Annotated in this window: 49 protein-coding genes and 1 pseudogene (2 of these 50 only partly in view); 31 read left to right on the top strand and 19 right to left on the bottom strand. The window is 69.5% G+C overall.

The features are described from left to right. The 3 genes from acnB to SK095_RS02100 all read left to right on the top strand — a co-directional run. Window positions 1–408: the end of a bifunctional aconitate hydratase 2/2-methylisocitrate dehydratase gene (gene acnB, locus SK095_RS02110; protein ID WP_320547676.1), read on the top strand. It extends 2,202 nt beyond the left edge of the window; the window shows 408 of its 2,610 coding nt (coding positions 2,203–2,610); its start codon lies beyond the left edge, outside the window; it ends in the stop codon at window positions 406–408. 211 nt (window positions 409–619) lie between these two features. Beyond that, complete coding sequence (locus SK095_RS02105; RefSeq protein WP_320547675.1) at window positions 620–1,831, top strand: CmpA/NrtA family ABC transporter substrate-binding protein; 1,212 nt, start codon at window positions 620–622, stop codon at window positions 1,829–1,831. A 17-nt stretch (window positions 1,832–1,848) separates the two neighbouring features. Then, complete coding sequence (locus tag SK095_RS02100; RefSeq protein WP_320547674.1) at window positions 1,849–2,427, top strand: ANTAR domain-containing response regulator; 579 nt, start codon at window positions 1,849–1,851, stop codon at window positions 2,425–2,427. Between the two features lie 105 nt (window positions 2,428–2,532). Here SK095_RS02100 and SK095_RS02095 read toward each other — a convergent pair whose 3' ends face one another. Next, a complete protein-coding gene (locus SK095_RS02095; protein WP_320547673.1) occupies window positions 2,533–2,832 on the bottom strand; it encodes a hypothetical protein in 300 nt (99 codons plus the stop codon). A gap of 204 nt (window positions 2,833–3,036) precedes the next feature. On the opposite strand from SK095_RS02095, the gene alaC reads away from it, so the two are divergent. Beyond that, window positions 3,037–4,269 (top strand): alanine transaminase, encoded by a 1,233-nt coding sequence (alaC, locus tag SK095_RS02090; protein ID WP_320547672.1) that lies wholly within the window; start codon window positions 3,037–3,039, stop codon window positions 4,267–4,269. A 47-nt stretch (window positions 4,270–4,316) separates the two neighbouring features. Here alaC and SK095_RS02085 read toward each other — a convergent pair whose 3' ends face one another. Further along, entirely contained in the window at window positions 4,317–5,243 is a 927-nt protein-coding gene (locus SK095_RS02085) for a 1-phosphofructokinase family hexose kinase (RefSeq protein WP_320547671.1), read from the bottom strand. A gap of 451 nt (window positions 5,244–5,694) precedes the next feature. On the opposite strand from SK095_RS02085, the gene SK095_RS02080 reads away from it, so the two are divergent. From SK095_RS02080 to SK095_RS02055, 6 genes are all read left to right on the top strand, one after another. Next, window positions 5,695–7,068 carry a CmpA/NrtA family ABC transporter substrate-binding protein gene (locus tag SK095_RS02080; protein WP_320547670.1) on the top strand — a complete coding sequence of 458 codons (1,374 nt, stop codon included), beginning with the start codon at window positions 5,695–5,697 and terminating at the stop codon, window positions 7,066–7,068. Window positions 7,069–7,127: 59 nt separating this feature from the next. After that, complete coding sequence (locus tag SK095_RS02075) at window positions 7,128–8,120, top strand: ABC transporter permease (RefSeq protein ID WP_320547669.1); 993 nt, start codon at window positions 7,128–7,130, stop codon at window positions 8,118–8,120. A 10-nt stretch (window positions 8,121–8,130) separates the two neighbouring features. Then, a complete protein-coding gene (locus SK095_RS02070; RefSeq protein WP_320547668.1) occupies window positions 8,131–8,925 on the top strand; it encodes an ABC transporter ATP-binding protein in 795 nt (264 codons plus the stop codon). A gap of 120 nt (window positions 8,926–9,045) precedes the next feature. Then, window positions 9,046–9,528, top strand: a complete 483-nt coding sequence (locus tag SK095_RS02065; protein ID WP_136490986.1) for a cytochrome C — start codon at window positions 9,046–9,048, stop codon at window positions 9,526–9,528. Window positions 9,529–9,957: 429 nt separating this feature from the next. Next, on the top strand, window positions 9,958–11,169 hold the full coding sequence (locus SK095_RS02060; RefSeq protein ID WP_136490985.1) for a nitrate/nitrite transporter: 1,212 nt from the start codon (window positions 9,958–9,960) through the stop codon (window positions 11,167–11,169). Window positions 11,170–11,317: 148 nt separating this feature from the next. Beyond that, complete coding sequence (locus SK095_RS02055) at window positions 11,318–12,988, top strand: bifunctional protein-serine/threonine kinase/phosphatase (protein ID WP_136490984.1); 1,671 nt, start codon at window positions 11,318–11,320, stop codon at window positions 12,986–12,988. A 52-nt stretch (window positions 12,989–13,040) separates the two neighbouring features. On the opposite strand, the gene SK095_RS02050 is transcribed toward SK095_RS02055, so the two are convergent. Continuing rightward, the gene (locus SK095_RS02050) at window positions 13,041–13,940 is read right to left on the bottom strand and encodes a LysR substrate-binding domain-containing protein (RefSeq protein ID WP_136490983.1); all 900 of its coding nucleotides are present in this window, start codon (window positions 13,938–13,940) and stop codon (window positions 13,041–13,043) included. 129 nt (window positions 13,941–14,069) lie between these two features. Between SK095_RS02050 and SK095_RS02045 the strand changes: the two genes are divergently transcribed. The 13 genes from SK095_RS02045 to cobA all read left to right on the top strand — a co-directional run bounded on the left by SK095_RS02045 (window position 14,070) and on the right by cobA (window position 32,206). Further along, on the top strand, window positions 14,070–15,239 hold the full coding sequence (locus SK095_RS02045) for a 2-aminoethylphosphonate--pyruvate transaminase (RefSeq protein WP_320547667.1): 1,170 nt from the start codon (window positions 14,070–14,072) through the stop codon (window positions 15,237–15,239). A gap of 173 nt (window positions 15,240–15,412) precedes the next feature. Next, window positions 15,413–16,729, top strand: a complete 1,317-nt coding sequence (locus SK095_RS02040) for an MFS transporter (RefSeq protein WP_320547666.1) — start codon at window positions 15,413–15,415, stop codon at window positions 16,727–16,729. 39 nt (window positions 16,730–16,768) lie between these two features. Beyond that, window positions 16,769–17,596: a phosphonoacetaldehyde hydrolase gene (gene phnX / locus SK095_RS02035; protein WP_320547665.1), complete on the top strand. Its 828-nt coding sequence runs from the start codon at window positions 16,769–16,771 to the stop codon at window positions 17,594–17,596. A gap of 65 nt (window positions 17,597–17,661) precedes the next feature. Next, window positions 17,662–19,182, top strand: a complete 1,521-nt coding sequence (locus tag SK095_RS02030) for an aldehyde dehydrogenase family protein (RefSeq protein ID WP_320547664.1) — start codon at window positions 17,662–17,664, stop codon at window positions 19,180–19,182. A gap of 254 nt (window positions 19,183–19,436) precedes the next feature. Continuing rightward, entirely contained in the window at window positions 19,437–20,303 is an 867-nt protein-coding gene (locus SK095_RS02025) for a LysR substrate-binding domain-containing protein (RefSeq protein ID WP_236574726.1), read from the top strand. Between the two features lie 124 nt (window positions 20,304–20,427). Further along, window positions 20,428–21,477 (top strand): putative 2-aminoethylphosphonate ABC transporter ATP-binding protein, encoded by a 1,050-nt coding sequence (locus SK095_RS02020; protein ID WP_201486561.1) that lies wholly within the window; start codon window positions 20,428–20,430, stop codon window positions 21,475–21,477. A gap of 1 nt (window position 21,478) precedes the next feature. Beyond that, on the top strand, window positions 21,479–23,185 hold the full coding sequence (locus SK095_RS02015) for a putative 2-aminoethylphosphonate ABC transporter permease subunit (protein WP_201486562.1): 1,707 nt from the start codon (window positions 21,479–21,481) through the stop codon (window positions 23,183–23,185). Window positions 23,186–23,205: 20 nt separating this feature from the next. After that, window positions 23,206–24,219, top strand: coding sequence for a putative 2-aminoethylphosphonate ABC transporter substrate-binding protein (locus SK095_RS02010; protein WP_201486563.1), 1,014 nt, complete (start codon window positions 23,206–23,208; stop codon window positions 24,217–24,219). A gap of 10 nt (window positions 24,220–24,229) precedes the next feature. Then, the gene (locus SK095_RS02005; protein WP_320547663.1) at window positions 24,230–25,369 is read left to right on the top strand and encodes a TIGR03364 family FAD-dependent oxidoreductase; all 1,140 of its coding nucleotides are present in this window, start codon (window positions 24,230–24,232) and stop codon (window positions 25,367–25,369) included. Window positions 25,370–25,648: 279 nt separating this feature from the next. Continuing rightward, window positions 25,649–28,099, top strand: a complete 2,451-nt coding sequence (gene nirB, locus SK095_RS02000; protein ID WP_320547662.1) for a nitrite reductase large subunit NirB — start codon at window positions 25,649–25,651, stop codon at window positions 28,097–28,099. 116 nt (window positions 28,100–28,215) lie between these two features. After that, window positions 28,216–28,542, top strand: a complete 327-nt coding sequence (gene nirD / locus SK095_RS01995; protein WP_320547661.1) for a nitrite reductase small subunit NirD — start codon at window positions 28,216–28,218, stop codon at window positions 28,540–28,542. A gap of 76 nt (window positions 28,543–28,618) precedes the next feature. After that, a complete protein-coding gene (locus tag SK095_RS01990) occupies window positions 28,619–31,321 on the top strand; it encodes a molybdopterin-dependent oxidoreductase (protein WP_320547660.1) in 2,703 nt (900 codons plus the stop codon). 120 nt (window positions 31,322–31,441) lie between these two features. Next, complete coding sequence (gene cobA, locus SK095_RS01985; protein WP_320547659.1) at window positions 31,442–32,206, top strand: uroporphyrinogen-III C-methyltransferase; 765 nt, start codon at window positions 31,442–31,444, stop codon at window positions 32,204–32,206. Window positions 32,207–32,775: 569 nt separating this feature from the next. Here the strand turns inward: cobA and SK095_RS01980 are convergent. Then, window positions 32,776–33,663 carry an AEC family transporter gene (locus tag SK095_RS01980; protein WP_320547658.1) on the bottom strand — a complete coding sequence of 296 codons (888 nt, stop codon included), beginning with the start codon at window positions 33,661–33,663 and terminating at the stop codon, window positions 32,776–32,778. 101 nt (window positions 33,664–33,764) lie between these two features. Here SK095_RS01980 and SK095_RS01975 point away from each other — a divergent pair, with 101 nt between their 5' ends. Next, window positions 33,765–34,574 carry a cytochrome c gene (locus SK095_RS01975; protein ID WP_320547657.1) on the top strand — a complete coding sequence of 270 codons (810 nt, stop codon included), beginning with the start codon at window positions 33,765–33,767 and terminating at the stop codon, window positions 34,572–34,574. A gap of 4 nt (window positions 34,575–34,578) precedes the next feature. On the opposite strand, the gene SK095_RS01970 is transcribed toward SK095_RS01975, so the two are convergent. The 7 genes from SK095_RS01970 to selD form a co-directional block, all read right to left on the bottom strand. Continuing rightward, window positions 34,579–34,857 (bottom strand): hypothetical protein, encoded by a 279-nt coding sequence (locus SK095_RS01970; RefSeq protein ID WP_136488968.1) that lies wholly within the window; start codon window positions 34,855–34,857, stop codon window positions 34,579–34,581. A 71-nt stretch (window positions 34,858–34,928) separates the two neighbouring features. Further along, on the bottom strand, window positions 34,929–36,065 hold the full coding sequence (gene modC / locus SK095_RS01965; protein ID WP_320547656.1) for a molybdenum ABC transporter ATP-binding protein: 1,137 nt from the start codon (window positions 36,063–36,065) through the stop codon (window positions 34,929–34,931). A gap of 17 nt (window positions 36,066–36,082) precedes the next feature. After that, a complete protein-coding gene (modB, locus tag SK095_RS01960; RefSeq protein ID WP_320547655.1) occupies window positions 36,083–36,772 on the bottom strand; it encodes a molybdate ABC transporter permease subunit in 690 nt (229 codons plus the stop codon). Window positions 36,773–36,789: 17 nt separating this feature from the next. Next, window positions 36,790–37,590 (bottom strand): molybdate ABC transporter substrate-binding protein, encoded by an 801-nt coding sequence (gene modA, locus SK095_RS01955; protein WP_320547654.1) that lies wholly within the window; start codon window positions 37,588–37,590, stop codon window positions 36,790–36,792. Between the two features lie 35 nt (window positions 37,591–37,625). Continuing rightward, window positions 37,626–38,444, bottom strand: a complete 819-nt coding sequence (locus tag SK095_RS01950; RefSeq protein WP_320547653.1) for a TOBE domain-containing protein — start codon at window positions 38,442–38,444, stop codon at window positions 37,626–37,628. Between the two features lie 377 nt (window positions 38,445–38,821). Next, window positions 38,822–39,922, bottom strand: coding sequence for a tRNA 2-selenouridine(34) synthase MnmH (gene mnmH, locus SK095_RS01945; RefSeq protein WP_320547652.1), 1,101 nt, complete (start codon window positions 39,920–39,922; stop codon window positions 38,822–38,824). Next, window positions 39,922–40,956 (bottom strand): selenide, water dikinase SelD, encoded by a 1,035-nt coding sequence (selD, locus tag SK095_RS01940; RefSeq protein WP_136488974.1) that lies wholly within the window; start codon window positions 40,954–40,956, stop codon window positions 39,922–39,924. The genes mnmH and selD overlap by 1 nt, the downstream gene beginning before the upstream one ends. Window positions 40,957–41,098: 142 nt before the next feature. Here selD and SK095_RS01935 point away from each other — a divergent pair, with 142 nt between their 5' ends. Beyond that, complete coding sequence (locus SK095_RS01935; RefSeq protein WP_136488975.1) at window positions 41,099–42,091, top strand: patatin-like phospholipase family protein; 993 nt, start codon at window positions 41,099–41,101, stop codon at window positions 42,089–42,091. Window positions 42,092–42,127: 36 nt separating this feature from the next. Here the strand turns inward: SK095_RS01935 and SK095_RS01930 are convergent, their stop codons facing one another. The 7 genes and pseudogenes from SK095_RS01930 to SK095_RS01900 form a co-directional block, all read right to left on the bottom strand. Further along, entirely contained in the window at window positions 42,128–43,699 is a 1,572-nt protein-coding gene (locus SK095_RS01930) for a YdgA family protein (RefSeq protein ID WP_320547651.1), read from the bottom strand. 38 nt (window positions 43,700–43,737) lie between these two features. Beyond that, entirely contained in the window at window positions 43,738–44,808 is a 1,071-nt protein-coding gene (locus tag SK095_RS01925) for an AI-2E family transporter (RefSeq protein WP_136488977.1), read from the bottom strand. Window positions 44,809–44,880: 72 nt separating this feature from the next. Next, window positions 44,881–45,738 (bottom strand): DUF4892 domain-containing protein, encoded by an 858-nt coding sequence (locus SK095_RS01920; protein WP_320547650.1) that lies wholly within the window; start codon window positions 45,736–45,738, stop codon window positions 44,881–44,883. A gap of 51 nt (window positions 45,739–45,789) precedes the next feature. Then, complete coding sequence (locus tag SK095_RS01915) at window positions 45,790–46,653, bottom strand: alpha/beta fold hydrolase (protein ID WP_136488979.1); 864 nt, start codon at window positions 46,651–46,653, stop codon at window positions 45,790–45,792. Window positions 46,654–46,660: 7 nt separating this feature from the next. Continuing rightward, window positions 46,661–47,128, bottom strand: a complete 468-nt coding sequence (gene sixA, locus SK095_RS01910; RefSeq protein WP_136488980.1) for a phosphohistidine phosphatase SixA — start codon at window positions 47,126–47,128, stop codon at window positions 46,661–46,663. Window positions 47,129–47,313: 185 nt separating this feature from the next. Next, a pseudogene (locus SK095_RS01905) lies at window positions 47,314–47,622 on the bottom strand (DUF4389 domain-containing protein); the annotation flags it as partial. Window positions 47,623–47,635: 13 nt separating this feature from the next. Next, window positions 47,636–48,658 carry an NAD(P)H-dependent glycerol-3-phosphate dehydrogenase gene (locus SK095_RS01900; protein ID WP_136488982.1) on the bottom strand — a complete coding sequence of 341 codons (1,023 nt, stop codon included), beginning with the start codon at window positions 48,656–48,658 and terminating at the stop codon, window positions 47,636–47,638. Window positions 48,659–48,793: 135 nt separating this feature from the next. Here SK095_RS01900 and SK095_RS01895 point away from each other — a divergent pair, with 135 nt between their 5' ends. The 6 genes from SK095_RS01895 to SK095_RS01870 all read left to right on the top strand — a co-directional run bounded on the left by SK095_RS01895 (window position 48,794) and on the right by SK095_RS01870 (window position 56,293). Next, complete coding sequence (locus tag SK095_RS01895; RefSeq protein ID WP_320547649.1) at window positions 48,794–50,947, top strand: TonB-dependent receptor; 2,154 nt, start codon at window positions 48,794–48,796, stop codon at window positions 50,945–50,947. 21 nt (window positions 50,948–50,968) lie between these two features. Continuing rightward, complete coding sequence (locus SK095_RS01890) at window positions 50,969–51,862, top strand: ABC transporter substrate-binding protein (protein WP_136488984.1); 894 nt, start codon at window positions 50,969–50,971, stop codon at window positions 51,860–51,862. Between the two features lie 2 nt (window positions 51,863–51,864). Next, the gene (locus tag SK095_RS01885) at window positions 51,865–53,769 is read left to right on the top strand and encodes an ATP-binding protein (RefSeq protein ID WP_236574728.1); all 1,905 of its coding nucleotides are present in this window, start codon (window positions 51,865–51,867) and stop codon (window positions 53,767–53,769) included. Window positions 53,770–53,975: 206 nt separating this feature from the next. Next, entirely contained in the window at window positions 53,976–54,491 is a 516-nt protein-coding gene (gene fabA / locus SK095_RS01880) for a 3-hydroxyacyl-[acyl-carrier-protein] dehydratase FabA (RefSeq protein ID WP_136488986.1), read from the top strand. Window positions 54,492–54,502: 11 nt separating this feature from the next. Beyond that, window positions 54,503–55,723, top strand: a complete 1,221-nt coding sequence (fabB, locus tag SK095_RS01875) for a beta-ketoacyl-ACP synthase I (protein WP_201486581.1) — start codon at window positions 54,503–54,505, stop codon at window positions 55,721–55,723. 135 nt (window positions 55,724–55,858) lie between these two features. Next, window positions 55,859–56,293: an OsmC family protein gene (locus SK095_RS01870; protein ID WP_136488988.1), complete on the top strand. Its 435-nt coding sequence runs from the start codon at window positions 55,859–55,861 to the stop codon at window positions 56,291–56,293. 56 nt (window positions 56,294–56,349) lie between these two features. On the opposite strand, the gene SK095_RS01865 is transcribed toward SK095_RS01870, so the two are convergent. Next, on the bottom strand, window positions 56,350–56,758 hold the 3' portion of the coding sequence (locus SK095_RS01865) for a DUF3859 domain-containing protein (RefSeq protein WP_136488989.1). It continues 56 nt past the right edge of the window; the window shows 409 of its 465 coding nt (coding positions 57–465); its start codon lies off the right edge, out of view; the stop codon is at window positions 56,350–56,352.

Raw genomic sequence — 56,758 nt, 5'->3', positions numbered from 1 at the left:
CCGACCCGTCTGTGGCTGGCTCCGCCGACCAAGATGGACGCCCACCAGCTGACCGAGGAAGGCTACTACGGCATCTACGGCAAGGCTGGCGCGCGCATGGAAATGCCGGGCTGCTCGCTGTGCATGGGTAACCAGGCTCGCGTACAGACCGGCTCCACCGTGGTTTCCACCTCGACCCGTAACTTCCCGAACCGCCTGGGCGACGCTACCAACGTGTTCCTGGCTTCTGCTGAGCTGGCGGCTGTCGCCTCCATCCTCGGCAAGCTGCCGACCGTCGAGGAGTACATGGAATACGCGAAGAACATCGACAGCATGGCTGCCGACGTCTACCGCTACCTGTCCTTCGACCAGATGGCCGAGTACCGCGATGCTGCGGCCAAGGCCAACATCCCGGTGCTGCAGGCCTGAGCCCGGTAAGCGCTAGATCGCTGTAGGAAGAAGCCCCGCCCCGTGCGGGGCTTTTTCTTTTCTACCCGCCATGTGGCACAGCGCTTGCTTCGTCGTGACCATCCGAACGCTCCAACGGCGGAGCCGTTCCCCGACAATGGCGTCGTACCCGACTGTCGCCCAGAGCGATGGCCGGTACGGCGCTTTTTTGTGCAGCGATGGAACACACGCGATGACCGACCACCACGCAACGCCACGCCCCGACGCCCTGGCCTGGGTCGCCGGCTCCGATGCCCCGGAAAAGAACGTCCTCGAACTCGGCTTCATGGCCCTGGCCGACTCGGCGCCGCTGATCGTCGCCGCCACCCAGGGCTTCGCCCAGCCCTACGGCCTGACCCTCAACCTGCGCCGCCAGGCCTCCTGGGCCGGCCTGCGCGACAAGCTGCTCGGCGGCGAACTGGATGCCGCGCAGATGCTCTACGGCCAGGTCTACGGCATCCACCTCGGCCTCGGCAGCCCGATCACGCCCATGGCCATCCTCATGGGCCTGAACCAGAACGGCCAGTCGATCACCCTGAGCCAGGCCCTGCGCGCGGCCGGCGTGACCGACGGCGAGGCGCTGCGCGCACGCACGCACCAGAGCGGTGCGCGCCTGACCCTCGCCCACACCTTCCCCACCGGCACCCACGCCCTGTGGCTGTACTACTGGCTGGCCAGCCAAGGCATCCATCCGCTCGCCGACGTGCACAGCGTGGTGGTGCCGCCGGCGCAGATGGTCGCCCACCTGCGCGCCGGGCGCATCGACGGCTTCTGCGCCGGCGACCCCTGGGGCGCCCACGCGGTGGACGAGAACCTCGGCTTCACCGTCGCCACCAGCCAGTCGATCTGGCCGGATCACCCGGAGAAGGTGCTCGGCGTCACCCGCGCCTTCGTCGAAGAGTGCCCCAACAGCGCCCGCGCCCTGACCATGGCCCTGCTCGAGGCCTGCCGCTTCATCGACGCCAGCGTGGAAAACCGCCGCAGCACCGCCCAGCTGCTCAGCGCTGCCGAGTACGTCAACGCGCCGGTGGCCACCCTCGAGCCGCGCTTTCTCGGCCACTACCAGGACGGCCTCGGCCACGCCTGGCTGGACGCCCACCCGCTGCGCTTCTTCGCCGACGGCGCGGTGAACATGCCCTACCTGTCCGACGGCATGTGGTTCCTCACCCAGCTGCGCCGCTGGGGTTTGCTGCGCGACGATCCGCAGTACCATGAACTGGCCGGCCAGGTGCACCAGCTCGCGCTGTACCGCGAGGCCGCCGATGCGTTGGGCATCGCGATACCCGAGACCCTGCGCCGCTCGACCCTGCTGGACGGCAGGGTCTGGGACGGCAGCGATCCGGCCGGCTACGCGCGCAGCTTCGAACTGCACGCGCTGGCCGAACGCCAGAAGCTGGCCCTCTGATAGCGGGAGACATGTCCATGCTGCGCATCCTCCTGATCAACGACACCGCGAAGAAGGTCGGCCGCCTGAAGAGCGCGCTGAACGAAGCCGGCTTCGAGGTGATCGACGAATCCGGGCTGACCGTCGACCTGCCGGCGCGGGTGGCCGCCGTACGCCCCGACGTGATCCTGATCGACAGCGAATCGCCCGGCCGCGACGTGATGGAGCAGGTCTGCCTGCTCAGCCGCGACCAGCCGCACCCCATCGTCATGTTCACCGACGAGCACGACCCCGGCGTGATGCGTCAGGCGATCCGCTCCGGGGTCAGCGCCTACATCGTCGAGGGCATCCACGCCCAGCGCCTGCAGCCGATCCTCGACGTGGCCATGGCCCGCTTCGAGAGCGACCAGGCCCTGCGCGCCCAGCTCAACGCCCGCGAGCAGCAGCTGGCCGAGCGCAAGCGCATCGAGCTGGCCAAGGGGCTGCTGATGAAGATGCGCCAGTGCAACGAAGAGGAGGCCTACACCCTGATGCGCCGCCAGGCGATGAGCAAGCAGCAGAAGCTGATCCAGGTGGCCGAGCAGATCATCTCGATGCACGAGATGCTCGGTAACTGAGCGCATCCCCCTGGCGATGCCGCCCATGCATCGGCGTGGGCGCAGCCCCGGACTGGTCGCAATACCGACACGCCCTGCAGCAGTGGCGCGATCCTGACAGACGCCTCAGACCAGACCGAGATACTTCAGCGTCGCCCGGTACAGCTTGCCCTCGCCGCAGACCAGCACCAGCGCGTCGCCCGACTTCGCCGAGCCGAGGATGTTGGTCAGGTCGCGGGTCAGCCGGTAGGGGTTGTCCAGCCTCGCCACCTGCACGTCGCCGCCCTCCGGCAGGGCGCGGTCGGCGACCAGCCGGTCCGGATTGCGGGTCACCGTGATCCTGAGCGCCTTGCCGCCGAAACGGGTGTCGAGGAATTCGCTGCCGGCCGAGCGCTGCGCCCCGACCCTGAGGCTGACTGCCTTCATGAACTGCTCCGTGTCTGTGGGGAGACACAAGCGCAGCATTAACCGGGCCAGCTCCGTACCCCCCGCTTCGCGACAGGGCGTCGCACTTCGACCATTGCAGCGCTTGCAGGCAACGAGCGGCCGGCGTATGTTCCTTCGCGCAGGCCAGCGCACTGGCCAACGTCGCTCGGACGGTTCCGGGCGCTTACGTCTCTCGAGGAAATCATGGCCGAACACGGCAAGCGCCGCTTTGCGCGCATCGATCGTCTCCCCCCCTACGTCTTCAACATCACCGCCGAGCTGAAGATGGCCGCCCGCCGCCGTGGCGAGGACATCATCGACTTCAGCATGGGCAACCCCGACGGCGCCACCCCGCCGCACATCGTCGACAAGCTCGTGCAGGTCGCCCAGCGCGAAGACACCCACGGCTACTCCACCTCGCGCGGCATCCCGCGCCTGCGCCGCGCCATCTCGCGCTGGTACCAGGACCGCTACCAGGTCGACATCGACCCGGACAGCGAAGCCATCGTCACCATCGGCTCCAAGGAAGGCCTGGCGCACCTGATGCTGGCCACCCTCGACCACGGCGACACCGTGCTGGTGCCCAACCCCAGCTACCCGATCCACATCTACGGCGCGGTGATCGCCGGCGCCCAGGTGCGTTCGGTGCCGCTGGTGCCCGGCGTCGACTTCTTCGCCGAACTGGAGCGGGCGATCCGCGAGGCGATCCCCAAGCCGAAGATGATGATCATCGGCTTCCCCTCCAACCCCACTGCTCAGTGCGTGGAGCTGGACTTCTTCGAGCGCGTGGTGGCGCTGGCCAAGCAGCACGACATCCTCGTGGTGCACGACCTGGCCTACGCCGACATCGTCTACGACGGCTGGAAGGCGCCGTCGATCATGCAGGTGCCGGGCGCCAAGGACGTCGCCGTGGAGTTCTTCACCCTGTCGAAGAGCTACAACATGGCCGGCTGGCGCATCGGCTTTATGGTTGGCAATCAAGAACTCGTGAGCGCCCTGGCGCGGATCAAGAGCTACCACGACTACGGCACCTTCACCCCGCTGCAGGTAGCCGCCATCGCCGCCCTGGAAGGCGACCAGCAGTGCGTGCACGAGATCGCCGAGAAGTACCGCGAGCGGCGCAACGTGCTGGTCAAGGGCCTGCACGAGATCGGCTGGATGGTCGAGAAGCCCAAGGCGTCGATGTACATCTGGGCGAAAATCCCCGAGCCCTACGCTCACCTCGGCTCGCTGGAGTTCGCCAAGAAGCTGCTGACCGAGGCCAAGGTCTGCGTCTCCCCCGGCATCGGCTTCGGCGACTACGGCGACGACCACGTGCGCTTCGCCCTGATCGAGAACCTCGACCGCACCCGCCAAGCGATCCGCGGCATCAAGGCGATGTTCCGCGCCGAAGGCCTGCTGCCTCCGAAGGCGGCCAAGGGCGATAGCGCCGGTTGAGCCTCCAGCCGCGAGGAAAACCGCCCAGGCGGTTTTCCTCGCTTGTCTCACCCCTTCCCGTGCAACCGCTGCACATCCTCCGCCCGGCACAGCTCTGTGCCGGGGCGCAGGATGGTCGCCGAGCCGGCGGCGATGCCGTAGCGCACCGCATCCGTCAGGCTCCAGCCGCGACTCAGGGCCAGCACCATGGCGCCGACCATGCTGTCGCCGGCACCCACCGCGCTGCACACCGGCACGTCCAGCGGCGCGAAGCGCTCGATGCCCTCCTTGCTGGCCAGCACCGCCCCCTCGCCACCCAGCGACAGCACTATGACCTCCGCCACGCCGCGCCCGATCAGCTCGCGCAGCGCCGCTTCCTGCGCCGCCGCGCCCTCCACCTTGCCGCCCATCAGGGTGGCCAGCTCGCTGAGGCTCGGCTTGAGCAGGTGGATGCCGCCGCGTCCGGCGGCGTAGGCGAGCGCCTCGCCCGAGCAGTCGAGCACCAGCCGCGCCTTGATGCGCCGCGCCAGCGCGGCCACTGCGTCGAAGTAAGCCAGCGCCACGCCGGGCGGGAAGCTGCCGCTGAGGACGATGAACTCTGGCGCGGGATCGAGCGCGGCGATGGCGTCCAGGCAGGCCTGCTGTTCGGCCGCCGACAGTTCCGGGCCCGGCAGCACGAAGCGGAACTGCCGGCCGGTGGCGGTCTCGTCGACGGTGAAGCTCTCGCGGGTATCGCCGGCGATCGGCACGCGCAGCTGCGGCAGCGCCAGAGCGGCGAGGATGCGCTCGAGCATGTCGCCGAACGGCCCGCCGGCCGGATAGACCGCCACGACGTCGCCGCCGAGCTCGGCGACCACCCGCGCCACGTTGATGCCGCCGCCGCCCGGATCGTAGCGCGGCAGGCTGCAACGCAGCTTGCGGGTCGGCTCGACCTGGGTGGTGCTGGTGGACAGGTCCATCGCCGGGTTGAGGGTCAGGGTGGCAATGCGCGGCATCGTGGGGCTCCAGACTGGCCCGCCGGACAGCGGGATACCGGGTTCGTGTTGCCCCTATTGTGCCCCAAGGCTGCGCCACGGGCGGCGCAAAAGGCCACACGGGGCGCCCTGCGATGAAGCAGGCGGGCTCGCCTGCTGCACAGCCCTGGCTCACCCCGCACCCATCTTGCGTACCGGCCAGCTGCAGCGCACCGCCCGCCTGCGGCTGCAAGCCATTGATTTACTGGGCTCTCGCCTCGCTCGCAGGGCGAACTGCAGGGGCGTCAGCGGCCCGCTGCGGGTGCGCCAGCAAAACTGGCAAGCCCCTTGCAAAGGTGATTGCACATCCGTCTTCGGATCGCCAACGGCGGTGATCGGGACGAACTGACAAAGACGTCAAAAGCCAGCTGATCCCTGCAGGATCGGCGCGCTTGCGACGTCTTTTTTCGTTTCTGACCTTTGGGAAATCGCCATGCACATTCGCAGTCACCGTCGTTTCGTCAAGCATGCCCTGGCCGCCGCCGCCCTGCTGCTCGCCCCGCTGGCCAGCTCCGTCGCCCTGGCCGCCGATCCAGAGAAGGAAGAGCTCAAGCTCGGCTTCATCAAGCTCACCGACATGGCGCCGTTGGCCATCGCCTACGAGAAGGGCTACTTCGAGGACGAAGGCCTGTACGTCACCCTCGAGGCGCAGGCCAACTGGAAGGTGCTGCTCGACCGGGTGATCACCGGCGAACTGGACGGTGCGCACATGCTGGCCGGCCAGCCGCTGGGCGCCACCATCGGCTTCGGCACCAAGGCCGAGGTGGTCACCGCCTTCTCCATGGACCTCAACGGCAACGGCATCACCGTCTCCAACGCCGTGTGGGAGGAAATGAAAAAGCACGTGCCGATGCAGGACGGCAAGCCGGTCCACCCGATCAAGGCCGACGCGCTCAAGCCGGTGATCGAGCAGTACAAGGCCCAGGGCAAGCCGTTCAACCTCGGCATGGTGTTCCCGGTGTCCACCCACAACTACGAGCTGCGCTACTGGCTGGCCGCCGGCGGCATCAACCCCGGCTACTACGCCCCGGCCAAGGGCGACATCACCGGCACCCTCAGCGCCGACGCCCTGCTCTCGGTGACCCCGCCGCCGCAGATGCCGGCCACCCTCGAGGCCGGCACCATCAGCGGCTACAGCGTGGGCGAGCCGTGGAACCAGCAGGCGGTATTCAAGGGCATCGGCGTGCCGGTGATCACCGACTACGAGATCTGGAAGAACAACCCGGAGAAGGTCCTCGGCGTGTCCAAGGCCTGGGCCGACGCCAACCCGGAAACCCACAAGCGCCTGGTCAAGGCGCTGATCCGCGCCGCCATGTGGCTGGACGAGAACGACAACGCCAACCGCGCCGAGGCGGTGCAGATCCTCGCTCGCCCCGAGTACGTCGGCGCCGACGCCAAGGTGATCGCCAACTCGATGACCGGCACCTTCGAGTACGAGAAGGGCGACAAGCGCGAAGTCCCGGACTTCAACGTGTTCTTCCGCTACAACGCCACCTACCCCTACTACTCCGACGCCATCTGGTACCTGACCCAGATGCGCCGCTGGGGCCAGATCGGCGAGAACCAGCCGGACAGCTGGTACTTCGAGACCGCCCGGAAGGTCTACCAGCCGCAGACCTACCAGGCGGCCGCCGCCGAACTGGTCGCCGAGGGCAAGGCCAAGGCCTCCGACTTCCCGCCGGCCGGCGAGGAAGGCTTCCGCGCGCCGAGCAGCGACTTCATCGACGGCCTCACCTATGACGGGCGCCAGCCGAACGCGTACATCGAGCAGTTCAAGATCGGCCTTAAGGCCGACTCCGCGCTGTGATGCCCGATCCGTCCCGGGAGCCGGCCACGCCGGCTCCCCTCAGCCCCGAGGACCAGACGATGAGCAATCCCGCCGTCGCCAAACCGATCAAGGACACCATCAAGTCCGCCCACAAGGCCGCGCTGATCCAGCGCTGGATGCCCGCCCTGCTGCTGCCCGCCGCCGGCATCCTGGCCTTCCTGCTGTTCTGGCAGGTCGTCGCCGGCAGCATCGACACCAGCCTGGGCAAGTTCCCCGGCCCGACTCAGGTGGTCGGCCAGTTCACCAGCCTGGTACAGGAGCATGTCGCCGAGCAGCGCAAGGCCGACGACTTCTACGCCCGCCAGGAAGCGCGCAACGCCGAGCGCCTGGCCAAGGACCCCGAGGCCAAGGTGACCGTGCGCCCGTACACCGGCAAGCCGACCTTCTTCAAGCAGATCCTCACCAGCCTGTACACGGTGATGACCGGCTTCGCCCTCGCCTCGCTGCTGGCCATCCCGCTGGGCATCGTCTGCGGCCTGAGCAAGCCGATCTACAGCGCCATCAACCCGCTGATCCAGGTGTTCAAGCCGGTGTCGCCGCTGGCCTGGCTGCCATTGGTGACCATGGTGGTCAGCGCCGTCTACACCAGCGCCGATCCGCTGCTGGCCAAGTCCTTCGTCACCTCGGCCTTCACCGTGGCGCTGTGCTGCCTGTGGCCGACGGTGATCAACACCACGGTCGGCGTCGCCAACCTGGACAAGGACCTGCTCAACGTCAGCCGCGTGCTCAGCCTGTCGCCGCTCGAACACGTGCGCCGCATCGTGCTGCCCGCCGCCATCCCGATGATCTTCACCGGCCTGCGCCTGTCGCTGGCCACCGGCTGGATGGTGCTGATCGCCGCCGAGATGCTGGCGCAGAACCCGGGCCTCGGCAAATTCATCTGGGACGAGTTCCAGAACGGCAGCTCCAACTCCCTCGGCCGCATCATGGTCGCCGTGCTGACCATCGGCCTGATCGGCTTCGTCCTCGACCGTCTCATGCTCGGCCTGCAACGCCGCGTCAGCTGGGACAAGAACGCCGACCTGCGCTAAGGAGATCGTCATGAGCAACGCACACCTCGAACTGACCGGCGTCGGCATCAGCTTCCCCACCGACAAGGGCCTGTTCTGCGCCCTGCAGGGCGTCAACCTGAAGATCGCCAAGGGCGAGTTCGTCTCGCTGATCGGCCACTCCGGCTGCGGCAAGTCCACCGTGCTCAACATCGTCGCCGGCCTCTACCAGGCCAGCACCGGCGGGGTGATCCTCGACGGCAAGGAGGTCAACGCCCCCGGCCCGGAGCGCGCGGTGGTGTTCCAGAACCACAGCCTGCTGCCCTGGCTGACCTGCTACCAGAACATCGAACTGGCCGTGCAGCAGGTGTTCAGGGGCAAGAAGGGCAAGGCGGAAATGCGCGAGTGGATCGAGTACAACCTCGACCTGGTGCACATGACCCACGCGCGCGACAAGCGCCCCAGCGAGATTTCCGGCGGCATGAAGCAGCGCATCGGCATCGGCCGCGCGCTGGCCATGCAGCCCAAGGTGCTGCTGATGGACGAGCCGTTCGGCGCCCTCGACGCCCTGACCCGCGCCCACCTGCAGGACTCGCTGATGGAGATCCACGCCGACCTCGGCAACACGGTGATCATGATCACCCACGACGTCGACGAGGCCGTGCTGCTCTCCGACCGCATCGTGATGATGAGCAACGGCCCGGCGGCCACCGTCGGCGACATCCTCGACGTCGACCTGGCCCGCCCGCGCGAGCGCATGGCCCTGGCCCACGATCCGCGCTACCACGAGTACCGCGCCGCGGTGCTGGAGTTCCTCTACCAGCGCCAGAAGCGCCCGGCCGCCTGACACCCGTCCTGCCGCATGCGCCTGGCCGCAACCGCTGATCGGCCAGGCGCATGCAAGGGCGGCTGGTCGATGGCATCGCGCTATACCTGTTGAAGCGGCCAGCCTCGACAGGAGATCTCCATGCTGCCCTTGCGTACCCTGCTCCCCGTCGCCCTGCTGGCGGCCCTTCCCCTGCTCCCGGCCCAGGCCGACGAGCACCTGATCGAACGCGGCCGCTATCTGGTGCAGATTTCCGGCTGCAACGACTGCCACACCTCCGGCTACCTGATGGCGCCGGGCAAGGTGGCCGAGAGCGACTGGCTCAAGGGCGACAGCCTCGGCTGGTACGGCCCCTGGGGCACCACCTACCCCAGCAACCTGCGCCTGGTGCTGCCCAAGCTCAGCGAGAGCCAGTGGCTGGCGCTGGCGCGAAGCGCCAACTACCGCCCGCCAATGCCCAACCAGACCCTGCACCACATGACCGACGAGGACCTGCGCGCCATCTACCAGCTGGTCAAGCACCTCGGCCCGGCCGGCGAGCCGGCGCCCATGGCGCTGCCGCCCGGCGACACGCCGGAGGGGCCGGTGGTGATGTTCCCCATGCCGCCGGCCGCCAGCAAATAGCCGGCAGCCCGCCGGACGCCCCGTGGCGGCGCACGATGCGCCGCCACGCCCTCTTTTGAATCACGCCCGACTCCTCTGGTGAACCCCAGACGGCCATTTTCCAAGCCCTCGGCACATTGGCACAGCTCTTGCTGAAGCTCTGGCAACGGCAGCCAATGGCGGCTGCCGCACTGACGACAAAGGCGTCGCATCACCCAGCCCCGGCTGGCGTGCTGCGACGCCTTTGTCGTTTCACGCCCCAATGCCCGGGGCGGGCCGCTGCCGCGTGATCCGCGCAGCGGCCCAGTGACCCTTTCCCCCAGCGGTGGCTCTGCCACCAGCGCCCGGCCACAAGCCCGGCGTTATCCGGGGGACTGGCGCGGCCTGCCGACCAGGCTCGCTTGCGCGCCAGCCCCCGGTCTTTTGCGAACTTTGGATCCGAGGTGTCAGATGAACACGAGTTTCTGGAAAGCCGGCCACACGCCAACCCTGTTCGCCGCATTTCTCTATTTCGACCTGAGCTTCATGGTCTGGTACGTGCTCGGCCCGCTGGGCGTGCAGATCGCCGCCGACCTCGGCCTGACCACCCAGCAACGGGCGATGATGGTCGCCACGCCGATCCTCGCCGGCGCCGTGCTGCGCTTCCTGATGGGCCTGTTCGCCGACCGCACCTCGCCGAAGACCGCCGGCCTGGTCGGCCAGGCGATCGTCATCGCCGCCCTCGCCGTGGCCTGGCTGCACGGCGTGCACAGCTACCAGCAGGCCCTGCTGCTCGGCCTGTTCCTCGGCTTCGCCGGCGCTTCCTTCGCCGTCGCCCTGCCGCTGGCCTCGCAGTGGTACCCGGCGCAGCACCAGGGCAAGGCCATGGGCATCGCCGGCGCCGGCAACTCCGGCACCGTGCTCGCCGCGCTGTTCGCCCCGCTGCTGGCCAGCGCCTTCGGCTGGAACAACGTGTTCGGCCTGGCGCTGATCCCGCTGGTGCTGACCCTGATCATCTTCGCCGCCGTGGCGAAGAACGCCCCCGAGCGGCCCAAGCCCAAGGCGCTCGGCGACTACCTGAAGGCGCTCACCGACCGCGACAGCTGGTGGTTCATGCTGTTCTACAGCGTCACCTTCGGCGGCTTCCTCGGCCTGGCCAGCACACTGCCCGGCTACTTCCACGACCAGTACGGCTTCGACCCGGTCAAGGCCGGCTACTACACCGCCGCCTGCGTGTTCGCCGGCAGCCTGCTGCGCCCGCTGGGCGGCGCCCTGGCCGACCGCATCGGCGGCATCCGCACCCTGCTGGTGATGTACACCGTGGCCTCGCTGTGCATCGCCGCGGTCGGCTTCAACCTGCCCAGCTCGACCGCCGCGCTGGCGCTGTTCGTGGTCGCCATGCTCAGCCTGGGCGCCGGCAACGGCGCGGTGTTCCAGCTGGTGCCGCAGCGCTTCCGCCAGACCATCGGCGTGATGACCGGGCTGATCGGCATGGCCGGCGGCATCGGCGGCTTCGCCCTGACCGCGGGCCTGGGCGCGGTCAAGCAGTCCACCGGCGACTACCAGCTCGGCCTGTGGCTGTTCGCCGCCCTCGGCGTGGTCGCCTGGATCGGCCTGCACAGCGTCAAGCTGCGCTGGCGCACCACCTGGGGCTCGGCGGCGGTGACCGCGGCGCGGGTCTAGGATGCCATGATCGTGCCCACGCTCCCGCGTGGGCACGCCGCCTGGAGCGCTCCGGCGCTCCCTGGGCGCGGAGCGCCCAGCCTCCCGGCTCCCACGCCGGAGCGTGGGAGCCATCGACATTGCGCCCCCAACCTGACAGGACCGTCCCATGCCCCTGCACCTGACCATCGGCGAAGCCAGCGCCACCGGCCCGCGAGCCGAGAACCAGGACGCCATCCGCGTGGTGACCCCGGCGCCGGCGCTGGCCGCCAGCAAGGGCCACCTGCTGGCCCTGGCCGACGGCGTCAGCCAGTGCGCCGACGGCGGTCTGGCCGCCCGCGCCACCCTGCAGGCGCTGGCGCTGGATTACTACGCCACCCCGGAAACCTGGCCGGTAGCGCAGTCGCTGGATCGCCTGCTGGTCGCCCACAACCGCTGGCTGCACAGCGCCGGCGGTGGCCAGCCGCTGCTCACCACCCTCACCGCCCTGGTGCTGCGCGGGCGGCGCTTCACCCTCGCCCACGTCGGCGACTGCCGCGCCTACCGCTGGCACGCCGGCAGGCTGCAGCGCCTGACCTGCGAGCACGTCTGGGAGCAGGAGGGCATGCAGCACGTGCTCAAGCGCGCCCTCGGCCTCGACCAGCACCTGGTGATGGACTACCTGGACGGCGACCTGCAGGCCGGCGAGACCTTCCTGCTGCTGTGCGACGGCATCTGGGCGACCCTCGACGACGGCGTGATCCGCGACATCCTCGCCACCGAGCGCGAGCCGCAGGCGATCGCCGATGCCCTGGTCGCCACCGCCCACCATGCCGGCAGCCAGGACAACGCCAGCGCCGTGGTGGTGCGCATCGACGAACTGCCGGAAGCCAGCCTGGCCGACGCCCTCGCCAGCCTGCCCGAGTGGCCGCTGCCGCCGCGCCTGCGCGACGGCCAGGACTTCGAGGGCTGGCGGGTCGAAGGCCTGCTCGCCGAGAGCCGCCAGTCGCTGCTGTACCGGGTGCGCGACGGCCAGGGCCGTCCCTGGCTGCTCAAGACCCTGCCGGGAAGCCGCAGCGATGAGCCCGGCGCCCAGCAGGCGCTGCTGCAGGAGGAATGGTTCCTGCGCCGGGTCGCCGGCCTCGGCTTCCCCGAGGTGCACGGCCTGCCGCAGCGCCAGCACCTGTACTTCGTCATGCGCGAGTACTCCGGGCAGACCCTGGCCGCCCGTCTGGAGCAGCAGGGGCCGCTGCCGCTGGCCGACTGGCTGCAGATCTCGCGCAGCCTGCTGCGCGCCCTCGGCCAGTTGCACCGGCGCAACATCCTGCACCGCGACATCAAGCCGGAGAACCTGCTGGTCGGCGACGGCGGCGAGCTGCTGCTGCTCGACTTCGGCCTCGCCTACTGCCCCGGCCTGTCCGCCGACGAGGCGCACAGCCTGCCCGGCACGCCCAGCTACATCGCTCCGGAAGCCTTCGCCGGCGCCGCGCCGGAGCCGCGCCAGGACCTGTTCGCCGCCGGCGTCTGCCTGTACCGCCTGCTCACCGGCCAGTATCCCTACGGCGAACTGGAGCCGTTCCAGCAGCCGCCCAACAAGGCGCCGACCACCGCCAGCCGCTACCGCCCGGACCTGCCGGCTTGGCTCGACGAGCTGCTGCTCAGGGCGCTGGCGAGCAATCCCGCCCAGCGCTTCGAGACCGCCGAGGAATGGCTGCTGGCCCTCGACCAGGGCGAGCGCCGCGCCCGCGACCTGCCCGCCCGCCCGCTGCTCGAACGCGAGCCGCTGAAGTTCTGGCGCGGCCTGGCGCTGGTTTCGCTGCTGGTCAACCTGATCCTGCTGGTGATGGCACTCAAGCCGTAGCCTGCCGCCCGGCCCGGGCCGGCCATTGCGTCCCGGCGCTTGGCCGGGCCGGTCACTGTTGCGCGGCGGCCCGCGGCGAACCGGCCAGCGCCTCGTCGACCATCTGCAGGAAGGTATCGATGATCCGCCGCGTACGCTGTTCGCGCAGGCACACCAGGGTTTCGGTCATCTGCCGCCGGCAGTCGCGGATCGGCAGCGCGTGCACCTGCGGGTGCTCGCCCAGCTCCGCCGCCGACACCACGCCCACCCCCATACCCGCCAGCACCAGCTCGCGCACCGCCTCGCGGCCCTCGACCTCGATGGCCGGGCGCAGGCGCAGGCCGGCCTGCTGCATCTCCTCCTCGAGCAGCTGGCGGGTCATCGAACCCTGCTCGCGCAGCACCATCGGCAGGTCGTCGAGGTCGGCCAGGACGATGTCGTGGCGCTGCGCCCACGGATGGCTGCGCGCGACGAAGGCCACCAGCGGGCCGCTGCTCAGGGTCTGGCACAGCAGGCGCGCGTCCTCCACCGGGCGGCCGAGCACCGCTAGGTCGGCGCGGTAGTCGAACAGGCGGCCGAGGGCCTCGTCGGTATTGCCGGTGACCAGGCTGATGCGGATGCCGGGGTAGCGCGCGTTGAAGCGGGCGATATAGGGCAGCACATGCACCGGCGAGTCCACCGCCAGGGTCAGCTGGCCGCTGCGCAGGGCGCGCGAGCTGGACAGCAGCTCCTCGGCCTCGCCCTCGGCGGCGAACAGCCGCTGGGTGATGGCCAGCAGGCGCTCGCCCAGCTCGCTGAGCTGCACCGAGCGCTTGGTGCGGTGGAACAGCTGCACCCCGTAGAGTTCCTCGAGCTTGCGCACCTGGTCGGAAATCGCCGGCTGGCTGAGGAACAGGCGCTCGGCCGCGCGGGTGAAGCCGCCGTGCACCGCCACCGCGTGGAAGGCCTTGAGCTGGGCATGGGAGATCGCCATCGGATTTCTCGCAGTAATAAGCTGTAGTTGTTTTTGAAATATCATAAAACGATTTTATTTATTAGTGCCGAATTGGTTTGATCGTCGCCAGGCAGTCACCCGCTGCGTCCTACCGAACAGGAGACGATCATGAGCAAAGCCGAATTCATCGCCACATCCCAGCCGCTGCCCGCGCCGGCGCTGGGCGAGCCCTACCTGCTCACCCCCGGCCCGCTGACCACCTCGCTGGCCACCAAGCAGGCCATGCTGCGCGACTGGGGTTCGTGGGACGGCGAGTTCAACCAGGTCACCGCCGAGATCCGCCGCGAGCTGGTGGCGATGGCCGGGGTGGCGGACGACAGCTACGTCTGCGTGCCCGTGCAGGGCAGCGGCACCTTCGCCGTCGAGGCGGCGCTGGCCGCCGCGGTGCCGCGCGACGGCAAGGCGCTGGTGCTGATGAACGGCGCCTACGGCAAGCGCGCCCGGCAGACCCTCGACTACCTCGGCCGCGCCCATGTCAGCCTGGACAAGGGCGACTACCTGCCGCCGCAGCCTGAGGAGGTCGACCAGCTGCTGCGCGACAACCCCGACGTCACCACGGTGTTCCTGGTCCACTGCGAGACCAGCTCGGGCATCCTCAACCCGCTGCGCGAGATCGCTGCGGTGGTCAAGGCGCACGGCAAGCTGCTGATGGTCGACGCCATGAGCTCGTTCGGCGCGGTGCCGCTGACCGTCGACGCCATCCCCTTCGACATCCTGGTGTCCTCGGCCAACAAGTGCATCGAGGGCATCCCCGGCTTCGGCTTCGTCATCGCCCGCCGCGATCTGCTCGAGCAGTCCAGGGGGCGCTTCCACTCGCTGAGCCTCGACCTGTTCGAGCAGTGGCAGTACATGGAGCGCAGCGGCCAGTGGCGCTTCACCCCGCCGACCCACAGCGTGATGGCCTTCCGCGCCGCACTCGAGCAGCACCGCGCCGAGGGTGGCGTCGCCGGGCGCCTGGCGCGCTACTCGCGCAACCGCGACGTGCTGGTGGCCGGCATGCGCGCCCTGGGCTTCCGCACCCTGCTGGAGGACCGTTGGCTGTCGCCGATCATCACCACCTTCTTCTGCCCCGAGCACCCCAACTTCGAGTTCAAGCGCTTCTACGACGAGCTGAAACAGCGCCAGTTCATCATCTACCCCGGCAAGCTGACCCTCGCCGAGAGCTTCCGCATCGGCCACATCGGCCAGATCGACGAGGGCATCGTCCAGCAGCTGCTGCGCGCCATCGCCGAATCGCTGGCGGCCATGCAGGTGGACATCCGCGGCCCGGCCGCCTGAAGCGCAGGCCGCCTGAACCGCAGGCCGCGAGCCCCGCTGGCTCGCGGCAGCCCACCCCACGGCGGCACGCGCGAGACCGATCGACGGTCCTTCGCACGTGGCGCCCGGCGCGATAACAAGAACGACTTCCAGCTTTGAACTGCCGATTCCTACAAGCAAAAGAGGCCAGATTCATGACGCAGCACGCGAGCGGTTCGTCCTTCCGATTGTTCAGCAGCGATCTCCAGCGCTGGCGCTGGCAGATCTTCGCCATCACCTGGCTGGCCTACGCCGCCTTCTACTTCACTCGCAAGGCCTTCTCGGTGGCCAAGCTCGGCATCGGCGAGGACCCCGACTTCGCCCTCGACAAGGCCGCCATGGCCAACCTCGACGCTCTCTACCTCGGCGCCTACGCCGTCGGCCAGTTCGTCTGGGGCGTGTTCGCCGACCGCTTCGGTACCCGCGTGGTGGTGTTCGGCGGCCTCTTGGTCTCGGCGCTGGCCGCCCTGCTGATGGGCACCTTCGCCACCCTGCCGATCTTCGCCACCTGCATGGTGGTGCAGGGTCTGGCGCAGTCCACCGGCTGGTCGGGGCTGTGCAAGAACATCGGCTGCTTCTTCGCCACCCGCGAGCGTGGCCGCGTGCTCGGCCTGTGGAGCAGCTGCTACGCCTTCGGCGGTCTGGTCGCCGCGCCCTTCACCGGCTGGTGGGCCTACCAGGCATTCGGCGACTGGCGCATGGCCTTCGTCTCCGGCGCAGCGGTGGTGGCAGTGGTCGCCGTGCTGTTCCTCTGGCTGCAGCGCAACCGCCCGCAGGACGTCGGCCTGCCGGCGGTGGAGGAGGAGCACGCCGCGGTGGGCGAGCACCCGGGCTTCTGGGAGTCGCTGCGCACCATCCTACGCAACCGCACCGTGCTGGTGCTCGGCCTGGCCTACTTCCTGCTCAAGCCGGCGCGCTACGCGATCCTGTTCTGGGGGCCGGTGATGGTCTACGAGCGCATGCCGGAGCTGGGCAAGGTGGCCGCCGCGCTGGTGCCGTCGGCGTTCGAGGTCGCCGGCCTGGTCGGCCCGGTGCTGATCGGCCTGCTCTCCGACCGGCTGTTCGGCGCACGCCGCTTCCCGGCCTGCGTGCTCAGCCTGCTGGCCCTGGCAGTGGTGCTCGCCCTGTTCGTCCCGGCCATGCAGAGCGGCAGCGTGCTGCTGGTGGTCGGCCTGCTGTTCCTGATGGGCCTGACCCTGTACGGGCCGGACTCAATGATCAGCAGCTCGGCGGCCATCGACTACAGCAAGGGCGCCGCCGGCACCGCCTCGGGCTTCGTCAACGGCTGCGGCTCCACCGGCGCCATCCTCGGTGGCCTGCTGCCCGGCTACTTCGACACCGAAACCGTGTTCCTCTGCTTCACCGTCACCGCGCTGGTGGCCACCGTACTGCTCATCCCGCACTGGAACAGCCGGCCGCAGGGCAGCGCCGAACCGGCCGTGGCCGGCAGCCCGCGCAAGGCCCTGGCCTGAACACACCCCCTTCATCCGCCGTCATCCGGAGTAACGAAAATGAACTATCAAGCACCCACCCAGCTGCAAGCCGCCATCCTCGACTGGGCCGGCACCGTGGTCGACTTCGGCTCCTTCGCGCCGACCCAGATCTTCGTCGAGGCGTTCGCCGAGTTCGGCGTGGAAGTCAGCCTGGCCGAGGCCCGCGGGCCGATGGGCATGGGCAAGTGGGACCACATCCGCACCCTGTGCGACGTGCCGGAGATCGCCGAACGCTACCGGGCGCGCTTCGGCCGCCTGCCCAGCGACGCCGACGTCACCGCCATCTACGAGCGCTTCATGCCGCTGCAGATCGAGAAGATCGCCGAGCACTCGGCGCTGATCCCCGGTGCCCTGGAAGCCATCGCCGCGCTGCGCGGCAAGGGCCTGAAGATCGGCTCCTGCTCGGGCTACCCGGCGGTGGTGATGGACAAGGTGGTCAAGCTGGCCGCCAGCAACGGCTACCTCGCCGACCACGTGGTGGCCACCGACGAGGTGCCCAACGGCCGTCCGCACCCGGCCCAGGCGCTGGCCAACGTGATCGCCCTCGGCATCAGCGACGTCGCCGCCTGCGTCAAGGTCGACGACACCTGGCCGGGCATCCTCGAGGGGCGCAGCGCCGGCATGTGGACGGTGGCGCTGACCATGTCCGGCAACGCCCTCGGCCTGACCTACGCCGAGTACCAGGCGCTGCCGGAGGAGCGCCGCGCCGCCGAGCGGGCGCGCATCGCCCAGCTGTTCGAGGGCGCGCGCCCGCACTACCTGATCGACACCATCGCCGAGCTGCCGGCGGTGATCGACGACATCAACGCCCGCCTGCAGCGCGGCGAGACGCCGCAAGGCTGCTGATGCCGCTCCGGGGCCGCTGCGGCGGCCCCGGCCTTCGCCACAAGACCGACAACAGAGGCCGCCAGATGATCTATGCACAACCGGGCACCGCCGGTGCCATCGTTTCCTTCAAGCCGCGCTACGGCAACTACATCAACGGTGAGTTCGTCGCGCCGGTCAACGGCCGCTACTTCACCAACACCACGCCGATCACCGGCGAAGACATCGCCGAATTCCCGCGCTCCACCGCCGAAGACATCGAGCTGGCGCTGGACGCCGCCCACGCCGCCGCCGACGCCTGGGGCCGCACCGCGGTACAGGACCGCGCCAACATCCTGCTCAGAATCGCCGACCGCATCGAGCAGAACCTGGAAGTGCTCGCCGTCGCCGAGACCTGGGACAACGGCAAGGCCGTGCGCGAGACCCTGAATGCCGACGTGCCGCTGGCCGCCGACCACTTCCGCTACTTCGCCGGCTGCATCCGCGCCCAGGAAGGCAGCGCCGCCGAGATCAACGACACCACCGCCGCCTACCACTTCCACGAGCCGCTGGGCGTGGTCGGCCAGATCATTCCGTGGAACTTCCCGCTGCTGATGGCCGCCTGGAAGCTGGCCCCGGCGCTGGCCGCCGGCAACTGCATCGTGCTGAAGCCGGCCGAGCAGACTCCGCTGTCGATCACCGTGCTGCTGGAGATCATCGGCGACCTGCTGCCCAAGGGCGTGCTCAACGTGGTGCAGGGCTTCGGCCGCGAAGCCGGCGAGGCGCTGGCCACCAGCAAGCGCATCGCCAAGATCGCCTTCACCGGATCGACTCCGGTGGGGTCGCATATCCTCAAGTGCGCCGCCGAGAACATCATCCCCAGCACCGTCGAGCTGGGCGGCAAGTCGCCGAACATCTTCTTCGAAGACATCATGCAGGCGGAGCCTGCGTTCATCGAGAAGGCCGCCGAGGGCCTGGTGCTGGCCTTCTTCAACCAGGGCGAGGTGTGCACCTGCCCGTCGCGCGCGCTGATCCAGGAGTCGATCTATGACGAGTTCATGGCCGAGGTCATGAAGAAGGTCAAGCAGATCAAGCGCGGCAACCCGCTGGACACCGAGACCATGGTCGGCGCCCAGGCGTCCAACCAGCAGTTCGAGAAGATCCTCTCCTACATGGACATCGCCCGCGAGGAAGGTGCCGAGATCCTCACCGGCGGCGCCGCCGAGAAGCTCGAAGGCAGCCTGGCCAGCGGCTACTACGTGCAGCCGACCCTGATCAAGGGCACCAACGACATGCGCGTGTTCCAGGAGGAGATCTTCGGCCCGGTGGTCGGCGTGACCACCTTCAAGGACGAGGCCGAGGCGCTGGCGATCGCCAACGACACCGAGTTCGGCCTGGGCGCCGGCGTGTGGACCCGCGACATCAACCGCGCCTACCGCATGGGCCGCGGCATCAAGGCCGGCCGCGTGTGGACCAACTGCTACCACCTGTACCCGGCGCACGCCGCCTTCGGTGGCTACAAGAAGTCCGGCGTGGGCCGCGAGACCCACAAGATGATGCTCGACCACTACCAGCAGACCAAGAACCTGCTGGTCAGCTACGACATCAAGCCGCTGGGCTTCTTCTGACCCTGCCGTTCTCCACGCGCCCCGACGCAAGGGTCGGCAGGTCGGAGCCGTCCGGGGTGGCTGCCGGTTTCCCTCAGTTTCCGGCAGCACCTCTTCACAGCGCGGCTTCGGCCGCGCTTTTTTTCCATGCCCCGCGCTCCGGCCGCGACTTCGGCAGCCCCGGGCCGCTCAGTTGCCCGGTCAGACCGCTCTCCCGCTGCCAGTGGAGTACGGCTGGCATTAAAATGAACCCCCAATCCCCGGAAGCGACGGCGTTGAGCAGCGAACTGAAGGCTTTCTACCAGGTGGCGCAACTGGGCAGCATCACCCAGGCGGCGAAGAAGCTCGGCCTCAGTCAGCCGACGGTGACCACCCAGATCCGCCAGCTGGAGGCGCGCTACGGCATCGAGCTGTTCTACCGCGGCGGCCGCCGGCTGACCCTCAGCGATGCCGGCGCCGAGCTGCTGCCCAGGGTGCGCGCGCTGCTGCAGCAGGAAGCCGACATCGAGTTCTTCCTGCGCAACAGCGGCCAGCAGCAGGGCAGCCTGCGCCTCGGCGCCACCGCGCCCTACTACGTGCTCGACCTGCTCAAGCGCTTCCGCGAGCGCCTGCCCAGCGTCGAGGTGGCGGTGCAGATCGGCAACTCCCAGGAGGTGCTGGAGGCGCTCGACGAGTTCCGCGTCGACCTCGCCGCCTCCTCGCAGCGCCTCGACGATCCGCGCCTGGTGCGCCTGGAACTGGGCCGCGACCCACTGGTGCTGGCGGTGCACCGCGAGCATCCGCTGGCGGCGCTGAGCAGCGTGCCGCTGGCCGCCCTGGCCCGCCACTGCCTGCTGATGCGCGAGGCCGGCTCCACCACCCGCGAACTGACCGAGCGGATGCTCATGGATGCCGGCGTGCGCCCGCAGGCACTGCTGGAGATCGGCAGCCGCGAGTCGATCCGCGAGGCGGTGCTGCGCAACATCGGCGTCAGCATCATCGCCCGTCACGAGGTGCCGCACAGCCCGGAGCTGCGCGTGCTGGCGCTGGAGGGCGCGCCGCAGATCGTCGAATACCTGTACTGCCTGAAGGAACGCCGCCTGGCCCGCCTGCCGGCGGCCTTCCTCGCCGTGGCCCGCGAGGCCGCCGCACAGCCGGACTGAAAACCCGGCTTCACAAAAATCCCGATGCATCCATCGGCAGGTTTTGCCCAACTGCCACAGGGCTTTCGCACAGTCCGCCTAGCATGACCCTCGTCGCGTCATACCGCTCCACGAGGAACGCATCATGCTCCCCACGTCCACCCCGCACCTGCGCGTGCACGATCTGCGCAAGCGCTTCGGCAGCTTCACCGCCCTCGACGGCGTGTCCCTGGACATCGCCGCCGGCGAGCTGGTCTGCCTGCTCGGCCCCTCCGGCTGCGGCAAGACTACCCTGCTGCGCTGCGTGGCCGGCCTCGAGCGCCAGGACGGCGGCACCCTGCACATCGGTGCCCGCAACATCTCCGCGCTGCCGCCGCAGGCCCGCGACTACGGCATCCTGTTCCAGTCCTACGCGCTGTTCCCCAACCTGACCGTCGAGCAGAACATCGCCTATGGCCTGACCGGCAGCGAGCGCGAGGCGATCCGCGCGCGGGTCGCGCAGATGCTCGAGCTGGTCGGCCTGACCGGCAGCGAGAAGAAGTATCCCGGCCAGCTCTCCGGCGGCCAGCAGCAGCGCGTCGCCCTGGCCCGCGCGCTGGCCCCGGCGCCCTCGCTGCTGCTGCTTGACGAGCCGATGTCGGCGCTCGACGCCCGCGTGCGCGAGCACCTGTGCACCGAGCTGCGCGCCCTGCAGCGCCAGCTCGGCATCACCACCCTGATGGTCACCCACAACCAGGACGAGGCCATGCTGATGGCCGACCGCATCGCGGTGATGAACCACGGCCGCGTCGAGCAGTACGCCACCCCAAGGGAGATCTACGCCCAGCCGGCCAGCCCGTTCGTCGCCGAGTTCGTCGGCCAGGGCAACTGGCTGCCGTTCGAGCGCAGCGGCGAGGGCTTCGCCCGGGTCGGCAACCTCGACCTGCGCCTGCCGGTGGCGGCCGGCGCCGAGCGCGGCCGGCTGTTCTGCCGCCCCGAGGCCATCGTCATCAACCCGCCGGTGCACGAGCCGAACCTGTGCCGCGCGCAGATGCGCGAGATCACCTTCCTCGGCAACCGCTGCCGGCTGAGCTTCGAGCTGGCCGAGCTGCCTGGCCACGCCCTGCAGGCCGAGGTCGCCCCCGAGGCGCTGCCGCACCCGGCCGGCGAGCTGTGGGTCGCCCTGCCGCCGCACCGCCTGCAGGTGTTCGCCTGACATGCACAGCACCCTCTCCCTCCCCGCCGGCGCCCGCGCCGGCCTGCGCTGCGCCCGCGCCGACCGCCTGTTCGTCGACGGCGGCAAGTGGCTGATGCTCGCCCTCCTCGTCCTCGCCGTGCTGCTGCCGCTGACCGCCATGCTCTGGCGCGGTTTTGCCGGCGAGCCGGGCCAGGGCGGCGGCCTCGCCGCTGCGGCCGAGCTGCTGGCCAGCGCCAACTTCCGCTGGCTGCTCGGCAACAGCCTCAAGGTCGCGCTGACCGTGGCGCTGATCGTGGTGCCGCTGGCCTACCTGTTCGCCTACGCCCTGCAGCGCACGCTGATCCCGGCCAAGGGCCTGTGGCGCGGCATCTCCCTGCTGCCGCTGTTGGCGCCGTCGATGCTGCCGGGCATCGCGCTGATCTACCTGTTCGGCAACCAGGGGCTGCTGCGCGAGCTGCTGGACGACAACATCTACGGCTTCTGGGGCATCGTCCTCGGCGAGGCGATCTACACCTTCCCCCACGCGCTGATGATCCTGCTCTCGGCGCTGGCGCTGGCCGACGCGCGGCTGTTCGACGCCGCGGCGAGCATGGGCGCGAGTCCCTGGAAGGCGTTCCGCAGCATCACCTGGCCGGGCAGCCGCCAGGGCGTATTCGCCGCCTTCTGTCTGGTGTTCACCCTGACCATCACCGACTTCGGCGTGCCGGTAGTGATCGGCGGCGACTACCAGGTGCTGGCGCTGGAGGCCTACAAGGCGGTGGTCGGCCAGCAGCAGTTCGGCCGCGGCGCGCTGATCGGCCTGGTGCTCCTGGTGCCGGCGCTGCTCAGCTTCGCGGTCGACGCCTGGCTGCGCCGCCGCCAGCGCGAGGCGATGAGCGGTCGCGCCCAGGTGTTCCGCCCGCAGCCTGCACCGCGCCGCGACGCCGCCTTCCTCGCCGTGGTGATCGCCCTGTGCAGCCTGCTCCTGCTGGTGTTCGGCATGGCGGTGTACTCGTCGCTGGTCGCCTTCTGGCCGTACAACCTGTCGCTGTCGCTGCGCCACTACGCCTTCGCCGACCTGCCCGGCGGCTGGCAGCCGTACTTCAACAGCCTGCTGATGGCCTCCGCCAGCGCGCTGATCGGCGGTTTCCTGATCTTCACCGGCGCCTGGCTGCTGGAGAAGACCCGCCAGGACGCCCTCACCCAGGTCCTGCGCCTGCTGTGCTTCGTGCCCATGGCGGTGCCCGGTCTCGTGCTCGGCCTCGGCTACGTGTTCTTCTTCAACCTGCCGGGCAACCCGCTCGGCGGCCTGTACGGCAGCCTGCTGCTGCTCACCCTGTGCACCGTGGCGCATTTTTTGAGCACCGCGCAGATCACCGCCAGCACCGCGCTGCGCCAGCTCGACGGCGAGTTCGAGGCCGCCGCCCTGTCACTGCGCGTGCCGCTGTTCCGCCACTACCTGCGCGTCACCCTGCCGCTATGCCTGCCGGCGCTGCTGGACATCGTCCGCTACCTGTTCGTCTCGGCGATGACCACGGTGTCGGCGGTGATCTTCCTCTACAGCCCGGACAGCATGCTCGCCGCCATCGCCGTGCTGAACATGGACGACGCCGGCAACGTCGGCGGCGCTGCCGCCATGTCCACCCTGATCCTGCTCACTTCCGCCGCCGTGTCCCTGCTGCTGGCCGCCGCCTCGCGCGGCCTGCTGCGCCGCAGCCAGGCCTGGCGCCAGGACCCGAATCCCTGACTCACTCCCGGAGAACCACCATGCTCAAACGTCTCGCCCTCGCCATCGCCGTAGCCGCCGGCCTCAGCCTGCAGGCCCAGGCCGCCACCGAACTGACCGTCTACACCGCCCTCGAGGTGGAGCAGCTCAAGGCCTACAAGGAAGCCTTCGAGAAAAAGCACCCGGACATCGAGATCCGCTGGGTTCGCGACTCCACCGGCATCATCACCGCCAAGCTGCTGGCCGAGAAGGATCGCCCGCAGGCCGACGCGGTCTGGGGCCTGGCCGCCTCCAGCCTGGCGATCCTCGACCAGCAGGGCATGCTGGAGGCCTACGCGCCGCAGAACCTCGCCAACATCGATACCAAGTACCGCGACGCCGCCAATCCGCCGAGCTGGGTCGGCATGGACGTGTGGGCCGCCACCGTGTGCTTCAACCACGTCGAGGCCGAAAAGCAGGGCCTGCCCAAGCCGGTACGCTGGGAGGACCTCACCGACCCGGTGTACCAGGGCAAGATCGTCATGCCCAACCCGGCCTCCTCCGGCACCGGCTACCTGGACGTCAGCGCCTGGCTGCAGACCTTCGGCGAGCAGCAGGGCTGGGCGTTCATGGACAAGCTGCACGCCAACATCGGCCAGTACACCCACTCCGGCTCCAAGCCGTGCAAGCTGGCCGCCGCCGGCGAGTTCCCGATCGGCATCTCCTTCGAGTACCCCGCCATCCAGCTGCAGCGCCAGGGCGCGCCGCTGGACATCGTGCTGCCCAAGGAGGGTCTCGGCTGGGAGGTGGAGGCCACCGCCATCCTCAAGGGCAGCGATGCCGGGGAGGCGGCGCGCAAGCTCGCCGACTTCGCCGCCAGTCCGGAGGCCATGCAGCTGTACAGCAAGAACTTCGCCGTGCTGGCCCAGCCGGGCATCGCCCAGCGCATCAGCGAGCTGCCGGCCGACTACGAGCAGCGCCTGATCGCCAACGACTTCGCCTGGGCCTCGAAGGAGCGCGAGCGCATCCTCGCCGAGTGGCGCCAGCGCTACGACGGCAAGTCCGAGAAGCAGTGAGGAGCCCGGCATGAGCAACCACTGCGACATCGCCATCGTCGGCGCCGGCATCCTCGGCCTGGCTCACGCCTATGCCGCCGCCCGTCGCGGCCTCAAGGTGCGCGTGTTCGAGCGCAGCGAGCGCGCCCTCGGCGCCTCGGTGCGCAACTTCGGCATGGGCCTGATCACCGGCCAGGCGCCCGGCCCGATGCTCGACCTGGCCCGCGCCAGCCGGCCGATCTGGGCCGGCTGGGCCGCGGCCGCGGGCTTCGCGGTCAAGCGCGAGGGCTCGCTGCTGTTCGCCCGCAGCGAAGCCGAGGAACGGCTGCTGGAAGCCTTCTGCGCCGGCCGCGCCCGCGAGCACGGCTACCGCGTCGAGCTGCTCGGCCGCGAGGCGCTGGGCAGCATCTACGCCGGCCGCTTCCGCCACCACCGCGCCGCCCTGCACGGCTTCGACGACCAGCAGCTGTACTCGCGCGAGGCACTGCCGGCGCTGGCCGCCTGGCTGGCCCGCGAGTTCGACGTGGAGTTCCATTTCGCCACCCTGGTGCGCGACGTCGAGCCGGGCCTGCTGCACACCACCGCCGGGCGCTTCCAGGCGGGGCAGATCGTCGTCTGCTCCGGTCACGACTACCTGACCCTGCTCGCCGAGCAGCTGCGCGCGCTGGAGCCGCAGGTCTGCCGCCTGCAGATGCTGCGCGTCGCCCCGCAGCAGGCGCTGGACCTGCAGCATGCGGTGCTCACCGGCCTGTCCGGCGTGCACTACGGCGCCTTCGCCGACCTGCCGGAAGCCGAGGCGGTGCGCCAGCAGATCCGCCGCGAGTGCCCGGCGCTGGAGCGCTTCGGCATCCACCTGCTGGTCAGCCCGACGCCGAGTGGCGAGCTGATCATCGGCGACTCCCACGACTACGGCCAGGACGCCTCGCCGTTCAACGCCGAGGAAGTCGACCGGCTGCTGCTGCAACTGGCCGAGCACACCCTGGCCACCCCGCTGCGGGTGGTCGAGCGCTGGCAGGGGGTGTACGGCGGGCGCGGACCGGCGCCGTTCTCGGTCACGAAAGCCGCCGAGGGCGTCACCGCCATGCTGATGCATACGGGCCTCGGCATGAGCGTCGGCCCGGCGCTGGGCGAGCGGACCATTGCGGCGCTGCTCGGCGAGCCGGCCGGCTGACGGGAGGAGGCACGCACCATAACGACGCAAGCCGCATCAAAGCGGTGCCGATCCATGCGCTCGATTAGGCACTCCCCGGCGCAAACTCCACCAATAGCCGCATCAGAGAATCTGGCACGTTATCTGCTTTAGAGAATTCGACAATTCATCGAGCGTAACCCTCAACGGCGAGGGGCGCGCTCCCCGAGCGATTCGGGATCCGGACAAAGGCGTCCTGCTGGCAACGGCAGGACGCCTTTTTTGTTTTCGCAGGTCGGTTTCCGCGATGGGAGAGAAACCATGAACAAGCTCAAGCTGGTGATGGTCGGCAATGGCATGGCCGGGGTGCGGACCCTGGAGGAGCTGCTCAAGCTCGCGCCGGACATGTACGACATCACCGTGTTCGGCGCCGAGCCGCACCCCAACTACAACCGCATCCTGCTCTCCCCGGTACTGGCCGGCGAACAGACCTTCGAGGAGATCATTCTCAACGACCTCGACTGGTACAGGGACAACGGCATCGACCTGCGCCTGGGTTGCAAGGTGGTCGACATCGACCGCCACGCTCACAAGGTGATCGCCGAGGACGGCAGCGAACTGCACTACGACCGCCTGCTCATCGCCACCGGCTCCAACCCGTTCATCCTGCCGATTCCCGGCAAGGACCTGCAGGGCGTGATCGGCTACCGCGACATCGCCGACACCGTGACCATGATGGAAACCGCGAAGACCCACAGGCACGCCGTGGTGATCGGCGGCGGCCTGCTCGGCCTGGAAGCCGCCAACGGTCTGAAGATGCGCGGCATGGACGTCACCGTGGTGCACCTCGGCGACTGGCTGCTCGAGCGCCAGCTCGACAGGACTGCCGGCCAGCTGCTGCAGAGCGCCCTGGAGGCGCGCGGCATCCAGTTCCGCCTGAGCACCCAGACCGCCGCCCTGCTCGACGACGGCGACGGCCGCGTGTGCGCCGCCCAGTTCGCCAACGGCGACGTGATCCCCGCCGACCTGGTGGTGATGGCCGCCGGCATCCGCCCCAACACCGAGCTGGCCGAGCGCGCCGGCCTGCCGTGCAACCGCGGCATCCTGGTCGACGACACCCTGCAGACCTTCGACCCGCGCATCTACTCGGTCGGCGAGTGCGCCAACCACCGCGGCATCGCCTACGGCCTGGTCGCCCCGCTGTTCGAGCAGGCCAAGGTCTGCGCCAACCACCTGGCCCAGCTCGGCTTCGCCCGCTACGAAGGCTCGGTGACCTCGACCAAGCTCAAGGTCACCGGCATCGACCTGTTCTCCGCCGGCGACTTCATGGGCGCGGACGGCACCGAGACCATCACCCTCTCCGACCCCATCGGCGGCGTGTACAAGAAGCTGGTGATCAAGGACGACGTGCTGGTCGGCGCCTGCCTGTACGGCGACACCGCCGACGGCAGCTGGTACTTCCGGCAAATCCGCGAGAACCACAACGTCGCCGAGATCCGCGACCACCTGATGTTCGGCGAGAACGCCCTCGGCGATGCCGGCCACCAGGGCCAGGACAAGGCCGCGGCGATGCCTGACGACATGGAAGTGTGCGGCTGCAACGGCGTGTGCAAGGGCAGCATCGTCAAGGCCATCCAGGAGCACGGCCTGTTCAGCCTCGACGAGGTGAAGAAGCACACCAAGGCGGCCAGCTCCTGCGGCTCGTGCACCGGCCTGGTCGAGCAGATCCTGATCAACACCGTCGGCGGCGCCGCCGACGTCAAGCCCAAGAGCGAGAAACCGGTGTGCGGCTGCACCGACTACAACCATGGCCAGGTGCGCAAGGTCATCCGCGAGCAGCACCTGACCTCGCTGGCCGACACCATGGCCTTCATGGAGTGGCGCACCCCCAACGGCTGCGCCACCTGCCGCCCGGCGCTCAACTACTACCTGATCTCCACCTGGCCGGGCGAGGCCAAGGACGATCCGCAGTCGCGCCTGATCAACGAGCGCTCGCACGCCAACATCCAGAAGGACGGCACCTACTCGGTGGTGCCGCGCATGTGGGGCGGCGTGACCAACCCGTCCGAGCTGCGCCGCATCGCCGACGTCGCCGACAAGTACCAGATCCCGATGGTCAAGGTCACCGGCGGCCAGCGCATCGACCTGCTCGGGGTGAAGAAGGAAGACCTGCCGGGGGTGTGGAAGGACCTCGACATGCCTTCCGGCCACGCCTACGGCAAGTCCATCCGCACCGTGAAGACCTGCGTGGGCTCCGAGTTCTGCCGCTTCGGCACGCAGAACTCGACGCAGATGGGCATCGACCTGGAGCACGCCCTGTTCGGCATGTGGTCGCCGCACAAGGTCAAGCTGGCGGTCTCCGGCTGCCCGCGCAACTGCGCCGAATCGGGCATCAAGGACGTCGGCATCATCGGCGTGGATTCCGGCTGGGAGCTGTACGTCGGCGGCAACGGTGGCATCAAGACCGAGGCCGGCGAGTTCTTCGTCAAGGTCAGGAGCGCCGAGGAGGTCATGGAATACAGCCTGGCCTTCCTGCAGCTGTACCGCGAGGAGGCCTTCTACCTGGAGCGCACCGTGCACTACATGCACCGCGTCGGCCTCGAGCACATCAAGAAGATCGTCCTGGAGGACGAAGCCCGCCGCAAGGAACTGCACCAGCGCCTGCTGTTCGCCCTGTCCTTCGAGCAGGACCCGTGGAAGCAGCAGATCGAGACCCCGGCGCTGAAGAAGGAGTTCGAGCGCATCCCGGTCAAGGTGGTGGAACCCGCCTGACCCCGCCCTGCCAGGGGCGGGTCCTGCCGGTCGGCGTCCAGGAAAACGCCCACCGGCAGGACCGGCACCTGCCACCCGCCGCCGCGAGCGACCGAACGAGATTGAGGAGAAACGACATGAACTGGCTGGATATCTGCGCCCTGGAAGAGATCAACGTGCTCGGCGCGCGCATCGTCGCCGGGCCCAAGGGCGACATCGCGCTGTTTAGAACTTCCGCAGATGAAGTGTTCGCCATTGACGACCGCTGCCCGCACAAGGGCGGCCCGCTGTCCCAAGGGCTGATCTACGGCAAGCGCGTCGCCTGCCCGCTGCACAACTGGCAGATCGACCTGGAAAGCGGCCAGGCGCTGGAGCCGGACGTCGGCTGCAGCCACAAGTACCCGGTCAAGGTCGAGGGCGGCCGCGTGCTGCTGGCCCTGAAGACCCTGCAGGACTGCGCCTGACCCGCAACATCGCCGAATCGGTGGACACGCGAAGCGTTGTCCACCCTACGACCCAGAACGACACGGAGCGACAGCCATGACCCGGCCGACCCGGACCACCGCCTCCACCTGCTGCTACTGCGGCGTCGGCTGCGGCGTGCTGATCGAGCACGACGGCGAGACGATCCACGGCGTGGCCGGCGACCCGGCGCACCCGGCCAACTACGGCCGCCTGTGCAGCAAGGGCTCGACCCTGCACCTGACCGGCGACCTGGCCGCCCGCGCCCTGTACCCCGAGCTGCGCCTGGGCAAGGATCTCGCCCGCACCCGCACCGACTGGGACAGCGCCCTCGACCACGCCGCCCACGTGTTCGCCGAGACCATCCGCGCGCACGGCCCGGACAGCGTGGCCTTCTACATCTCCGGCCAGCTGCTGACCGAGGACTACTACGCCTTCAACAAGCTGGCCAGGGCACTGGTTGGCACCAACAACATCGACAGCAACTCGCGGCTGTGCATGTCCTCGGCGGTGGTCGGCTACAAGCGCAGCCTCGGCGCCGACGCCCCGCCCTGCTCCTACGAGGACATCGAGCAGAGCGACTGCCTGCTGATCGCCGGCAGCAACATGGCCTACGCCCACCCGGTGCTGTTCCGCCGCCTGGAAGCGGCCAAGGTCGCGCGCCCGGAGATGAAGATCATCGTGGTCGATCCGCGGCGCACCGACACCTGCGAGCTGGCCGACCTGCACCTGGCGATCCTGCCGGGCACCGACGTGGCGCTGTGCCACGGCATCCTGCACATCCTGCTGTGGGAAGGCTGGATCGACCGCGCCTTCATCGACGCCCACACCGAGGGCTTCGACGCCCTGAAGAAGCTGGTGCGCGACTACAGCCCGGCGGCGGTGGCCGACATCTGCGGCATTTCCGTGGAAAACCTGCAACTGTGCGCCGAACTGATCGGCCAGGCGCCGTCGTTCCTCTCGCTGTGGTGCATGGGCCTCAACCAGTCGAGCAGCGGCAGCGCCAAGAACAGCGCGCTGATCAACCTGCACCTGGCCACCGGGCAGATCGGCAAGCCGGGCGCCGGCCCCTTCTCGCTGACCGGCCAGCCCAACGCCATGGGCGGGCGCGAGACCGGCAGCCTGGCCAACCTGCTGCCCGGCCATCGCGAGGCCGGCAACGCCGGACACCGCGCCGAGGTCGCCGGCTACTGGGGCGTCGACGCCCTGCCGGAGGCGCCCGGCCTGAGCGCCGTCGAGCTGTTCGAGGCGGTCAGGGTCGGCAAGGTCAAGGCGCTGTGGATCGCCTGCACCAACCCGGCGCAGTCGATGCCCGACCAGCAGAAGATCCACGAGGCGCTGTCCAGCTGCCCGTTCGTGGTGGTCCAGGAGGCCTACGCCACCACCGAGACCTGCCGCTACGCCGACCTCTTGCTGCCCGCCGCCGGCTGGGGCGAGAAGGAAGGCTCGGTGACCAACTCCGAGCGCCGCGTCAGCCACGTGCGCCGCGCGGTGCCGGCGCCGGGCGAGGCGCGCGCCGACTGGGCGATCACCTGCGACTTCGCCCGCCGCCTGGAACAGCAGCTGCGCCCCGGCCAGCCGAGCCTGTTCGACTTCGCCAGTCCGGTCGCGCTGTTCGAGGAGTACAAGCAGCTCACCGCCGGCCGCGACCTCGACCTGTCCGGCCTCAGCCACGCGCTGCTCGACGACCTCGGCCCGCAGCAGTGGCCGTTCCCGGCCGGCGCGCTGAGCGGCACGCCGCGCCTGTACGCCGACGGCCGGTTCCCCACCGCCAGCGGCCGCGCCCAGTTCGTCGCCGAGCCGTACCGCGCACCGCAGGAGCAGCGCGAGGCGCGCTATCCGCTGACCCTCAACACCGGCCGCCTGCGCGACCAGTGGCACGGCATGAGCCGCACCGGCACCGTCGCCCGGCTGTTCGGCCATGTCGAGGAGGCCGTGCTCAGCCTGCACCCGGAGGAGCTGCGCCGCCGGCGTCTGGCCAGCGGCGACCTGGTCAGGCTGCGCAGCCGTCGCGGCAGCCTGATCCTGCCGGTGCAGGCCGACGAGGGCGTGCGCCCCGGCCAGGCCTTCCTGCCGATGCACTGGGGCGACCGCTTCCTCAAGGGCCTGGGCACCAACGTGCTGACCCTGCCGGCCTACGACCCACTGTCGAAACAGCCGGAACTCAAGCACGCCGGCGTCGAGGCGGAGAAGGTCGAGCTGCCCTGGCAGCTGTTCGCCCTGGTCGAAGGCGACGTGCAGCAGCGCTTCGCCGCGCTGCGCCCGCTGCTGGACGACTTCGCCTACGCCAGCCTGACCCTCACCGGCCGCGAGCGCCCGGCGCTGCTGGTCAAGGCCGCCAGCGCGGTGGCTCCCGACGCCGCCCTGCTGGCGCGCATCGACGCCCTGCTCGACCTCGACCAGGGCCCGGTGCTGGCCTACGACGACCCGCGACGCACCGTCGGCAAGCGCGTGCGCATCGAGGACGGGCGCATCACCGCCATCCGCCTGGCCGGCGAGACCGCCGCGCGCGACTGGCTGAAGGCGCTGTGGGAGGAAGGCAAGGCCGACGCCGAGCTGCGCCGCTGGCTGCTCGCCCCGCTGAGCACCCCACCGGGCAACGCCGGAGCCTGCAAGGGCAAGACGCTGTGCAGCTGCATGAACGTCAGCGAGGCGGCGATCCGCGAAGGCATCGAGCGCGGCCTCGACCTCGACGGCCTCAAGCAGGAGCTCAAGTGCGGCACCAGCTGCGGCTCCTGCGTACCGGAAATCAAGCGGCTGCTGGCGAAGGCCCCGGCCTGAAACGTAGGGTGCGCCACGCGCACCACAAACCCGACGGGGTGCGCACTGCGCACCCTACGAAGAGCGAATGCCCGGCCGGTGCCAGCAGCGCCGACCAGCGACACGAGAGAGGTGATAGAGATGAGCGCAAAAGTCTGGCTGATCGGTGCCGGCCCCGGCGACCCGGAACTGCTGACCCTCAAGGCCGTGCGCGCCCTCGGCGAAGCCGAGGTGGTACTGATCGACGACCTGGTCAACCCGGCGGTGCTCGCACACTGCCCGCAGGCGCGGGTGATCGGTGTCGGCAAGCGCGGCGGCTGCCGCTCCACCCCGCAGGAGTTCATCCACCGCCTGATGCTGCGCTACGCCCGCCAGGGCAAGTGCGTGGCGCGCCTGAAGGGTGGCGACCCATGCATCTTCGGCCGCGCCAGCGAGGAAGCCGACTGGCTGGCCGAGCGCGGCGTGGCCAGCGAGATCGTCAACGGCATCACCGCGGGCCTGGCCGGCGCCACCCAGTGCGGCATCCCGCTGACCCTGCGCGGCGTGGCGCGTGGCGTGACCCTGGTCACCGCCCACACCCAGGACGACAGCAGCCTCAACTGGCCGGCACTGGCCCAGGGCGGCACCACGCTCGTCGTCTACATGGGCGTGGCCAAGCTGGCCGACATCCGCGACGGTCTGCTGGCCGGCGGCATGCCCGCCGCCATGCCGGTGGCGATGATCGAGAACGCCTCGCTGCCGCGGCAGCGCGAGTGCCGCAGCAGCCTCGGCGCCATGCGGGAGGACGCCGCCGCCTTCCGCCTGCAGAGCCCGGCGATCCTGGTGATCGGCGAGGTGGCAGCAGCCCGTCAGAATGCCGAGCAGACCGGGCCGAGCGACCTGCTCGCGGCGGTCGGCATGCGCTGAGCCTGGCCGCCCCACGCCTGCAACACGCGCGAACTCCTGCATGGAGCGGACCGCCCCGCAAGTGCGGCGGTTGGCCGCGCCTCCGCACGGACTGGGGGCGCCGCCGTCACGCCGTCGTCACCGCTACCTGTGGTAACATTCGCCCGCACATCGCGCGGCGGAAAACGGACAAGCGTGCCGCACCGCCAAAATCCCGACCAACGGTCAAAGCGCCGCAGCTCACCCCGCTGCGGCAGCGCAACGGCTCTGCATCAGGCCTCGGCAGGCATCTGCGGACCAGCCGATAACCCAGCTGGCAGCTCGGGAAACTTTTTGCATCGAAAACATCTAATCTGGCGTGCATTCTGCATCTAGAGTGGCACTGACAAACTTTGCGCGGTGCACCAGGACTCGAGCGACAACGCCAGACCGCGTGGATAACGACAGGCCAACAAAAACAACAGGCCCCGAAATGATCAAGTTCAATACCAAATGGCGTCAGGCTGCCCTGGCCGTGTTCGCCATCACCCTCCTGCTGGTGCTGCCCAACCTGAGTCGAATGATCGGCTGAAACGGCGCCGAGCGTCGCTTCAGCGCGCGATCGGCATCCACCAGGCCAGCAGCAGCGGCAGCAGCACGAACGACAGCACTGTCGAACACATCACCAGGCTCGCCACCGCCTCCGGCGAGCGGTTGGCGCGCACGGCGAACAGGTAGTTGAACACTGCCACCGGCATCGCCGACTGCAGCACCAGCACCCCGTGCGCCAGCGGCGAGAGGCCCAGCGCCACGCCCATCCCCCAGCCCACCGCCGCCCCGCAGAGAATCCGCAGCGCGCCCAGCAGCATGCCGCGACCGATGTGCTGCACGCGGATGCTCGCCAGCGACACGCCGAGGGTGATCAGCATCATCGGGATCGCCAGGCCGCCCAGCAGGTTGACCGTGTTGGCCAGCCAGCGCGGCAGTTCGAGGTCCAGCAGCATCACCGCCAGCGCCGCACACAGGCTGAGGATGATCGGGTTGACCAGCAGCCTGCGCCACGAGCGCTCGGCACCGGAGAGGATCATGCCGAGGGTGAAGTGGCCGACCGAGAGCATCAGGAAGAACGCCACCGCCAGCGCCAGGCCCTGCTCGCCGAAGGCGTACAGGCTGATCGGCAGGCCCATGTTGCCGGTATTGGGGAACAGGTAGGCCGGCACCAGCACCTTCCAGTCCTGGGCCATGGCGCGGCTGAGGGCCAGGCCGATCAGGCCCATGACCAGCGACACCGCCACGCACGCCAAAGCCATCTGGCCGAAGGCCTGGACGTCCACCTCGGTGCGGCTGAGGGTCGACAGCACCAGGCAGGGCGTGCCGACGTTGAGTACCAGGCGGGCGACGAAGTCGGTGGGGTAGCCCTGTCCCGAACGCACCCAGCCATATCCGATCCCGGCGACGATCAGCACCGGCGCCATCACGGCGAACAACTCGGCCAGCATGTCCTGTCCTTGCGCAAAAGAAGCCGATGCTACGCGCCGGGGACGCGCCCTGCCAAGTTTGCTAGGCTGCGCGTCATCGTCCCCCTGTCGGAAGCTCTGCCATGCGCCTCCTGCCGCTGCTGCTGGTCCTGTTCGCCCCCCTGGCCGGCGCCGCCGAACTGCTGGTAGAGCTGGCCGACGGCCCACGCCGCTACGCCAGCGCCGAGCTGCTGGCCCATCCGGCCAGCCGCGAGATCGAGATCCCCGCCGACGTCAGCTACAAGCGCGCCATGCGCTACCGCGCGCTGCCGCTGGCCGAACTGCTGCCGGGCGTGCGACCCGGCGACCATCTGCAGGCGGTGGCCGACGACGGCTTCGCCGCCGAACTGCCCGCCGCCGCGCTGCTCGACGCCGCCGGCGCGCGCGCCTGGCTGGCGGTGGAGGACCCGGCCGCACCCTGGCCGGCGCTGGGCAAGGCCGGCCGCAGCGCCGGCCCCTTCTACCTGGTGTGGACCAATCCGGAGGCCGAGCAGATCGGCCCCGAGCAGTGGCCGTTCCGCATGGTGCGCCTGCGCGTGCTCCCCGCCGTGGCCGAGCGCTTCCCGGCGCTGCGCCCCGATCCTGCACTGGCGGCGGACGATCCGGTCAGCCTCGGCTTCGCCCAGTTCCAGAAGCACTGCCTGGCCTGCCACCGCCTGAACAAACAGGGCGACGCCGCCTTCGGCCCCGACCTCAACGTGCCCTACAACCCCACCGAATACCTGCGCGCCGACCTGCTGCGCCGCTACATCCGCGACCCGCAGGCCCTGCGCCACTGGCCGCAGGCACGCATGCCCGGCTTCGGCGAGGCGGCGCTGAGCGAGACGCAGCTCGACCAGTTGCTGGCCTACCTGCGCCACATGGCCGGGCGCAAGGTGACAGCCGACAACTGAACGGTCAGCGCCCGGCGCGCGACTCGCGGATGTAGTAGCGCGCCCGCTCGGCCTTCTTCACGCAGCTGTCGTAGGCCTCGAACTGCTGCTGGGTCTTGGCCGCGGTGATCAGCGACAGGGCCTTGGAATAGCTGACCGTACCGGCGAAGCCTTCGGCCTTGGCGATGTCCAGCTCCTTCCAGGCGGCATCCACCGAGTAGGCGCAACCATCGCGATTCTGCGTCTTGCCGGCGCAACCGACCAGGGTCAGGGCGAGTACCGGCAGCACTATCCAGCTCTTCATTGGCACGTCTCCAGCACGGGGAAATACGCCAAGTCTAGGGCATGAATGCCGCGCATGCGGACACGCCCCCTTCATCCCCCCTCGCCGAGCAGCGCCACCGCCTTGATCTGCGCCCACAGCTGCAACCCCGGCGCCAGGCCGAGATGGTCGCTGGAGCGGCGGGTGATGCGCGCCAGCAGCGGCGTGCCGCCAGCGTCCAGGCGCACCAGCACGTGGGCCGGGGTGTCGGCCTCGGCCAGCTCGCACACCGTGGCGGCCAGCACGTTGGTGATGCTGCTGTCCTCGCAGCGACTGAGCGCCAGGCTGACGTCGCGGGCATGCACGCGAAAGCGCAGCTTGTGGCCGACCGCCTCGGGGCGCCGGGCGACCAGCACCGCGCCGCCGGGGAAGACCAGGCGGGTCAGGTGGTAGGCCGGATCGTGGTCGGCCACCCGCGCCTCGATCACCACCCCGGCATCCTCGCCGAGGGCGGTGGGCAGGTCGAGGCGCGCCAGGGTCTGCTGCAGCGGCCCCTGGGCAACCACCCGGCCTTGGTCGAGCAGCACCACGTGGTCGGCGAGGCGCGCCACCTCGTCCGGCGAGTGGCTGACGTAGAGCACGGGGATGTCCAGCTCGTCGTGCAGGCGCTCCAGGTAGGGCAGGATCTCGTGCTTGCGCTTGAGGTCCAGCGCCGCCAGCGGCTCGTCCATCAGCAACAGGCGCGGACTGGTGAGCAGCGCGCGGGCGATGCCGACCCGCTGCCGCTCGCCGCCGGACAGCCGCCCGGGCATGCGCTCGAGCAGGTGGCCGATGCCGAGCAGCTCGATGACCCGCTCCCAGGAGACCCTCTGCGTCGCCTTGTCGATGCGCTTCAGCCCGTACTCCAGGTTGCGCCGCACCGACAGGTGCGGGAACAGGCTGGCCTCCTGGAACACGTAGCCCAGGGCGCGGCGGTGGGTGGGCACGAACAGGCCGCGCTCGCTGTCCTGCCACAGCTCGCCGTTGACCTCGAGATGCGCCACGCTCGCCCGCTCCAGGCCGGCGACGCAGCGCAGGCAGGTGGTCTTGCCCGAGCCGGAGTGGCCGAACAGCGCGGTGACGCCACGGCCGGGCAGCTGCAGGTCGACATCCAGCACGAAGCCGGCATAGTCCAGGCGGAAACGGGCGTGGATGCCGTCCCCGGCCTGCCCGGCGAGGGGGGATACATACGGTTCGCTCAATGTGTTCATCGGCATCCTGGGCGCGCTCAGCCGCGCCAGCCCTGCTTGAGGCGGCTGCTGTAGAGCGCCAGCAGCACGAGGAAGGAGAAGACCAGCATACCGCCGGCCAGCCAGTGGGCCTGAGCGTACTCCATGGCCTCGACGTGGTCGTAGATCTGCACCGAGACCACCCGGGTCTTCTCCGGAATGTTGCCACCGATCATCAGCACCACGCCGAACTCGCCCACCGTGTGGGCGAAACCGAGGATGCTGGCGGTGACGAAGCCCGGCTTGGCCAGCGGAAGCACCACGCTGAAGAAGGTGTCCCACGGGCCGGCGCGCAGGGTCGCCGCCACCTCCAGCGGGCGCTCGCCGAGCGCCTCGAAGGCATTCTGCAGCGGCTGCACCACGAACGGCAGCGAGTAGAACACCGAGGCCACCACCAGGCCGGCGAAGGTGAACGGCAGGGTGCCCAGCCCCAGGCTCTGGGTCAGCTGGCCGATGAAGCCGTTGGGCCCCATCGCCACCAGCAGGTAGAAGCCCAGCACGGTCGGCGGCAGCACCAGCGGCAGGGCCACCACCGCGCCGATCGGCCCCTTGAGGCCCGAACGGGTGCGCGCCAGCCACCAGGCGATCGGTGTGCCGATCAGCAGCAGGATCGCTGTGGTGGTGGCTGCGAGCTTGAGCGTCAGCCAGATCGCCGCCCAGTCGGCGGTGGTGAGTTCGGGTAGCCCCATGTTCCGCTTGCGCTCTCTCAGTGGATGGATTCGCCGGGCAGCACGAAGCCATGCTGCGTCATGATGGCCCGCGCCTGCTGGCTGGAGATGAAGTCGGCGAACTTCGCGGCCAGCTCATTGTTTTCTGCCCGCTTGGTAACGATGAAACCCTGCTCCAGTGGCTTGTGCAGATGCTCGTCGATCAGGGCATGGCCTCCCGCTTCGGCGAGCACGGGATTCAGGGCGAGGGCCAAGGCGATGATGCCGACCTGGGCATTGCCGCTCTGCACGAACTGAGCGGTCTGCGCGATGTTCTCTCCCAGCACCAACTTGTCCTGCAGCTTGTCCCACAGCCCCACGCTGCGCAGCGCTTCCTCCGCACGCTTGCCGTAGGGTGCATGCTTGGGATTGGCGATGGCGATCTTGCCGATCGCTGGATCGAGCAGGCTTTCCAGGGTCATCTTGCTGGCGTCGCGGCTGTTGCTCCACAGCACGATCCGCCCCAGAGCATAAGGCCGGGTTTTGCCGGCCGACAGGCCGGCCTCCTCCAGGCTCCGGGCAAAGGCGATATCGGCCGAGAAGTAAAGATCGAATGGCGCCCCCTGCTGGATCTGCGTGTGGAACTTGCCCGAAGAGCCATAAATGACCTCGATCTTGTCGTCGGGTTGCTCCTTGCGGAACCCCTCGACGATTTCGTCCATGGCGAACTTGAGGTCGGCCGCTGCTGCGATCGTCAACGACTCAGAAGCATGTACCGTACCCGGCCCTGCGAAACTGACAGCGACTGCAAGCATGGGAATCGCCAGAACCGCCAGCAGGCGGGAAAGGTAAAAGCTCATAGTGACACTCCCTTTGTGGTGGGTCGGGAAATGGCTCATTCCCAGGCGGCGAGGATCACGCTGGAGGACTGGAAGAAGGCGCAGGCCTCCACCCCGGGGGCGATGCCCAGCGCCGCGCAGCTCTCGGCGGTGACCACGCAGGTTACGCTGCGCCCGGACGGCAGGGCCAGGGTCACCTCGCTGTTCACCGGCCCCTGGTGGACGGCGGCGACTTCGCCCCACAGTTGGTTGCGCGCGGTGAGCCGGATGCCGCGCTCGGTGGCCAGCATCACCGAGGAAGACTTGACCAGGGCGAACACCTCCTTGCCGATGGCCAGGCCGAGATTGTCGGCGCTGGCCGGGGTGATGATGGCGGCGATCTCGGTCTGCGCGTCCAGGCGGATGCGCACCTCGTAGTCCACCCCGCCGACGCGCAGGCCGCTGACGGTGCCGGCGAACTGGTTGCGCGCGCTGGTCTTCATGCTCATCGAGTGCATCAGGCGCTGGAAGGACCGGATGTCGCCGCCGCCGACATCACCGAGGCGCGCCGACAGGCGATCGAGGGCGCCCTGGTACTCGATCTCCAGGGCGCGGTACATGGCCACGATGCGCCGTCCGTACTCGGTGAGCTGCGTGCCGCCGCCCTGACGCCCGCCGGCCACGCGCACCACCACCGGCTCCGGGGCCAGGTTGTTGAGGGTGTCGATGGCGTCCCAGGCCGCCTTGTAGGACAGCGGCACGGCCTTGGCCGCGCGGTTGATCGAGCCCTCGCGCTCGATGGCCTCGAGCAGGCGGATGCGGGTATCGGACAGCGCGGTACCGACGTCGGTATCCAGCGACATGCGCGCCAGGAAACGGGTGGCGGTCGTGGTCATGGCGGTTGCTACCTGGTTATCTGTATTCACGGATTCATACAAGGCAACCTGCATGCCAAACCGTCTTTCCTATGGTTGAACGGCCAAAAGCCGCGCCCTTACGCTGTTGCCCATGGGCCTGCCACCGGCTTACCGATATTCGCTATGTCACAAGCGACATAGCGAATGTTGCAGACCCTACATGACTCGCGGCAGGAGTGCGTCATGGAAATCGGCGCAGGCAACGTCTTCGAGGGAAGCGTCGCCTCCGTGCAGCCAGGCGCGGTGATCGAGGCATCCAGCGCGATCCTCGGCGTGCCAGCCTGAGCGATCCCCAGGAACGCGAAAGGGGGCGTAGCCGGCCGGCTGCGTCCCCCTCCTGTTGCACGGCGGGAAGCTCAGCGCCGGGCGCGCTGGCGCAGGTACTCGACCACCGCCTGCTGGTCGCCGCTGAACTCGATGCGCGCCGCCTTGCTCTCGCGCTGGTAGGCGTACATCGGGTCGTAGTACTCGCCGAGCAGCCCCTCGATCCAGCCGCGGTGCAGGTCGACCGCGCCGCTGCGCTGCTGCTCGGCCAGCGCCGCGTCCATGATCGCCGCCAGGCGCTGGTAACGCTCGCCGCCCAGGCGCCTGACGATGTTCTTCAGGCTCTGCTGCAGGCGCTCGGCGAAGGCGAGCATGCCCTGCTCCTCACCGTGCAGGGCAATGAACTCGGCGGACAGGTCGATCACGTAGTCGCCGAGGATGCGCTCGACGCGCCCTGCCACGCTGTCCTCCAGCCACACCAGCGGATACTCCTGCATGCCCTGGTGCAGCGGCAGCGGCAGAGAGCAGCTGCCGATCAGCCGGCTCTCGTCCTCGAGGACGAAGGAATGCATGCCGGCCGCACGCTTCTTCAGCAGGTCGATGGCCAGCAGGTTCTCGAAGTCGATCTGTCCCGGCTGCCCGGTGGCGTGCTTGCCGAAGCTGGAGCCGCGGTGGTTGGCGTGCTGCTCCAGGTCGACGGCGTTGCCGAGCTGGGCCAGCACCTCGGTCTTGCCGGTGCCGGTCATGCCGCCGACGATGACGAAGTCACACTCGGCCACCGCGGCCTCGGTGGTGTCGATCAGGAAGTTGCGCAGCGCCTTGTAGCCGCCGATCACCCGCGGGTAGTCGATGCCGGCCTCTTCCTTGAGCCACTGCTGGGTGATCTGCGAGCGCAGGCCGCCACGGAAGCAGTACAGGTAGCCGTCGGGGTTGGCGCGGGCGAAGGCGGCCCAGGCCTCGATGCGCTCGGCCTTGAGCGGGCCGCGCACCAGCTGGTGGCCCAGCTCGATGGCGGCCGCCTGGCCGTGCTGCTTGTAGCAGGTGCCGACCTTCTGCCGCTCGACGTCGTTCATCAGCGGCAGGTTGACCGTGTGGGGGAAGGCGCCCTTGGTGTATTCCACCGGGGCGCGCACGTCCATCAGCGGCAGGTCGTTGAGGAAGATGTCGCGGTAATGGGCACTGTTGGGACGCATCAGAGCACCTCTACCGCGTGGCTCTGTCGGGCGACCAGCTCGCCGATCGGCGCCAGCGCGAGGCCCAGCTCGGCGGCCACGGCGAGGAACTCGGCCTCGCCTTCCGGCGCCACGGCGATCAGCAGACCGCCGCTGGTCTGCGGGTCGCACAGCAGCAGCTTCTGCGCTTCCGGCAGCGGGGCGATGCGCTCGCCGTAGCTGTCGAAGTTGCGCAGGGTGCCGCCGGGCACGCAGCCCTCATCGAGGTAGTGCTCGACACCGGCGATGCGCGGCACCGCGGCGTAGTCGATGCGCGCGGTCAGGCCGCTGCCGTCGGCCATCTCCACCAGGTGGCCGAGCAGGCCGAAGCCGGTGACGTCGGTCATCGCCTTCACCTGCTCCAGCTTGCCGAAGCGCGCGCCCGGCCTGTTGAGGGTGCACATCCAGTCGCGGGCGAGGCCCACGTCCTCGGCGCGCAGCTTGCCCTTCTTCTCGGCGGTGGTGAGGATGCCGATGCCCAGCGGCTTGGACAGGTACAGCCGGCAGCCCGCGGTGGCGGTGTCGTTGCGCTTCATGAAGCGCTTGTCGACGATGCCGGTCACCGCCAGGCCGAAGATCGGCTCGGGGGCGTCGATGGAGTGACCGCCGGCCAGCGGGATGCCCGCCTCGTCGCACACCGCGCGACCGCCGCGGATCACCTCGCGGGCCACTTCCGGGGCCAGCACGTTGACCGGCCAGCCGAGGATGGCGATGGCCATCAGCGGGTCGCCGCCCATGGCGTAGATGTCGCTGATGGCGTTGGTGGCGGCGATGCGGCCGAAGTCGAACGGGTCGTCGACGATCGGCATGAAGAAGTCGGTGGTGGACACCACGCCGCGCTCCTCGTCGATGGCGTACACCGCGGCGTCGTCGCGCGAGGCGTTGCCGACCCACAGCTTCGGATCGAGGTTCTGCGCGCCGCTGCCGGCGAGGATCACTTCCAGCACCTTGGGGGAGATCTTGCAGCCGCAGCCGGCGCCGTGGCTGTACTGGGTGAGGCGGATCGGTTCGCTCATGAGTCACTCCGGGGAATTCGCGATGGCGGCGATTCTAGCAAACGCCACGGGGCAAGACCTGCGGGGGCGTTCGGGGCCATACTGGAATCATGGGTATGGGCAGATGCTGCTGCCCGGCCTGCAAGGACAGGGGGATAGGATCATGGGCAAGACTGTCGCACTGGTGCTCGGCTCCGGCGGCGCGCGCGGCTACGCGCACATCGGGGTGATCGAGGAGCTGGAGGCGCGCGGCTACAAGATCGCCTGCATCGCTGGCAGTTCGATGGGGGCGGTGATCGGCGGCATCTACGCCGCCGGCAAGCTGCCGGTGTACCGCCGCTGGGTGGAAACCCTCGACTACCTGGACCTGCTGCGCCTGCTCGACGTCAGCTTCTCGATGGGCGCGATCCGCGGCGAGCGGGTATTCGGGCGCATCCGCGCCTTTCTCGGCGAGATCAACATCGAGGACCTGCCGATCCCCTACACCGCGGTGGCCACCGACCTGACCAACCAGCAGGAAGTGTGGTTCCAGGAAGGCTGCCTGCACCAGGCGATGCGCGCCTCGGCGGCGATTCCCAGCCTGTTCACCCCGGTGGTGCAGGGCTCGCGGGTGCTGGTCGACGGCGGCCTGCTCAACCCGATCCCGATCGTGCCGGTGGTGTCCAGTCGCTGCGACCTGATAGTCGCGGTCAACGTCAACGCCAGCAACCAGCTGCAGTACGAGCTGCCGGTGATCGAGCGGCCGCAGGCGATGAAGAACCGTCTCGACCAGATGATGACGTCGATCGGCGCCCTCGGCGCGCGCCTGCCGTTCCGCCGGCGCGGCGGGCCGGAACTGCCGGTGCTGCTCGAGGGGCACGAGGCGCAGTTGGCGGGCGGCTCCACCCACGGCGTCGCCGCGGCCAAGGCCACTCACCTGCACGTGGTGGAGAACGAGGCGCCGGACAGCCTGCTGGAGATGATCAACCAAAGCATCGACGTGATGCAGAACTCGCTGGCGCAGTACAAGATCGCCGGCTATCCGCCGGACATCCTGGTCAACGTGCCCAAGCGGGTGTGCCGCTTCTTCGAGTTCTACAAGGCGCCGGAGCTGATCGCCCTCGGCCGGCAGATCGCCGGCGACGCGCTGGACAAGTACGAGCAGCACCACGACTGAGGCAGCCGCGCCCGCTGCCACCATCCGCCCGGCCGCTCACTCGCCGCCGGGCGCACCGCCTTCCGACACGGACTCCAGGTCGTAGCCCTCGTCCGCTTCTTCCTCCAGACCGGCCAGTTCGCCTTCCCCGTCGACGACTCCCGGCATCAGCTCCAGGGGCGATCCTGGCGCCATGCCGGCGACCATGGCGACGAACTCCTCGGCTGGCATGGCCTGGCCGTTGAAGTCGACCTGTCCGCCGGCATAGCTCAGGCGGCTGACGATGTCCTCCCCCTCCACCCGGCCGACCTGCGTGCTGGTGGCGATCATCGCGGCCAGCTCGGCCACCTCCTCGGCCTGCAGGGCCGCCGCGCCCTGATCGGCGTCCGGGTCGAGGGACGCCTGGAAGTTCATCAGGTCGCGGATCGTCGGCTTGCCCAACACCAGGTGCGCTTCCAGCCTGCCGATCAGTTGCCGGGCCAGCTCCGCGGGCGGCAACTCGTAGGACTGCGGCCTGTCCAGCTCGACCCGCAGGTCGAAGCGGCTCTCGCCGCTGGCGGTCCTCAGCGCCAGCCGATCGAGCGACACGCTCGGCTTGCCGGCGAGCAGCGCTTCCAGACCATCGCGCAGGCGCCTTTCGTCGCTGTCGGTCAATGCGACGGGCTGCGCCTGCGGCTCATTCATGCGCGCGAGCAGCTCCTTGTACCAGCTCTCCAGCCGCTGCAGGGCGGCCACGTCCAGATTGCCCAGTGTCAGCCCGAGGCTGGCCGAACTCAGCGGCTTGCCGCCGTAGCCGAGGCTGCCGACCTCGTAGTCGAGCGCGGCGCTCAGGCGGCTGCCCTGCTCCTCGATCCGGTCGGTCTGCACGAAGTTCTCCACCAGCAGCCCCGGGCGGTCCGCGTCGAGCAGCTCGACGCGGGCCAGGGCCAGGCGGCTGCCGCCGACATAGAAGCCGGAAGCGCCGAGGCGGTGCTCGCTGTTCAGGCTCAGGCCGGAGAGGCGGACCTGCGCCACCTCCCCGTCGCGGGGGAAATCGAAGGTCAGGCTGTCCATGCCGCCGGACAGTTGCACGGTTTGCGCCTGCGCGCCCAGCTTCAGGGCCAGGTCGATGCCGGAGAAGCGCAACCGGCCCTGGTCGGAAGCCAGCTCCAGGGGGTGCAGGCTGACCTGCCCCGTCACGCTGTCGTCATAGCCCAGCACCAGGTAGCCGCTCAGCGGCACCGCCCCGCCCGCGCCGGCGAACCAGGGCGTGACCGCCGCGCTGCGCTCGAGGCTGAAGCGACTGACCGCCAGGACCGGCGCGAGCTCGAAGGACGCCAGGCGCGACAGCGGCAGTGGGCCATGCTCGATCCGGTCGCTGAACAGCAGCTCGGCGGGGTCGCCATCGGCGCTCTCGGCCTCGCCGAAGGCGATCCGGTAGCGAGCGGTACTGGAGAAGATCCCGCGCTCGAGGGCCACCAGTTCGAGGCTGGCGCCCTGCCCGGGCAGCGCCTCGCGCAGCTGCTGGTTGCCGCGCTCGAGCGCGGCCTGCAGCGTGCCCTCCAGCTGCGTGCCGCTATACCAGGGCGGCAGCGTGACCGCGGCGCCCGCGGCGAGGATCAGACCCAGGGCGATTCCTGTCTTGTGCATGTCGACTCTTCCATTGAGTGAAGGAGAATGGCGCCGGCTCAGCCGGAGTCTCCGGGACGCGGTGCATGGCGCTTGTGGGGCTGGTTGGCGATCCAGTCGCCGATCAGGCTGTAGGCCACCGCCAGCAGGGTCGGACCGAGGAACAGGCCCATGAAGCCGAAGGCGAGGATGCCGCCGAACACGCCGAGCAGCACCACCACCAGCGGCAGGTTGCCGCCGCGGCTGATCAGGTAGGGCTTGAGCACGTTGTCCACGCCGCTGATCACCACCAGGCCCCAGATGGCGAGGAACAAGCCCATCCCGTACTGCTCCTGCCAGATCAGCCAGGCGCTGGCCGGAATCCACACCAGCGGCGGGCCCATGGGGATCAGGCTGAGGGCGAAGGTGAGGATGCCCAGCACCAGGGCGCCCGGCACCCCGGCGATCAGGAAGCCGATCAGCGCCAGCACCGCCTGCGCAGCGGCGGTGCCGATCACGCCGTTGACCACCCGCTGCACGGTGCCGGCAACCAGTTCCAGGTAGTGATCGGCGCGCCCGCTCATCAGGCGCTCCAGCAGGCTGCGCGCATAGTCGGCCAGCTGCGGCCCGTCGCGGTAGAAGAAGAACACCAGCACCAGGCTCAGCGCCAGCTCCAGCACGCCGCCGCCGATCTGCGCGCTGCGCGCCAGCAGCCAGTTGCCGACCTCGCCCAGATACGGCTTGAGCGCAGCGAGCAGCGCCGCGCCCTGCACGTCGAGCTTGTTCCACAGGCCCACCAGCTGCGCGCCGAACAGCGGCACTCCGGCCAGCCAGGCAGGCGGCTCGGGCAGGCCTTCGACCTGCAGATCCTTGAGCAGGGCCACGACGCTGCGGACGTGGTCGGCCAGGTTGAAGCCGAGCCAGACCAGCGGCACCGCCACCAGCAGCATCCAGCCGAGGGTCAGCACGCCGGCGGCTGCCGAGGTGCGCCCGCGCAGCAGGCGGGTCAGGCCGCGCATCAGCGGCCAGCTGGCGAAGGCCAGCACCGCGGCCCAGAACAGCGCCGACCAGAACGGCGCCAGCACCCACAGACAGGCGGCCAGCAGGCCCAGCATGAGGATCTGCACCAGCAAGCGGTCATGCTCGATCATTGGCCTTCCCTTGCTGCGCAGCGCCGGCCGGTGCCGGCGAAGAAGTGGCGTGCGATCGGCACGGCTCCCGGCTCAACGCAGCCACTCCAGGCGCAGACCCGGCGCCTCGCCCGGCTCGCTTTCCAGCCGGGCAGCGCGGGTGCCGCGCTCGATCAGCGCCTCGCGCCAGGCCGGGGCGGCCTGGCCGCCGAGCAGCAGGCGCACGCCGGTATCCAGGCGCAGGGCGCGCGCCAGCAGCGCCAGCCAGGGATCGGCCGGCTCGGCGGGCAGCTGCGCCAGCTCGAGCACGCCGGCATCCTTGAGCTGGCGCAGCAGGGTCTCGGCGTTGGGCAGATGCTCGCCCTGCGGCGCATTGGCCTCCAGCAGCTCGACGTGCAGGTAGCCGCGGCGGGTGCCGCGGGTGATGGCGTACAGCGCCAGCAGGCTGTCCTGGCGCGGCGCGGCGAGCTGCAGCAGCAGATAGGCCTGCTGCTCGTCCGGGCCGTACAGGCGCGCGTTGCCGAACACGTTGTTGGCCCACAGGCTGCTAGCGCCGCACTCGCGCCCCTCGCACCAGTGCAGCGGACGCGCGTCCAGGGCCAGCAGGGCGGTGCGCGCCTGGGCGAAGGCGTCGGCGCTGCCGTGGCCCTGCGGCAGTTCGTAGGTCAGCGCGCTGAGGCGGCCGACCACATCGATCTCGGCATCCACGCGCAGGCGGCCGCTGATGCGGCGCAGGGCGCTCTGCGGATAGATGCGCTCGACGTTGTCCTGCACCCGGTAGTCGACGATCTCCGCGCGCGGGAAACGCGGCAGGATCTCCAGGTCCTGGCTGCCCGGCACCTCGGCCCAGGCCGGCAGGATGGCCAGACTGGCGATCAGCGGCAGGCGGCGCCAGGCGCCCCTCGGCGACCCGCCCGCGCCGGCCGGCGCAGCGGTGTACAGCTCGGTCATGCAGTTTCTCCCTTGCGATGCCGCTCAGCCTCGACAGTTGGCCGGCACAAGTCAAGGCGCGGCGGACAGGGCTTTGAAACAGTCTGCAACCGCCTGCGCGCCGGCCTCGTCGTCCAGGTGCAGGTGATGACCGCCTGGCACGCGGTGCACGCGCACCGGCAGGCTGTCGAGCAGCGCCAGCCATTCGCCGCGCTGTACCGGCAGGCCCTGTTCGGCCAGCACCAGGTCGACCGGACAGCGCACGGCGCGCACGAAGGCCTCGGCGTGGGCACGGGTCAGGCGCAGCGGCGAAGGCAGGGTCAGCCGCGGATCGGTGCGCCAGGTATAGCCGCCGGCCACCGCCGTCAGGCCGCGGCTGGCGAGCAGTTCGGCGGCCTCGTGGCTGAGCGGGGAGCCGCCGCGCAGGCGCGCCTCCACCGCCCGCTCGACGCTGGCGTACACCGGGCGGCGCTTGTCGCGCAGCGCCAGCTGGGCCCGGAGCGCCTCGCCGAGCTTGTGCGGCGCCTGCTCCGGCTCGTGGGTCAGCGGGAACATGCCGTCGATCAGTGCCAGCCGCTCGATGCGCTCGGGTACGGCGCCGGCCAGCAGGGTGGCGACGATGGCGCCCAGCGAGTGGCCGAGCAGGGCGAAGCGCTGCCAGCCGAGCTGGTCGGCCACCGCCAGCACGTCCAGCGCGTAGTCCCACAGCTGGTAGCTGGCGCCGGCAGCGCGGTGCCCGGAGTGGCCATGGCCGGCCAGGTCGAGGGCGACGATGCGCAGGCCGGGCAGACGCGGCGCCAGGCGGGCGAAGCTCATGGCGTTGTCCAGCCAGCCGTGCAGTGCCAGCACCGGCTGGCCGTCCTCGGGACCATAGAGATGGGCGGCCAGTTCGATGTGCGGCAGGTTGAGGCGGATTTCCTCGACGGCGACGGTCATGGTCGTCTCAGCGCTCCGGCGGATGGTACAGGGCGCGCAGGTCCATCAGCCCGGCCAGGGCCATGTCGCCCTCGAGCAGGGCCAGGCTGGCGGTATTGAAGGTCACCGGCTGCTGCAGGTGGCCGTGCACCAGCAGACCGGCCAGGGCACCGACCAGCGGCATGTGGGTGACCACCAGCAGGTTCTGCTCGCGGCGTCCGGCGAGCATGGCCAGGGCGGCGCGCGGGTCGTCGTCGGGGGTGATGCCGTCGACGGTATGCAGCGCCGGCTCGCGGCCGAGGGCCTCGTGCACCAGCTCGGCGGTCTGCTGGGCGCGCACGTAGGGGCTGACCAGGATGGCATCCAGCGGCTCGCCGAGCAGGTGGCCGGCGGCATGCAGGGCCTCGGTGCGGCCGCGCTCGGTCAGCTCGCGCAGGTGGTCGCCGGTGCGCACGTAGGGGCCGGCCTGGCCGTGGCGCAGCAGCCACAGCCTCATGCCCGGGGCTCCGCCGGCGCATCCGGGCCGTCCGCCTTGCCGGCCTCGGGAGCCGGAGCGGCCTGGTCCGTCCCGGACGGCGTTTCGGTGGCCTCGGCAGCGGACTCGGCAACCGGCGCCTCGGCCGGCGTACTGGCCGCAACCGGGACAACGGCTGCGGATGCGGCAGCCGCCGGCGCCACGACAGGAGCCGGGGTCAGCGGCCGGGCGCCCTCGCCCTGCGCCTCGCGGGGCGCCGGCCAGTCGGCGAACGGCCAGGGCTTCTCGTCGCTGTGGAAGCAGCCGAAACGACCGATCTGCGCCAGGTACTGGCTGAGGCCATCGCCGAAATCCATCAGCGCGCGGCTGGGCGCGCCGTTGATCAGGCGCAGGACCAGCTGCAGCAGGACCACGGCCACCAGCACCAGCTCGGCGAGCTGCCAGACGATGGCGAACAGCACCATCCACAGCACCCGCAGGATCAGGCCTTCACGACTCTGTTTGTCATCGGACATGCAACGCGCTCCCTCAGAAATCACTGGCGGAAATGAAATCGACATCGGTCTTCGGCTCGCCGGACATCAGCAGGCCGATCACCTGCTGCAAAGTGCGGCCCTCGAAAAGTATGGCATGCAGGCCGGCGACCAACGGCATGTAGACGCCGAGCTGGTCGGCGCGGGCCTTGAGCACGCGGATGGTGTTGACCCCCTCGGCCACCTCGCCCAGACGCGACACCGCCTCCTCGAGGCTCAGCCCCTGCCCCAGCGCGAAGCCGACCTGGTAGTTGCGGCTCTTCGGCGAGGAGCAGGTGACGATCAGGTCGCCCACCCCGGCCAGACCGAGGAAGGTCATCGGGTTGGCGCCCATGCGCACGGCGAAGCGGGTCATCTCCGCCAGCGCGCGGGTGATCAGCATGCTCTTGGTGTTCTCGCCCATGCCCAGCGCGGCGGCCATGCCGGACATGATGGCGTAGACGTTCTTCAGCGCCCCGCCCAGCTCGACGCCGAAGCGGTCGCGGCTGGCATACACGCGGAAGGTACGGCCGTGCAGCACCTGCTGCACGCGCCGGCACAGCTCCTCGTCCTCGCTGGCGATCACCGTGGCAGTGAGCGCATGCTCGGCGATCTCGCGCGCCAGGTTCGGCCCGGACAGCACGCCGATGCGCGCCTGCGGGGCGATCTCCTCGAGGATCTGGCTCATCAGCTTGAAGGTATCCGCCTCGATGCCCTTGGTGGTGCTGACCAGCAGCTTGCCGGCGAGCAGGCCGGCCACCGGCTGCAGCGCGGCGCGCAGGGCCGAGGACGGCAGCACGACGAACACCAGCTCGCAGGCCTGCAGGGTGGCGGCCAGGTCGCTGACCGGCTCGACCACGGCGTGCACCTTGATGCCCTTGAGGTAGCGCGGATTCTCGCCGGTGCTGCGGATCGCCTCGGCCTGGGCCTCGTCGCGCATCCACAGGCGCACGCGCTGGCCGTTCTCCGCCAGCAGGTTGGCCAGGGCGGTGCCGAAGCTGCCGCCGCCGAGCACGGCAATCGGTTGCTGCTCAGTCATGTTCCATCCATATCGGGTCGCCACTCGGCAATCGCTGCATTATACGGGGCGACCGCCGGTCGACCAGCACACCGTGACGAGGTCGTGCTGGCAGAACGCGCGCCCTCGGGTAACATGCGCGCCGCTCGAGTCCGAATGGAGACACCGTACGTGTCCGCCCCCCTGCGCACAACGCTGGCGCTATCTCTCGGCCTGCTCGCCGGCGCGGCGGCGGCCGAGGATCTGTTCGTCGGCGCGGCGGACCTGCCGGAGGTGCTCACCGCCACGCGCCTGCAGCAGTCGCCCGCCGAGGTCCCCGGCAGCGTCACCGTGCTCGACCGCGAGCTGATCCGCGCCAGCGGCGCCCGCGAGCTGCCGGAACTGCTGCGCCTGGTGCCGGGCATGCTGGTGGTGCCTGACGGCAACCTGACCACGGTCAACTACCACGGCAGCAACGCCGCCCAGGCTCGCCGCCTGCAGGTGCTGGTGGATGGCCGCTCGGTGTACCACTCGGGCCTGGCCCGGGTCGACTGGAGCGACATCCCGGTGGCCATCGAGGACATCGAGCGCATCGAGGTGTTCCGCGGCCCCAACACGGTCAGCTATGGCGCCAACGCGCTGATGGCGGTGGTCAGCATCTTCACCCGCGCACCGCGCGACACCCACGGCACCCGCCTGAAGATCACCCGCGGCGAGCGCGGCATCGCCGACTGGTATGCCAGCCAGGGCAACGGCTGGGACGGCGGCAACCTGCGCCTGTCGCTGTCCGGCTGGCACGACGAGGGCTTCGACCACGAGCGCGACGGCAGCCCGGCGCGTGACGATCGCCGCCTCAATCGCCTCAACCTGCGCGTGCAGCAGGATCTCGATCCGCGCCAGTCGCTGGACTGGCAACTGGCGCTCAAGGAGGGCACCAACCAGGCGCCGAACAGCTACGAGTCGGTGTTCCCGATCGCCGCCCAGCCGGGCGAGGCCGACGAGGCGGCCGACGTGCGCGCCCGCGACTATGCCGCCAGCCTGCGCTGGAACCTCGACCTGAACGCCGACCACCGCCTGCAGGTGCAGAGCTCGCTGCAGCACTGGGAGCGCCTGCGCGAGTGGCGCGCCTGCGAGGCCCAGGTCGGGTTCAGCCCGCAACTGCACCAGCTGTGGGCCTCCTCGCCGGCCTATGTCAAGGCGCTGTTCCGAAACCTGGCGCGCAACGACTTCACCCCGCCGCCCGGCACACCCGAGCAGACGACCCTGGCCAGCCAGTTCATCGGCCAGGTGGCGAGCACCTTCGATCCCGCCACCGGCAACGTGGCCCACAGCTGCGGCCTGATCAACGAGGACACCCGGGAAAACCGCTTCGACCTCGAGCTGCAGGATACCCTCAGCCTGTCCGACAGCCTGCGCCTGGTCAGCGGCCTGAGCTATCGTCATGACAGCGCCGACGGCGAGACCTACCTGGGCGGCCGGCGCAGCAAGGACATCGCCCGCGGCTTCGGCCAGTTCGAGTGGCAGCTCGACCGCCACTGGCTGCTGCAGGGCGGCGCCCTCTACGAGCACGACAGCAGCGCCGGCGACTCGCTGTCGCCGCGCCTGGCGCTCAACTACCTGATCACCCCGGCGCACAGCCTGCGCGCCGTCTACTCCGAGGCGGTGCGCTCGCCGGACATGTTCGAGAACTACGCCGACTGGCATTACCGGGTCCGGGACCTGCGTCCGGCCGCCCTGGGCATGGGCGAGGCGCTGTATTTCGCCAGCGCCCGCGGCACCGGCGAGCTCGGCCAGGAGCACATGCGCTCGCGCGAGCTGGGCTACCACGGCCACTTTGCCGACCTCGGCCTGAACCTGGACGTGAAGCTGTTCCACGACGAGATCGGCGGCCTGATCAGCGAGACCCTGACCCTCGAGCGGTTCGAGCCGAGCAACGACCACCGTCTGCGCCTGCGCGGCATCGAGAGCGAGCTGGACTGGCGCCTGGGGCTGCGCGACCGCCTGCGCCTGAGCCAGGCCTACATCGAACTGGAGGCCAGCCATCGCCACGACGAGCGACTGACCCCGCGCCACAGCGGCTCGGCCAGCTGGCTGCACGACTGGGGCCGCGGCTGGTCGAGTTCCGTCTTCTATTACGGCGCCGACCTGCTCAACGAATACCGCTTCGAGCGCCTCGACCTGCGCCTGGCCAAGCGCCTGCAGCTGGGCAGCAGCCAGCTGGAGCTGGCCGGTGTCGTGCAACAACGCCTGGACGACGAGCCCCTCGGCTGGTCCGACAATATGTATGATGAGCGCCGCGTACTCTGGCTCTCCGCCGGATTCGAGCTCTGACCCGTGCGCCCGTACTCAAGGATGAGATTATTGCAAGCGCTCGCCCTCCTCTGCCTGCTGGCCGCTTCGGCGCTGGCCCAGGCGACCGATATCCTGGTCGCCGCCAGCAACGATACCCCGGCCCTGCAGCGCTTCGTCGACGACCTGGCGACACGCCGCCCGGATGACCGGGTGCGCTTCGTGCATACCTCGGCGCTGACCAGCCCGGAGTCCCTGCCCGCCGACAGCCGCCTGGTGCTGCTCGGCGCCGATGCGCTGGACTGGCGGCTCGGCACCCCGGGCGGACCACCGACCCTGGTGATGCAGATCAGCCGTGTGCAGGCCTTCCGGCGTCTCGGCGACAGCCGCCCGCCCCACCTGACCCTGCTGTGGAGCGATCCGGCCCCGTCCCGCCAGTTGCGCCTGATCCGCCAGTTGCTGCCGCAGGCACGCCGGGTCGGCCTGCTGTACGGCGACGACAGCCGCTTCCTGGTCAACGAACTGCGCCGCCTGGCCGCCGCCCAGGGCCTCGCCATCACCACCTGGTACTGGCCGGACACCCGCGACAGCCGCCCGCTCAACCGACTGCTCGACGGCAGCGACGTGCTGCTGGGCGTCGACGACCCCGCGCTGTACAACCCAGGCACCATCAAGGGCGTGCTGCTGGCCAGCTACGGGCGCCGACTGGCGCTGATCGGACCGACCGCGGCGTTCATCCGCGCCGGCAGCCTGAGCAGCAGCTACAGCGACCAGCAGGACTGGCTCAACGAGCTCGACCGGCTGCTCTCGCTGGCGCCGCAGCACTGGCCGCGCGAGGCCTACCCGCAGCACTTCAAGGTGCTCAGCAACCCGCAGGTGGCACGCTCCCTGGGCGTGGAACTCAGCGACGACCGCGACCAGGCGCTGCGCCTGCAGCAATGGGAGAGCCTGCCATGATGCTGCGCTGGCGCCACAGCGACATCCGTACCCGCACCCTGGCCATCAGCCTCGGCCCGGCGCTGCTGCTGACCCTGCTGCTGACCGGTTACCTCGCCTACTCGCGCCTGCAGGACCTGCACGCCGAGCTGACCCAGACCGGCCAGCTGATCGCCGACCAGTTGGCCCCGGCCACCGAGTACGGGGTGATCTCCGGCAACATCCCGATCCTCGAGGGCCTGCTGCGGGCCAGCCTCGACATCCCCCATGTGCGTTTCATCGAGGTGCACGACCGGACCGGCGAAGTGCTCGCCTACGTCGAGCGCGCCCAGGGCGGGCGCGATGCGCGGATCGAGGTGTTCGAGGCCGACATCCTCCGCCAGCAGGTCCGCCTCGACGATCCCTTCCTGCTCAGCCCGCCGCTGGCGGCGCGCGAACCGGCCGAGGAGCGCCTGGGCCGGGTGGTGGTCGGCATGACCGACGAGGCCTTCGACCGCCGCCAGACACAGATCTTCCTGCGCGCCGGCCTGCTGGCGCTGCTGGCGCTGACGCTGACCCTGCTGCTCGCCTACCGCCTGGCGCGCAGCCTGTCGGAACCGATCCATGCCATGGGCCGGGCGCTGCAGGCGATCAAGGAAGGCGACTACCAGGCCGAACTGCCGGTGGCCGACCATGGCGAGATCGGCGATCTGGCGCGCCACATCAACCTGCTGGCCGCCGGACTGGAGCAGGCCCAGATCGAGCAGCAGCGCAGCATCGCCCAACTGGTCGCCGCCCGCGAGGAAGCCGAGCAGGCCAGCCGCGCCAAGTCGGACTTCCTGGCGATGATGAGCCACGAACTGCGCACGCCGATGAACGGCGTGCTGGGCATGCTGCAGCTGCTGGAGACCACCACGCAGACCGGCGAGCAGGCCGAGTACACCGCGCTGGCCACCGAGTCCACCGAACACCTGCTCAAGGTGATCAACGACATCCTCGACTTCTCGCGCATCGAGCGTGGCTCGCTGGAGCTGGAGCACATTCCCTTCCCGCTGGACGAGCTGCTCACCAACTCGGTGCAGGTGTTCCGCCCCAGCGCCCAGCAGCGCGGCCTGGAGCTGCATCTGGACATCCAGCCCGGCCTGGAGCAGTTCGAGGTCCGCGGCGACCCCACCCGCCTGCGGCAGATCCTGGTCAACCTGATCGGCAACGCCCTGAAGTTCACCGAGCAGGGCCACGTCGGCGTGACCGCACGCTGGCAGGTGCTCGACCAGCAGCAGATGCTCTGGCTGACCATCGCCGTGCGCGATACCGGCATCGGCATCGCCCCCGAACGCCTGCAGCACATGTTCGACGCCTTCGAGCAGGCCGACACCTCCACCTCGCGCCGCTACGGCGGCACCGGCCTAGGCCTGTCCATCGCCCGCACCCTGGCCGAGCACATGGGCGGCGGCCTGCATGCGGAGAGCACCATCGGCGAGGGCTCGACCTTCACCCTGGAACTGCCCCTGCCCTGGCGCTACCGCCATGCCGACGAGCAGGTGCTGCTGGACAGCGAGGCGACACAGGGCGGCGGCCAGCATGTGCTGCTGGTGGAGGACAACCCGGTCAACCAGACGGTGATCGAGGCCATCCTGCGCAGCCTCGGCTTCACTCCCCAGCTGGTCGGCAGCGGCCGGCAGGCGCTGCAGGCCGTCGCCGAGCAGCCCTTCGCGGCCATCCTGATGGACTGCCGGCTGCCCGACCTCGACGGTCTCAGCGCCACCCGGCAGATCCGTGACAGCGACGGACCGAACCGCCACACGCCGATCATCGCCCTGACCGCCAATGCCCTGCAGGGCGACCGCGAGGCCTGCCTGGCAGCCGGGATGAACGACTACCTGGCCAAGCCCTTCAAGCGCTCGGACCTGCGGGCCATCCTGCAGCGCTGGGTGCACAACCGACCATAGACGGCTGGCGAAAAGGTGCGAAATGCGGCAGGCTTGCACCCGCACAGTCTTGGCTGGCAGTCATTCGTCGCAGAATGCCCCCGGTCGGCCTGTGACTTTCATCACCTGGCCATAGTCTATAACCAGACCAAAGCCGCGCTCCCCCCGGGAGGGGCGAGGCCAGAAAAGATCTGCCCCCTGCGCTCAGGGACCGTCGAGGAGCTCGCATGACCAAACAAAACGCCTTCACTCGGGAAGAACTGCTCAGCTGCAGCCGCGGTGAACTGTTCGGCCCGGGTAACGCGCAACTGCCCGCCCCCAACATGCTGATGATCGATCGCATCGTTCACATCAGCGAGACCGGCGGCAAGTACGGCAAAGGCGAAATCGTGGCCGAGCTCGACATCAACCCGGACCTGTGGTTCTTCGCCTGCCACTTCGAGGGCGACCCGGTGATGCCCGGCTGCCTGGGCCTGGACGCCATGTGGCAGCTGGTCGGCTTCTACCTGGGCTGGCAGGGCAACCCCGGCCGCGGCCGCGCCCTCGGCTCGGGCGAAGTGAAATTCTTCGGCCAGGTCTTGCCGACCGCCAAGAAGGTCACCTACAACATCCACATCAAGCGCACCATCAGTCGCTCGCTGATCCTCGGCATCGCCGACGGCACCGTCAGCGTCGATGGCCGCGAGATCTACAGTGCCGAAGGCCTGCGCGTCGGCCTGTTCACTTCCACTGACAGCTTCTAAGGGTTACCCGCATGCGTCGCGTCGTAATCACCGGGATGGGCATCGTGTCCTGCCTCGGCACTGACAAAGAGACCGTTTCCGCCAACCTGCGCGCCGGCAAATCCGGCATCCGCTTCAACCAGTCGTACGCCGACATGGGGCTGCGCAGCCAGGTTTCCGGCTCCGTCAACCTCGACCTCGAAGCCCTGATCGACCGCAAGGTCTACCGTTTCATGGGTGACGCCGCCGCCTTCGCCTACCTGTCCATGGAGCAGGCGATCAAGGATGCCGGCCTGTCCGAGGAACAGATCTCCAACCCGCGTACCGGCCTGATCGCCGGCTCCGGTGGCGCCTCCACCTTCAACCAGATGGAAGCCTTGGACACCCTGCGCGAGAAAGGCGTCAAGCGCGTCGGCCCGTACCGCGTGCCGCGCACCATGGGCAGCACCGTGTCCGCCTGCCTGGCGACCCCGTTCAAGATCAAGGGCGTCAACTACTCGATCTCCTCCGCCTGCGCCACCAGCGCCCATTGCATCGGCAATGCCATGGAGCAGATCCAGATGGGCAAGCAGGACATCGTGTTCGCCGGCGGCGGCGAAGAGGAGCACTGGAGCCAGAGCTTCCTGTTCGACGCCATGGGCGCGCTGTCCACCCAGTACAACGCCACCCCGGAGAAGGCCTCGCGCGCCTACGACGCCAAGCGTGACGGCTTCGTCATCGCCGGCGGCGGCGGCATGGTGGTGGTCGAGGCCCTCGACCACGCCCTGGCCCGCGGCGCGAAGATCTATGCCGAGGTGGTCGGCTATGGCGCCACCTCCGACGGCTACGACATGGTCGCCCCGAGCGGCGAAGGCGCGGTGCGCTGCATGCAGCAGGCGCTGGCCACCGTCGACACCCCGATCGACTACCTGAACACCCACGGCACCTCGACCCCGGTCGGCGACGTCGCCGAAGCCAAGGCCGTGCGCACCGTGTTCGGCGACAAGGCCCCGGCGATCAGCTCGACCAAGAGCCTGTCCGGCCACTCGCTGGGCGCCGCCGGCGTGCAGGAAGCGATCTACACCCTGCTGATGATGGAAGGCAACTTCATCGCCGGCTCGGCCAACATCGAGGAACTGGACCCGGAAGTGGCCGATCTGCCGATCGTCACCCAGACCCGCGAGAACGTCACCCTCAACACCGTGATGAGCAACAGCTTCGGCTTCGGCGGCACCAACGCCACCCTGGTCCTGAAGCGCTGGACCGGCGAGTAAGCCGCTCCCGCACCATCCACGACGGCACCTTCGGGTGCCGTCGTCGTTTCCGCCCTCCGCCACTTCCCTGCCGCTGGCAGCACATACCCCCTAGGGTATAGAGTGATGACTCCCTTCCGAACGCAAGGACATCCCATGACCCTGAAGACCATCCGCGCCAGCGGCAGCCTCGATAACGCCTTCACCATCACCGTGGCCGCCGGCAACCACGTGATCCGCATGGACCAGCCGAAGAACGCCGCCGGCCAGGACCTGGGACCGACGCCGCTGGAGATCATCCTCGCCGCGGTGGCCGGCTGCTTCGGTACCATCGGCCGCTTCATCGCCCACCAGCGCAAGTTCGAGCTGCGCGGCATGCAGTTCGAGATCGAGGCCGACTACGATCCCGACGGCCTGCTGGGCCGGCGCAGCGACGTGCGCCCGGGCTTCCAGGCCCTGCGGGTCAAGGTGGAGCTCGACGCCGACCTCAGTCGCGAGGAAAAGCAGGCGGTGCTGGAGGAAATCGAACGGCGCTGCCCGCTGGCCGACAACCTCCTGCACGGAACCAACCTGCTGACCACCCTGGCCTGAGTCCAGAGACGACGAAGCCCGGAGCAGCTGCGCCGGGCTTCGTCGTCTTGCACCACTCAGCGCACGCTGAAGCGCTGCTCGGCCAGCTTGCGGTCGCCCTGGAACACCAGGAAGTGCCACTCGCCCGGAACCACCTCGTGCGGCTCGCTGAACTCGAAGGCCATCACCTCCTGGCTGGCGCCGGGCGCCAGCTTCTGCACCACCTCGAAGCGGTCGTGGCGCTGGCCGTCAGGCGTCACCACCCCGGGGGTGAGGTACAGCAGGGTCAGCGGCACGTCGTCCGCCTGCTTGCCGCTCAGGGTCAGGCGCAGGCCGAACCTGGTGCCGAGCCGGGCGGGAATTTCTGCGGTCTGCCGGATCTGCTGGTTGTTGCGCAGCAGCACCCGCTCGCCCGGTTGCACCTCGCGCTCGGGCGTCGCGAACACGCCGTACTCCACCGGCCCCTCGACCCGCACCTCGGCCATG

This window comes from Pseudomonas sp. AN-1, assembly GCF_034057115.1.
In the GTDB taxonomy this organism is placed as follows: domain Bacteria; phylum Pseudomonadota; class Gammaproteobacteria; order Pseudomonadales; family Pseudomonadaceae; genus Geopseudomonas.
Note: the sequence above shows the minus strand (reverse complement) of the source record. Positions and strands in the feature narration are given on the sequence as shown.

What these genes read in the sequence shown, in the direction of transcription:
- SK095_RS02105 (WP_320547675.1), top strand. Translation starts at nt 620, where the DNA reads ATGACCGACCACCACGCAACGCCACGCCCCGACGCCCTGGCCTGGGTC.
- SK095_RS02100 (WP_320547674.1), top strand. Translation starts at nt 1,849, where the DNA reads ATGCTGCGCATCCTCCTGATCAACGACACCGCGAAGAAGGTCGGCCGC.
- SK095_RS02095 (WP_320547673.1), bottom strand. Translation starts at nt 2,832, where the DNA reads ATGAAGGCAGTCAGCCTCAGGGTCGGGGCGCAGCGCTCGGCCGGCAGC.
- alaC (WP_320547672.1), top strand. Translation starts at nt 3,037, where the DNA reads ATGGCCGAACACGGCAAGCGCCGCTTTGCGCGCATCGATCGTCTCCCC.
- SK095_RS02085 (WP_320547671.1), bottom strand. Translation starts at nt 5,243, where the DNA reads ATGCCGCGCATTGCCACCCTGACCCTCAACCCGGCGATGGACCTGTCC.
- SK095_RS02080 (WP_320547670.1), top strand. Translation starts at nt 5,695, where the DNA reads ATGCACATTCGCAGTCACCGTCGTTTCGTCAAGCATGCCCTGGCCGCC.
- SK095_RS02075 (WP_320547669.1), top strand. Translation starts at nt 7,128, where the DNA reads ATGAGCAATCCCGCCGTCGCCAAACCGATCAAGGACACCATCAAGTCC.
- SK095_RS02070 (WP_320547668.1), top strand. Translation starts at nt 8,131, where the DNA reads ATGAGCAACGCACACCTCGAACTGACCGGCGTCGGCATCAGCTTCCCC.
- SK095_RS02065 (WP_136490986.1), top strand. Translation starts at nt 9,046, where the DNA reads ATGCTGCCCTTGCGTACCCTGCTCCCCGTCGCCCTGCTGGCGGCCCTT.
- SK095_RS02060 (WP_136490985.1), top strand. Translation starts at nt 9,958, where the DNA reads ATGAACACGAGTTTCTGGAAAGCCGGCCACACGCCAACCCTGTTCGCC.
- SK095_RS02055 (WP_136490984.1), top strand. Translation starts at nt 11,318, where the DNA reads ATGCCCCTGCACCTGACCATCGGCGAAGCCAGCGCCACCGGCCCGCGA.
- SK095_RS02050 (WP_136490983.1), bottom strand. Translation starts at nt 13,940, where the DNA reads ATGGCGATCTCCCATGCCCAGCTCAAGGCCTTCCACGCGGTGGCGGTG.
- SK095_RS02045 (WP_320547667.1), top strand. Translation starts at nt 14,070, where the DNA reads ATGAGCAAAGCCGAATTCATCGCCACATCCCAGCCGCTGCCCGCGCCG.
- SK095_RS02040 (WP_320547666.1), top strand. Translation starts at nt 15,413, where the DNA reads ATGACGCAGCACGCGAGCGGTTCGTCCTTCCGATTGTTCAGCAGCGAT.
- phnX (WP_320547665.1), top strand. Translation starts at nt 16,769, where the DNA reads ATGAACTATCAAGCACCCACCCAGCTGCAAGCCGCCATCCTCGACTGG.
- SK095_RS02030 (WP_320547664.1), top strand. Translation starts at nt 17,662, where the DNA reads ATGATCTATGCACAACCGGGCACCGCCGGTGCCATCGTTTCCTTCAAG.
- SK095_RS02020 (WP_201486561.1), top strand. Translation starts at nt 20,428, where the DNA reads ATGCTCCCCACGTCCACCCCGCACCTGCGCGTGCACGATCTGCGCAAG.
- SK095_RS02015 (WP_201486562.1), top strand. Translation starts at nt 21,479, where the DNA reads ATGCACAGCACCCTCTCCCTCCCCGCCGGCGCCCGCGCCGGCCTGCGC.
- SK095_RS02010 (WP_201486563.1), top strand. Translation starts at nt 23,206, where the DNA reads ATGCTCAAACGTCTCGCCCTCGCCATCGCCGTAGCCGCCGGCCTCAGC.
- SK095_RS02005 (WP_320547663.1), top strand. Translation starts at nt 24,230, where the DNA reads ATGAGCAACCACTGCGACATCGCCATCGTCGGCGCCGGCATCCTCGGC.
- nirB (WP_320547662.1), top strand. Translation starts at nt 25,649, where the DNA reads ATGAACAAGCTCAAGCTGGTGATGGTCGGCAATGGCATGGCCGGGGTG.
- nirD (WP_320547661.1), top strand. Translation starts at nt 28,216, where the DNA reads ATGAACTGGCTGGATATCTGCGCCCTGGAAGAGATCAACGTGCTCGGC.
- SK095_RS01990 (WP_320547660.1), top strand. Translation starts at nt 28,619, where the DNA reads ATGACCCGGCCGACCCGGACCACCGCCTCCACCTGCTGCTACTGCGGC.
- cobA (WP_320547659.1), top strand. Translation starts at nt 31,442, where the DNA reads ATGAGCGCAAAAGTCTGGCTGATCGGTGCCGGCCCCGGCGACCCGGAA.
- SK095_RS01980 (WP_320547658.1), bottom strand. Translation starts at nt 33,663, where the DNA reads ATGCTGGCCGAGTTGTTCGCCGTGATGGCGCCGGTGCTGATCGTCGCC.
- SK095_RS01975 (WP_320547657.1), top strand. Translation starts at nt 33,765, where the DNA reads ATGCGCCTCCTGCCGCTGCTGCTGGTCCTGTTCGCCCCCCTGGCCGGC.
- SK095_RS01970 (WP_136488968.1), bottom strand. Translation starts at nt 34,857, where the DNA reads ATGAAGAGCTGGATAGTGCTGCCGGTACTCGCCCTGACCCTGGTCGGT.
- modC (WP_320547656.1), bottom strand. Translation starts at nt 36,065, where the DNA reads ATGAACACATTGAGCGAACCGTATGTATCCCCCCTCGCCGGGCAGGCC.
- modB (WP_320547655.1), bottom strand. Translation starts at nt 36,772, where the DNA reads ATGGGGCTACCCGAACTCACCACCGCCGACTGGGCGGCGATCTGGCTG.
- modA (WP_320547654.1), bottom strand. Translation starts at nt 37,590, where the DNA reads ATGAGCTTTTACCTTTCCCGCCTGCTGGCGGTTCTGGCGATTCCCATG.
- SK095_RS01950 (WP_320547653.1), bottom strand. Translation starts at nt 38,444, where the DNA reads ATGACCACGACCGCCACCCGTTTCCTGGCGCGCATGTCGCTGGATACC.
- mnmH (WP_320547652.1), bottom strand. Translation starts at nt 39,922, where the DNA reads ATGCGTCCCAACAGTGCCCATTACCGCGACATCTTCCTCAACGACCTG.
- selD (WP_136488974.1), bottom strand. Translation starts at nt 40,956, where the DNA reads ATGAGCGAACCGATCCGCCTCACCCAGTACAGCCACGGCGCCGGCTGC.
- SK095_RS01935 (WP_136488975.1), top strand. Translation starts at nt 41,099, where the DNA reads ATGGGCAAGACTGTCGCACTGGTGCTCGGCTCCGGCGGCGCGCGCGGC.
- SK095_RS01930 (WP_320547651.1), bottom strand. Translation starts at nt 43,699, where the DNA reads ATGCACAAGACAGGAATCGCCCTGGGTCTGATCCTCGCCGCGGGCGCC.
- SK095_RS01925 (WP_136488977.1), bottom strand. Translation starts at nt 44,808, where the DNA reads ATGATCGAGCATGACCGCTTGCTGGTGCAGATCCTCATGCTGGGCCTG.
- SK095_RS01920 (WP_320547650.1), bottom strand. Translation starts at nt 45,738, where the DNA reads ATGACCGAGCTGTACACCGCTGCGCCGGCCGGCGCGGGCGGGTCGCCG.
- SK095_RS01915 (WP_136488979.1), bottom strand. Translation starts at nt 46,653, where the DNA reads ATGACCGTCGCCGTCGAGGAAATCCGCCTCAACCTGCCGCACATCGAA.
- sixA (WP_136488980.1), bottom strand. Translation starts at nt 47,128, where the DNA reads ATGAGGCTGTGGCTGCTGCGCCACGGCCAGGCCGGCCCCTACGTGCGC.
- SK095_RS01900 (WP_136488982.1), bottom strand. Translation starts at nt 48,658, where the DNA reads ATGACTGAGCAGCAACCGATTGCCGTGCTCGGCGGCGGCAGCTTCGGC.
- SK095_RS01895 (WP_320547649.1), top strand. Translation starts at nt 48,794, where the DNA reads ATGGAGACACCGTACGTGTCCGCCCCCCTGCGCACAACGCTGGCGCTA.
- SK095_RS01890 (WP_136488984.1), top strand. Translation starts at nt 50,969, where the DNA reads ATGAGATTATTGCAAGCGCTCGCCCTCCTCTGCCTGCTGGCCGCTTCG.
- fabA (WP_136488986.1), top strand. Translation starts at nt 53,976, where the DNA reads ATGACCAAACAAAACGCCTTCACTCGGGAAGAACTGCTCAGCTGCAGC.
- fabB (WP_201486581.1), top strand. Translation starts at nt 54,503, where the DNA reads ATGCGTCGCGTCGTAATCACCGGGATGGGCATCGTGTCCTGCCTCGGC.
- SK095_RS01870 (WP_136488988.1), top strand. Translation starts at nt 55,859, where the DNA reads ATGACCCTGAAGACCATCCGCGCCAGCGGCAGCCTCGATAACGCCTTC.